The sequence below is a fragment of the SAR202 cluster bacterium genome, assembly GCA_016872355.1.
Taxonomy (GTDB): domain Bacteria; phylum Chloroflexota; class Dehalococcoidia; order Lucifugimonadales; family VGZY01; genus VGZY01.
In genome coordinates this window covers 1-57,671 of the sequence record VGZY01000005.1, presented here as the reverse complement: position 1 = coordinate 57,671, position 57,671 = coordinate 1, and the positions used below count along the sequence as shown (strand labels likewise).

Below are 57,671 nucleotides of genomic sequence, written 5' to 3'. Positions count from 1 at the left end.
GATCGTGAGGTTGCCCATCATCTCAATCAACCGGGCGTTCTCGAGGCTGCCGGCTTCCACCGCGTCGAAGCCGATCGCCATCGCCATAGCCACCACCTGCTTGCGCGCGGCATCATCGTTGCCGGCGACGAAGGTCGCGATGGCCTCCCCGTTCACCTTGCCGGAGTCCATCGTCTCGGCAAAGACGTTATTGAACGCTTTGACGACCTTCGCCTCCGGCACCCACTGCTGAACCTGCTCCGCCCCGCTCTCGCGTCGCGGGTCTGTCAGGATCGTGAGGCCCTTGTCCAGGCCGTTGGTGGCGTCCACCACCGTCTTGCCCTTCACGGCATCCCTTACGCCAGCGATGACGGCCTCACGCACGGCGTAAGGCATCGCCAGTATGACGGCGTCGCCCCATTTAGCGACTTCCGCGACCTGCTTCGGCTCGCGTCCCACCGCCCGCACATCGTAGCCGCCGCGGGTCAACCCGCGCTTCAGTGCCGAGCCCACTTTGCCGTCACCGATGATGGCTATCTTTGGTTTGGATGGCATGGGCTGTCCCCCGTGTGCGATCTACTACTGGAATTTCATGCTGTAGAGCTTGCCGGCGTTCAGCCGCACGCGGAACATAAGGGGCTCTCCGGGCTTGCGGCCAAGGTCCGAGTTTCCGCACTAGGTGACCACCTTGTCCAGGTGGTCACCGCTGATGACATCGCAGTCGGCGAAGGACCGCCCTTCGATGGGCTTGCCGCCCTCCCCTACCACCTCCACGGCAAGGCTCCCCACGTGCTTCGTGTTCACGTTTACGCGCAGGGTGTTCCCCTCAAAGCGGACGCGCTTGGTGATGAACTCGCCGCGCTCTTCCGCCTCAAGCGCGACGACGCGGCCCTTCTGCCACGTAGCCCACGCGAACTTGCCGAGCCCCGGCGAGCGGGGGTACTTGTGCGGGATGTGGTATCCGGTATAGGGGATGCCGACGCGGTCGCCGGGTAGCGCCACCATGCCCGCGCCCATGGAGATGCAGCCGGCGTCCCACGCGCGCCCGTCACCCAGGGTGATAGGGCGCTCGCCGGGCACCCAGCCCCACATGACGCCGTCCGGGCTGGTCGCCGGCCGGTGGTACCAGTTGTCTTCAGTGACGTGCCATGCCCCCGCGAACATCAGGTGGTAGTCCGGCGCGCCGGGATACGAGACGCGGCCGATGGAGTACCACACGTCCGACGGGCCAACGCTCGCGTCCGGCCAGATGATCGTGTCAAGCAAGGGGAAGTGCCTGAAGTCCTTCGACTCCGCGCGGCCGATGGAGCGGCGGCGGAAGACGTGGGTGCGGAAGTAGCCGACGTATGTGTTGCGGACCTCGTCGAAGTACATCATGTTCTGTGTATCGGCCCTGTGGACCGTCAGTGGAAGCTTCGTCGGCTTCCACCGTAGGCCGTCCGCCGAGACCGCGCCGCCAACGGCGAGGACCTCCTTTTCGATGTCCTCATCCGCTCCATCCTGGTAGTGCGGGCTGAGCTCGCCGGGATACTTGGCAGTGAATGCCTTCATCACGTCCGGCGCGATGCGGCGCATATACAGCGCCTTGTAGCGCTCGGTGGCTGGCGCAGACGGGTCTACGAAGACGTTGCCCAGGTTGAAGTAGTCCGGCTGCGGCGGCATCTTCATGCCGATTACAACGTTGTTGTGCTTGCTCCCTTCGATCTCCTGGATGCCGAGCCTGGGCTTGCGCCACGTGAAGGCATCGTCCGATTCCGCGTAGCACATGTTCTTGCGCGTGCCGTACCAGAGGCGATAGATCCCACTATCCAGTACAACGCTGGGGTGCCTGAGGTGCTCTTCCCAGGGCTTGCCCACGTCCAGGAACGGCTCGGTGTTTTGCGACTGGACGGTGCGGAGGCGAATGCCGTACGGCATATCGATTGCGGTCCACTTCGCCGGCTCCTTGAGGTCCTTGAAGTAGCGTCCCTCCTCTTTCTCCGCGGTCGTCTTCCAGTTGAAGTTGCCCTCGAAGACATACCTCCAGTCGTGAAAGAAGATGGAGTTGGAGCGTAGCAGGTACGGCTTGGGCTCGTACTGGATGGGCGTGAGCAAAGCGGTCGCCTCCGTGCTGTGGTTCGAGGGTGAATCTAGCATGGCGAACTATTCGCGTCAATTGACGCGAATATATCTCAAAGTAAAGAGGCGCCGCGGGGGGCGTGCTGCTACGGGGATATAAATTCGGCCAGCGTAACCGTGGCCATGTCCCCGAAACGGTCCTCGTTGTAGGCGGAGACATGGGATGCCTTCACACGGACGTATGCAATGCGGTGCGCCTCGTCGAGTGAGAGTGAAGGCGAGTCGGAACCAAGCCTGAAGAGCTCCCAGGCAAAGTCGTCCGCGAGGAACTGGTTCAGTTTGACATCGTAGTTTGACGCCTGCGAGTTCTCGGTCGCATTGGCGCCCGTGATAAGCAGGACTCCGGGCGTTTTGATCTCCGCTCCCAGAGCACCTGCGTGGCATGCCTCCACGACGATGAGGAGCCGCCGGAACCTGCCGGAAGCCGACAGGGATCCCAGCATCCCGGCAAGCTCGGCAGAGTCAAGTACTGTGGCCTCGCCTTCCTGAACGCTGTCTCCGGCGCTATGAACGCCCATATAGAAACCTGCCCGACCGCCGTGGCCCACCATAAATAGCAGCACGTTGTCCTGTCGCCCGGCAGATATCACGTGCGGCAAGGAGGTGGTGCTCTCTCCGTTCAGAATGGCGCTGAGGTCGCTTTCCGAGAGGCTGGAGGTGCGGTAATCGATATTCGCGCCTTCGTGCAGGTTGGGGCCGCCGGGGTAGTTCCTTACTATGCCCGGCTCCGGGTTGCGCGGGCTGCCGGCGATGTCGTCCGCCATGGCGAGCACAATGCGGTCATCAGCCACGCCGCGTGATCGCAGTAGCTGGTAGAAGGCCAGCGCGTCGGCCTGGTGACGGTAGTTCTCCCAACCGGCCAAGCCAGCGACGATGAGCGCCCACAGACCCGCACGCGGCCCAGGGTCATAGGCCGCGGATGCTCCCGTGGCCGTCCCGTTATCGCGTTTGCTCTCCGAGGCCAGCGTGCGGAAAAGCGACTCGGCCGAGAGGGAGCCTTCATGGGCATCCGGCGAGGTCGAGATGAATTCCTGGAAGACGAACTTCCCGCCTGAGACCTTCCAGTGGCCGTAAGTTGAAGAGCTTAGCTCCGTGCGCAGGTCCGGGCTGTAGGCCAGACCGCCGGTTCCGCCTGAGACGTTGGGGAGGTTGCCGCTCCGGTTTGCGCCAAGGGCGTCCTTGACGCCCGCTGGGTCCCATCCGGTGGTGTGCCCGGTCCCGTCGACCACCTCGCCCATAGCCCTGGCCAGGGACTCGCCGCCCACGCCTCCTGAGCGCTCTAGCCCGTAGGCAAGGAGAAGGACGGCGTCGTGGGTGGCTGCGGCGTAGCTGGGCAGGGGCCGGTTGAATCTGGCGGTGAAAGCGGCCTCGAAGCCCGTTTCAGGATCATAACTGTTAACCGTCCCCTCGATGCCTTCTGCTTCCGGCCCCATCTCCGCTATCAGGCCAGGATAACGGGCGATGTCTGAGAAGAGTACGCGCGTTTCCGGGGCCCTGGAGCGGGCGTACCGGGCGATGCAGGCGGTGGCAACATCGCTGGGCGGGGCTGCAAAGAGGACCTTGGGCTTGGCCGCGCGCCTTACGGGTCTGGCCCGACTCGATTGCTGAGGCACTGAATCACCCCCGGCGACGAGATGGGCCTCACCCCTGGCGCACCTCTTTCAGCCACCCGTGGGTGTCAGGCGCGAGGCCGTATTGGACGTTAGTGATGGCGTCGTAGAAGCGCTGGGCGTATGACCCGTCGCGCATCGGCAGGGCGATATCGAACCCATCTCCCGCGAGCTGCCCTACCCTGGACAACACAGCCGCCGTGCCGCAGCCGAATATCTCCTGCAGCTTGGCGGACCGGTCGGCAGCAACGATCTCCTCCAGCGAAATCCTGCGCTGACTTGCCCTCAGGCCCCACTCCTTCGCGAGGGTGAGGATGGAGTCTCTGGTGACCCCAGGCAGGATTGTGTCCCCGAGCGGCGGCGTGACCAGCTCGCCGTCGATTACGGCGAAGAGGTTCATCGTGCCGACCTCTTCCACGTACTTTCGCTCGATTGCGTCCAGCCAGATCACCTGGTCGAACCCTTTCGACTTCGCGGCCACCGAGCCTGCCAGGCTGGCGACGTAGTTGGCGGCTGTCTTCGATGCGCCCAGGCCGCCGGGGGCCGCCCTCACGTATTTCGTCTCCGCCCACAGCTTCAGCGGCCTGGGCGTTAGACCGTATAGGGGCTCCACTGGCGACATAATGATCAAGAACAGATAACTCTCTGATGGCCTCACCCCAAGGAACGGCTCCGTCGCCACCAGCGTGGGGCGAATGTAAAGCGCCGTACTCGGTTCGGACGGGACCCAGTTCCTATCCTTCGTAACGAGCTCCACGAGCCACTTCATCACCGTGTCGGAGTCGATCTCGGGCATCACAAGCCGTGCTGCCCCCTCCTTCATGCGCTTGAAGTGGCGGTCCGGCCTGAACATCACGATGCGCCCGTCTCGTGTCTTGAACGCCTTCAGCCCCTCGAACAGCGCCTGCCCGTAGTGCAGCACCGCCGCCGCCGGGTCCAGGGTAAGCGAGCCATACGGCTCTATCCGCTGGCTGTGCCATCCCCGGTCCTTGGTCCACTCCATGACGAACATGTGTGATGTGAATGTCCGGCCAAAGCCCAGGTTGGCCTTCTTCGCCTGCGGAGCGGCGCTCTTTTGGCCTTCTGTGGACCTGCCGTCGTTAAGCTCCGTTGCTCGTGACATCGTCTACTCCTTGGTATGTCCGTTCCACAAAAAAACCTCCCGTTCAGGGAGGTCCAGAGATGGTGTCCGGTGCGACCGGACGAGCCTAATTCCTCCCCACAGGTAACCGGCCACGTACTACTACCGTGGCGATCATAGCTACCCTGGAGACACCGATCGCAAGGCAAGCTTTCATATCAGCGCCATTCTACCACAACTCACTCCACGGACGGCGACGATCGCAGCGGCAATGCATCCTTCCAGAGTTCATTCTGGGTGGCTCGCGTGGGTTTTTCCTGGAATAGGCTCCTGGAAGCCGTACGGCCAAATGCCCTCAGGTGCTAGAATGGCCTGGGCGCTCTGCCTGTCTCGGGGAGAGCACCCAGGAGCCTCCTCGCATGTTTGAAGTCGGTATCATCGCTGTACTGATCCTCGCCAATGGCGTATTCTCCATGGCGGAGTTCGCGGTAGTGTCCGCCCGCAGGACGAAGCTACAGCACCGCGCCGACCAGGGCGATCAAGGTGCGCTGGCTGCCCTGATACTTGGCCAGTCCCCCACACGCTTCCTCTCCACTGTACAGATTGGTATTACTCTAATCGGCATCCTCTCAGGCGCCTTCGGCGGAGCGCGAATCGCAGAAGACATTAGCCCCGCGCTCGCAGGCCTGCCGTACGTTGGCGCCTACAACGAAGAGATCGCCTTCGCCGTTGTTGTCGCGGTGATCGTCTTCGCCTCTCTAATTATCGGAGAGCTCGTGCCCAAGCAGCTCGCGCTAAGCCACCCGGAGACCATCGCATCCGCGCTCTCACGCCCCATGATGCTCGTCGCAAAGCTGTTCGCCCCGGTCGCCGCCGTGCTCAGCGTTACCACTCACCTGGCGCTGCGCATTCTGGGGATAAAGCAAAACCCTGAGCCGGGCATTACCGAGGAGGAGATCAAGTCGCTCATCTCCCACGGCCGCCGCACCGGCGCGGTACAGGACACCGAGGCATATATGCTCCTGAGGGTCTTCCGGGCCGGCGGCCGCCATGTGGGGGATATCATGACTCGCCGCTCAAAGATTGTGTGGATAGACCGCAGAATGACGGTAGCCGAATTCCTTATGTTCAACTCCCACCAGTACTTCAGCCACTTCCCCGTCTGCGACGGGAGCGTGGACAACATGGTCGGGATGTTGTCCGTCAAGGAGTTCGTCAAAGCAAGCGGCCAGGGCGCAATTGACCCTGCCGGCCCTATCGAAAGGTACGCTCACCCGGCCTATTTTGTCCCTGAGACCAAGGAGGTACTGGAGCTTCTCCACGAGATGCGCCAGAACGGCATGAGCACCGGGGTCGTCGTCGATGAGTTCGGCGGCATCGCCGGGATGGTTACGTACAAGCAGCTCGTGGGCGAGATCGTCGGACAGTCACGACAGGAAGGGGCGGAAGAGACTGTGCGCCCTGTCAGCGATACGGAGTTCCAGATCGACGGATCGATGCGCATCGACGAGCTGAATGAGATGCTGAATCTCGAAATTCCGGACGGGGAGTACGAGACGGTAGCCGGCTTTGTGATGAGTGAGCTTGGCAGTATCCCATCCAAAGGCGACCGCCTGAGCTACGGCGCCCTGACGTTCGTGGTCTCACAGACCCGCGGGCCCAGGATCGAGAAGGTCACGGTAAAGAAGCCGGACTCGGCCCGCGCCGCCTAGAATCACCCGAAAGGGGGATTCTGCCGCAACGAGCACCACCTATTCTTTCCTCAGAAACTGCGGCGCTTTGGGCATTTTGCGGGCGCCGCGCCACAATCCGACGCTGAGGAGGGCGGCATGGCTATCGTGTGGGGAGCGCAGCAAAGAAAGCGGGTCGTTTCGAGGGATAACAACATTTCAAGGCTTCACGGCCTGTACCAGGAGGTATTCAACGGCCGGAACATTGACGCCGCTGATGAGTACGTCCACGCCGACATGTACGAGCACGAAGTGTTCCCGGGCTTCGACCCCGGCAGGGAAGGCTTCAAATCGCTGGTGCGGGCGATGCATGCTGCCTTCCCGGACCTGTACGTCACCGTGGAGGACATGATCGCCGACAGGGACAAGGTTGTGGCGAGAGTGACGTTCCGAGGAACGCACAGTGGGGATTTCCTGGGGCTCAGTGCCAGCGGAAACAGGACCTCGATTCCAGGCATCGATATCGTCCGCTTTTCCCACGGGAAGATCATCGAGCACTGGGGCCTCACCGACCAGCTTGCGCTCGCCCGGCAGGCCGGCGCTGCAGCGGGGGAGCCGTCCATAGCGGCAGACACCGGCACAAGCACCCGGCGCAGGGTGGCCCCATCCGGGGCAAAACCGGCCCGGCAGACGCTCACCGGCGTGGAGAACCTTTAGAGCGAAGTCACCCTGGCTCGGTGGTCTGGCCGGAGGCCGGCGCGCCATGCGCGGCGGCTTCCTCTGCCTTGCGCTTATTCGCCTTGCCGCGGCGGCTGAACAGCACATATGCCGCAGCAAGCGCCAGCACTAGCACTGTCACGGCGACGGTCAGTATTTCAAAGTTATCTATCACGAACTTCTCGATCGACTCGCCGAAGAAGTAGATAAGCACGCCAAGTGTGATAAACCGCGCGCCGCGACCGATAATTGAGGCAATTACGAAAGTGCGGCGGTCAAGCCGCAACACGCCCGCCGTAATGGCGAAGACCTTGTAAGGTATGGGCGTGAAGGCGGCGATGAGCGTCGCCCACATGCCGTACTTCTGGTACAGCGCCTCTACCTTGCTGATCTTGCTCTCGGAGAAGAACTTCAAGAGCACGGGCCTGCCGAGCTTCTTGCCCACCCAGTAGCCCACGAGCGCGCCGAGTACGGACGTTGCCGTAACCCACACGCCAAGCCAGATGCTGATGCCGGGGCGCAGCACCGCGATCCCGAGCATCAGGGGGTCCGGCGGGATTGGGAAGAATATCGCCTCTATGAACGAGGCCAACCCAAGCACCGCAATAGCCCAGTCGCTGTCCGCGACACCGGCAAGCCAGTCTGAAAGCTCGTGAAAAAGGTCGCTCATCGCGTTTCAAAGCCGTCCGTTGGATAGGTTACAGGCAAGTGCGCCATTCACTGATGATACCAGCTATGTACGAACGCCATACCGGCTCTTAGGACTAATGGCATAGCGCCTACTTGCCGAAACCCCTCGGAGGCGCGTCGAAGTAATCGCGGTCCCCGAAGTATGGGAACATCGGCCAAGTCTCCATGTCGCGCTGCTCCCAGACGATTCCCGTTTCTGAGTACATCACACCCGCGCCGTGGGCGGCCGGGTTGAACTCAGGGTGGGAGAGGATGTCCGAGCGGTACCAGACGGACCGGTGGTTGATAGACCGCGCCCGGCGGCTGCCGTCGTCGAACCAGTACATGGTCCTGGGGTTCTGCCTGTGGCGCTCAGCGCCCGGGCCGTACTCAGTAACGTCGTTCACGGTCTTGCGGGTGTCCTGTAGCTCGGTCACTGAGAGCGGGACGCCGTTGCGCAGGAACATGGCGTCGAAGTTCGGGTCCACCATGCACCATTTCTCATGCTCATTGGACCAGTACTCTGCCGTGAAGTGCCCGCCACCCCCGGCCGGCTTGTCTGAAAAGATAGAGCAACGGGCGGGGATACCGAGGGCCTGGCATGCCGCGGCGAACGTCACGCCGTAGAAGATGCAATTCGCGATCGGCCTCTGACCGGCGTGGCCTTTTTCCATGGACGCCCAGGCGTGTATCGTCTCCGGGTCCCACGGCATCGGCACCGTGCCCAGTCCGGGCCCTGCCGCCGTGTGCTCCCAGCTGTTCGCAATCCACGTGCTCAGGGCGCGGACGCGCTTCAGTATCGGGCCGGGCTCCAGCGCCTCGGCCGGGAACAGCTTGCGATAGGAGGCCAGCCTGGGATTGGCAGGGTCCTCGTAGACCATCGGCGGCGGCGCGGGGTCTTCGCCCTCTTCAAGGCGCACGCGGACAAGGTATTCGCCCCTGTCCACATTAAGGTATGACATGTGGTGGTTGCGCCAGTTTGCCCCGCCGTCGTCTGTGGTGAAGCTCGCGGGGTTGGCAAAGCCCCCCTCCATCGCCAGCGCCCAGCCGTTCATCGCGGTCGCATCGCACCAGAACTCGAAAACGTTCTCCCCTGCCCTGAGGAGCCCCGGCTCAAGAGTGACGGCATGCCACTGGTACACGATCCTGCTCGGCTGCTTGACGATGGGCGCGAGCTCTTTGCCGTTCACAGAAAGGCGCAGCGGCGCGTTTGAGTCTTCGTATGGTCGCGGGATAAAAAAGAGGCGGGCAGGCTTCGATGTCTTCGGCAGGGTCAGGACTTTTCGGGCGCGGCGAAACGTTGTCAGCTCTTCGCCAAGCGCCGGCAGGAAACGGCCGGACTCAGTGTAATAAAGCTTGCTCATGAGATTATCAGGCGCTCCTGGGAGTGCGAACTTAACAAGTATTGCGACAGACTTCTGAAAGATACTCTGAGCAAACACCATTGTCAAAGCTGGCACGACCATGTCCGGCAGCGTAAACTGCCCGTTTTACGCTGCCGCCCGTCTCAAGAGCCCTCTCTTATGTGGCCCGTTGGCTACCGCGCCTACTTCATCGTGAACGGCGGGTATTTATCGGAGATGCTCAGCAGCCACGCCGTCGTGCGCGTCTGCCACCGCAGGACGCCGAGGTTGAAGTGGTAGACGCCTCTCGGCTGCTTGCCGGTGAACAGGATGACCAGGTAACCAACCCACGCCAGCACCGCCGACGCAATGCCAAGAATGTACAGGATCACCAGGTGCGGTATCAGTAGCAGCGCCTTTAGAAAGACCAGCGCGCCAAGCAATGCCAGGCCGCGCGAATAGGTCTCCTGGTACTCCGCTTCAAGTCGCACCGGGTACGACACACTTGGCTGAGACGGCGTTTCCGTTGACTGAACTACCATGATACAACCTCCTTATGAACGCTTTTCGTCGGCATTATCCCCATATCGCAGTTGATTGTCAAACCGCTTCTGTTCACATCTTTCAAATCACTTACCACTCCTCTGCTATCATTACCGGAGGCGCTGCGGCCACATAGGAAACAGGACTCTACCTGCACTCGCCCGCAGCGCTCTGGTTGACTTACACGCATATATATGCGCATAATTCAACCAGGCATCGACAGAGGGGCATATGACAGAGCTGATCGTGGACGCTACAGACATCAAGAAGACCTACGACACCGGCAAGGTAAAGGTCCACGCCCTTCGCGGCGTCGATCTGAAGATCGACCGCGGGGAAATGGTGGCAATCATGGGTCCGTCCGGATGCGGGAAGACGACGCTGCTGAACTGCCTGTCCGGGCTGGACGAGATAGACTCAGGCCTGGCGCTCATCGAAGGCGTCAACCTTCACGGCATGGGCGACGATGAGCGGAGCGACTACCGCGCCCGGCGCATGGGCTTTGTATTCCAGCTCTACAACCTGTTTCCGGTGCTCTCCGCGATTGAGAACGTAGAGATGCCGCTCCTGCTCTCAGGCACAAGCCCGTCGGTGGCGCGCCGCAAGGCGAAGGACATGCTGGACCGCGTGGGCCTCTCTGACAGAGGCAGCCACTACCCGGGCGAGCTCTCAGGCGGCCAGCGCCAGCGAGTCACCATCGCCCGCGCGCTCGTCAACGACCCCGCTATCGTGTGGGCGGACGAGCCCACCGGCGACCTTGACAGCGAGACGGCGCAGGAGATCATGGCGCTTATGATCGGCCTGAACCGCGACAACGGTGAGACGTTCGTGATTGTGACCCACGCCCGAGAGGTGGGCGAGGCCGCCAACCGCATCGTTAGAATGCGCGACGGCCTGGTGGTGGACGACGGGAAGGGCCGCGCCGCCGGGCCGGGTCCGGCCAACGGGGTCTCCGAGGACGGCGCGCGCGCCGGCAACAGGCGTCAGGGGTCATAAGCATTGGAGAAGCTCTTCTTCATCCCCATGGATACGCTCATGGCCGTGCTGCTGGCGCTGTTCGCCGCGGCGATGCTGGCCATCGTGTACCTGGCGGTCCGCAACCCCGTCATGGTAAAGATGGCGCTGCGTAACATCCCCCGCCGGCCCGGCATGACTGCGCTGATCATCATCGGCGTGATGCTCAGCACAGTCATCATGTCCGCCGCCTTCGGGACGGGCGACACCCTGAGCTACTCCATCCGCAAGGAGGCGATCACCGGCCTCCAAAATATCGACGAGATCGTTCTCCCCGCCCGCTCCGGCGGCGGCGGCGCGGTCTTCGGCCGCACCTACATCCCCTACACGCAGTTTGAGAACGTACGCGACCGGTTCGCGGGGGATAGCCGCATCGACGGGATGATGCCGCAGCTTGCGGAGTCCGTCCCCGCGCTGGCGGTGCGGTCTTCCCAGACCGAGCCGGGCATGAACGTCGTCGGCATCGACCCGGCGCACATGGGCGGCTTCGGGGACCTGCTTTCGACGGCCGGCGGCCCGGCTGACATCGGGGCTGTGCCGGAAGGCCAGGTCTTCGTAAACCGGCCCGCCGCGGAGTCGCTGGATATTGAGAAGGGCGATGTAATCCGCCTCTTCCTCAACGATCTCCAGGTCAACGTCACCGTCCGCGACATCATAGAACGTGGCGGCATCGCCGGCCGTGAGCCAACAATCGTGATGCCGCTGGAACACATGCAGCGGATGTTCACGAAGATCGGGCAGATCAATTCCCTCCTCGTATCCAACCGTGGGGGCGTGCTGGAGGGCGCAGAGCTAGGCCGCGAGGTCTCGCGCGATCTGCGCCTGGTGTTCAGCAACCGCGACGTGGCCGGCGAGATCAAAAGAGGCCTTAACACGCCGGACACACTGCGCATGCTCCAGGAGAAGGCCACGCCGCTGGAGGGCGAGCTACGGACGGACGTTGACTCGCTGATCGCGGAGATTCAGAAGGACGGTGTAAGCGACGAGCTCGTCAGCCTGCTCGGCGACGCGCCGGTTGTGCAATTCGTCCTGTCTTCCCTGTTCGACAGCGACATGGGCTCCACCGGGACGGCAGTCGCCATCCTCATGGACCGGCTGTCCGAGATGCGCGTGCTGAACATCAAGCAGAACGTGCTCAGGGAGGCCGACGAGGCCGGCAGCGTGGTGACGACCATCTTCATCACATTCAGCCTCTTCTCCATCATGGTCGGGATCCTGCTGATCTTCCTGATCTTCGTTCTCCTCGCGGCCGCGCGGAAGTCGGAAATGGGCATGGCGCGCGCGGTCGGCGCAAAGCGCAGGCACCTGGTGCTGATGTTCATATTCGAGGGCGCGGCTTACGCCGTAGTCTCCGCGGCAGTAGGCGTCGCGCTCGGGCTGGCGGTGAGCGCCGTCGGCATCCGCGTCATCAATTCCCTGGCGGAGGACATCGGCGAGAACTTCAGCCTCACCGTCCACTTCGAGCCCCGCAGCATCGTCGTCGCGTACTGTCTTGGCATGGTCATTACTCTCGCGACGGTGGCATTCTCCGCGTACAGGGTCAGCAGGCTGAATATCGTCGTCGCGATCCGCGGCCTCCCGGAGGCGCTCGCCGCCCCCAAAGAACCCCGGTTCCGCTCGCGCCTCTTTTCATTCCTGCGGGCGCTCGTCCGGCCGGTCTATTTCCTCTGGAAGGCGGTCACTGCCCTGCTCAGGAAGCGCCCGGGCGCGGCACTCCTGAACGCCGCCAGGGCCGTTCTCTGGGTTGTCGCCTTCCCGCTGTGGATAGCAGACATCGCAATCGGCCTTTTCAAGTTCGTGTGGACGTACCTCCTTCGCGGCTGGCTCACGTTCCTCGCCGGCACGGCAATTGCGTACATGACCGTGACCACATGGAAGCAGGTGGCCTGGTTCGGCTCGGGCGTCTCGCTGATGCTGATCGGCATGGGGCTGCTCCTTCGCGTGGCGCTGAAGCGCACCAGTATGTGCCCGGAGGCGCGTGATCGCCTGGCGTTCACGCTCACTGGCCTGGCCCTGCTCCTGTATTGGGTGCTCCCGCTTGGCTTTTTCGAGCCGGTCACGGGCAAGCTGGAAGGCAACTTCAACGTGATGTTCGTTTCGGGCATTGCCATGGTGGCCGCAGCGGTCTGGACGGTCATGTACAACGCCGACATCCTCATGAAGGCGTTCACATCGGCCACGCGCGGCGTGGGCAGGCTGCGCCCAGTCCTCACTACCGCCGTCGCATATCCCATGAGCGCCAAGTTCCGCACCGGCCTCACCCTTGCAATGTTTGCGCTGGTCGTTTTCACCCTGATGGTGATGTCCGTACTGACGGAGACGTTTAGCACGCAGTTCTCAGAGCCGGACGTCGTCACCGGCGGGTGGGATATCGGAGCAGAGGTAAACCTGAATACGCCCGTGACGGACATCCGGGCAGCGATTGCGGCAGAGCCGTCACTGGACCCGGGCGACTTCGAAGCGATCGGCGGCTATACGAGGGCGCCGGTCCAGGCGCGGCGGGCCGGCGCGGAGACCCAGGGCTGGGAAAGTGAGCCAGTCCTGCTGGCGGACCAAGGGTTCCTCCGCCAGTCCGAATACACCTTTAAGCTGGTCGCGGAAGGCTACGGGCCTGCAGCGATAGACGTATGGCAGGCGATCGCGGATAACCCCGGCCTCGCAGTCGTCAGCGGCTACATGGTGGAGAGCAAGGCGCCCGCAGCCGGCGGGAAGGATGACTCCCTGCTCAACGCGTACTATAACGACAGCCGGATGGAAGCCGTTGAGCTGGAGCTGCGCGAGCCGAACAGCGGCGGCACGGCCCGCGTGAAAGTGATCGCCGTTATAGACCGCGTTCACGACGTGCACGGGATCATAACCTCAAAGGCGGCACTGGACGCCGTGCTTCCCGCGCCGGTACCCATCACCACCCACCTGTTCAGATTGAAGGATGGCGTCGACAGGGCGGCGACGGCGAAGGCCATCGAGGCGGCGTTCCTGGAACACGGCATGGACGCCGTGGTTCTCGAGGAGCAGCTTCTCCAGGCCGCCGCCGCCGGCAAGACATTCTTCCGCCTGTTTACCGGCTTCATGGCCCTCGGACTTTTCGTCGGCGTCGCCGCGCTCGGCGTCATCAGCACCCGCGCCGTCGTGGAGCGCCGACAGCAGATCGGGGTGCTCCGCGCCATCGGCTACCGCCGCCGCATGGTCCAGTGGTCGTTCCTGCTGGAGTCGTCTTTTATCGCAGTCCTGGGCACGGTCATCGGCGGCATCCTGGGAATCGTCCTATCCTACAACGCTGTAATGGACATTCGCGCGCAAGAGGGCGCCGACAACATCCGCTTCACCATTCCGTGGCTCCAGATAGCGATGATTCTCGGCCTCACGTGGGTCTTCTCTGTCATCGCGACCTACATGCCCGCCCGCCAGGCCTCAAAGACATACCCCGCGGAAGCGCTGAGGTACGAATAGCATCCCGCTCACAGGCAAGTCTGTTCTCCCTTTAGTGACCATATCCGCCACGGCGCGGCCGATGGCCGGGGCCAGGAGAACGCCCTTCCTGCCCGCCCCAGTAGCGACGTACGCGTTCTCCCAGCTGGGCGCCGGGCCTATCACCGGCAGCCGGTCAGGCGACATCGGCCGGAGGCACGCGGTATGCGAAGCTACTGTAATTTCCAGTCCGGGCGCCATTCGGCGCACCTGCGCCGCCAGCGCCGACCGTCCGTCCAGGTCGGTCGCAATGTCCGATTTGCCGTGCTCCTCCGTCCCACCCACCCAGACGAGGCCGTCTGCCTTGTGAACAAGCGACATCTCGCCGTGCAGGGAGTAGCCCAGCCGCCGGCCGGGTGCCTTGAGATGCAGGATCTGTCCTTTCAGCGACACGATGGGCAGCGGTACGCCGAGCCACTCTCCCGCCGTCCGCGACTCCGTCCCCATAGCCGCCAGGAACGCCCCCGCATCTATCCGGCCGGCTGTTGTGGACACCGCAGTTACCCGTCCACCCTGTCGCTCAAGCCCAATGGCCTCCGCCTTGACCAGTCTCGCACCCAGTCTCTCGGCCCCCTTCGCCAGCGCCACGTTGTAGTCATAGCTGTCCAGGATGCCGATGCTCTCCACCAGCAGCGCGCCGCGCGACTCCGGCGTCAGCCTGTCGTCCAGCAGAGTCACCTCCTCTGCCTCCAGCCATCGCGTCCTGAACATGCCGTCGCCGTCCAGACGGCCCTGCAGCGCCCGGAGCACCGGCACGTAGCTCTCGTCCAGCGCAAGCTCCAGGTGCGGCATCATCACCGGTTTGAAGTCCACGCCGGACTCCGCGATAAGCTCCGCCCAGGCGGCCGTGTGCATCTGGAAAGACGCCCTTGCCAGCGCCTCCAGCGGACCCGGTATGCCGTCGCCCGTGAATGGGTTGAGCGACCCTACTGCGTATCCTGACGGCCCGGTGGCTATTCCACGCCCCTCCACCACCGTTACCGCGGCGCCCTGCTTCGCCAGGAAGTAGGCCGCCGCGCACCCGACCACCCCGGCCCCTGCGATCACCACATCTGCTGTTAGAGCCATCGCGCCACCCCGCCTTCAAGTTTGCCCAAACACAATACCAATCGCAGTCTCCCCCGCGGTAGCCGTTTCACCCCCTCCTTCCTCAAAATTTCCATGAATCCACCTTCATTGTTTCCGGGCACACGCTACCCGTTTTTGCTTTGTCTGGCCCACTGCCCACTGCTCACTGCCGTCCCAGTGTGTTAAGCTTGGAGTTGCGAAATTCGTCGCAATGCGAATCGCACCGCCGGTCCGGGCTGTGGTCGCCCGTACCGGCAGGACTACTCCGGGGGTTTTTTTGCATGCTGAAGACCATGGAGTACATGGAGCGCTACAAGTTCGAGCAGTTCACGATGTGCTACGAGCCCTCGGTGGGCCTCAAGGCGTTCATCGCCATCCACAGCACGACGCTCGGCCCTTCTTCCGGCGGCGTTCGCATCTGGCCGCACCCCACGGAAGAAGACGCGATCATGGACGCCCTCCGACTGGCGCGCGCGATGACGTACAAGTCCGCGGTTGCCGGCATCCCGCTCGGCGGCGGCAAGGGCCTCATCTGGGCCGACTCCCGCAAGGACAAGAACGAGGCGATGCTCCGGGCCTTCGGACGCTTCGTGGACACGTTGGGCGGCCGCTATATCACCACCGAGGACGTGGGCATGACCCCGCGCGACCTGGAGCACATCGCCCAGGAGACGAAGTACGTCGTCGGCCTGCCGCGCACGATGGGCGGCTCCGGCGACACCTCAGAAATGACCGGCCTCGGGCTCTACCTGGGCATGAAGGCGTGCGCAAAGGAGCTCTGGGGAAGCGACAGCCTGGCGGGCAAGACGATCGCCATGCAGGGCTTCGGCAACGTGGGCCGCAACACGGCCTACCACCTGGTGAAAGAGGGCGTGAAGCTGGTCGTCGCCGACTTCTACCAGCCCGCGACAGAGGTTGCGAATTCCCTGGGCGCGACGATCGTCAAGCCGGAGGAGATATACGACCAGAAGGCTGACATCTTCTCCCCGTGCGCCCTCGGCGCGGTGATCAACGACAACACGATCAAGCGCATCAAGGCGCCGATCATCTGCGGCGGCGCGAACAACCAGCTGGCCGAGGAGCGCCATGGAGAGCAGCTCCACCAGATGGGCGTCCTCTACGCTCCCGACTACGTGGTGAACGCCGGCGGCATCATCAACGCCTCCTGCGAGGTCGGCGTGACCTACAACCCGGACCGCGCCAAAGAGATTACGCAGCGCATCTACGACACCACGCTCAAGGTCTTCCAGACCTCCAAGGACGAGAAGATTCCGACGAGCGTCGCGGCCGACCGCATGGCGGAGCGCCGCATCGCGGCCACGCGCAACATCAAGCCCATGAAGAGGGCGGAACACTGAGAAAAGGGTGTTGGGTGCTGGGTGCTGGTCTCGGATCGGACCCAGCACCCAGTACCTAGCACCCAGCACCCCGAAAGGCTCCACCCATGCAGACTCGACCCTTCGGCCGCACAGGCCTCAACATCACGCCCATCGGACTCGGCCTCGCCGAGATTAACAGGCACGAGGACGCAAAGGCGGACTTTGCGGCGGCCGGTCGCGTGCTGGGGGCGGCGCTGGACTCCGGTGTCAACTTCCTGGACACGGCTGCGATGTACGGCAACACGGAAGAGATGATCGGGGCGTCGGTCTCACACCGGCGCGCCGACTTCATCCTCGCCACCAAGTGCGGCCAGGTCTACGGCGACGCCGTCGGCCAGCCATGGTCCGCCCCAGTGATCGAGCACTCCATAGACCGAAGCCTCAGGCGCATGAAGACGGAGTGCGTGGACATGGTACAGCTGCACTCGTGCAGCCTGGCGGTGTTGCAGCGCGGCGAAGCGATTGAGGCGATGCAGAAGGCGAAGAAGGCGGGCAAGACGCGCTTCATCGGCTACAGCGGCGATAACGAGCCCGCGCGGTGGGCGGTGGAGAGCGGCCTCTTCGACACGCTCCAGACCAGCTACAACCTCGTGGACCAGCGCGCGCGCACCACAGGTCTGCTCAAGCTGGCGCGCGCCAAAGGCATGGGCATAATCATCAAGCGCCCGGTCGCCAACAGCGTGTGGGGCAAGAGCGAGTCGCCCTACCCCTACGCCAACGAGTACCTTCGCCGCGCAAAGATATTGCGGGACCTGGGTCCCATCCCCGGAGCGCCGGAAGACGCCATCCTTCTCGCAATGGGCTTCGTAATGGCACACCCCGAGGTGGACACCATTATCGTCGGATCCCACAACCCTGCGCACATCAGATCGAACATCGAGATGGTGGAGAAGCGCCTGCCCATCCCAACCGAGGCCGTCCGCGAGCTCCAGCGTCGCTTCGAGCAGCACGGCGCCGATTGGGTGCAGCTGCAGTAGGGTTGCTGCGCTTTCACATCTGCAGATCCTGAAGTGGACTAGATTCAGTTGGCCTGTTAGGATTCAACTTGACGGACTACCCGTCGCATTTCGAGTAACAAAGGCCTCACCACCCATGTCCAATTTCATTCAGAGCTCGATCACATGGGGTGACATTATTGCAGCCGCAGTTGCCGTGCTTATAGCTTTAGCGGGCACTGGGTGGTGGTGGTTCAGGAGCTTGCGCGACGAGTATGCCAAATTCGAAATGAGGTTCCTTAACCCAACCTTAACAGTGGATCCAGAGAGGGAACGCAGATCATCCACACTCTGGTTGTCGCCAGGTGAGTCTATTGTGCGTATTACTCTGCGACCTAGAATTCCCATCGCATCAATCAACCAAATCGACTTCTCCGCTTTCGACAACCGACGCTATCCAATGAGGTTACTTCCAAGAGCTGTAGGACGGAATAGAATTCCCGCTTCATTGATGCAAGCAACGGCATTGCGGCACCAGGGCGATGACTACACGTGGTCTAACTGGCAAATCACGAACGTTTGGGTGGCGATAAAGGAACTGTGTTAAAAGACGCGTTTCCTTTCACTGAAGGCGACAGACAGGTCTTCGAGATCAAATACCAGGTATCGAAAGCTTTAGACGGGTGGGACGGGGTACTTGGACTCAAGCTGCAGTACGTTCAGAGCGGCAACCGCCGAAACGCGAAAGTGAACTCAAAGATATTTGTCAGCGCATGCAACCATAAGCCGTTGACTTTCCGACTGCGGCATGTTCAAATCGCGCTTGCTGTGGCGGCGAGTCCGCCAGATGAAGGCTCTTCAAAGTCCTAATTTGCGATCAGTGTTAGTCATCGTTTCTTGGCCCCACTCACAACTTCCCCATAAACTCCACAAGCGCGGCCGCCGCCTCGCGATAGACATCCGTCTGAGTGCGGCCCGTGGACTTCAGCACCTTGAAACCGTGGTCCGCGCCATCCAGCAGGCGCACGGTCGAGTCGGGCACCTGCGCCGCCGCGGCCCGTAGTTGCTCCGGAGTGGCGTACGTGTCCTTCGTGCCCGAGCAGAATAGAGTCGGCGCCTTGATCGCGCTCAGATGGCCGTCGCGCGCCTCGGTCTTCCCCGGTGCGATCAACGGGTACGCGAAGAGCGCGAGCCCCGCAACCTTCTCACCCTGCGCCACCACGTGCGACGCCATCCTGCCGCCCATGGACCGGCCGCCGATCACCACCCGCTTCCCCGTTGGGACGGCGCGTATTACCGCCCTCCAGGTCGCCTCAAGGACGGGCGGGCGGTCCGGTGCGCTCTTGCCTGCCTCTTTGTACGGAAACTGGAACCTGATAGACGAGTAATCCAGACGGGCCAGCTCTTCCTGGGCGTACACACCGAAAGGGTCGTTGATATTCGACCCCGCTCCCGGAGCGTAAGCGAACACAATGTCCCGCGCTGCCCCGGCGTCGGCATACTCCGCCGTTACCGTAATCGAGCCCGGCACCTGCACTGCCATTCGCTTCGTCTTCACGGCCATTGGTAAACCTCACGTTGCATTCCGATGGTGCGATGGACTTGAGGCCCTGATGTCTTGACCAACTACTAACTACTAACTACCTCCTACCTGCTACGGCCTCGCCACAACGAACGATTCGTCCACGAACCACAGGCCGCTGTACCGGCGCAAAACGTCGCGCGTCGCGTCCAGGTACGCGCCGTGGCTCATCGCCTCCCGCAGGTGCTCGTCCTCTATCTGCGCAACGTAGGTCGCGGCGTTCCACGCGGCGAGGATGGTCGAAGTCCCGATGCTGCTCGCGATCTCGCTCGGCCCCACCTGCAGCTCGTAGCGGAACTCCGCCTGTGAATCGCGGTAACTGAGGTACCGCAGCGAGGGGTTCGATTCGCCGAGTTGGGCCCTCATCTCGCGCAGAAGCGCCTGGCGCGGCGTTGTGAACGGGTCCTCCTCAGGCCATATCTTGCGGATGATCTCCATCCCCGGGTCCTTACCGGTGGACTGGATGACGACCATGCACCCGCCGGATGCGAGCGACCGCGCCAGCGGGGCGAGCACCTTGCGCAACTTGACCTCCGCAGGCTGCTTTGCGCGGTACGGCTGCGCCGCTATGACGATGTCGTACTGGCTGTCGCGCTCAAGCTTCCGGGGGATTATCGGCGCCAGCGGCCACGCCTGGTCCTGGCGGTAAAGGATGAGCACCGAAGGCGTCACGTAAACCGGGTTTCCTGCCATGCTCGGCCGAGTCTGCCACCACTCCTGCAGGTCCGGCTCAAGCTCGCGGATCTGGCGGTCGAAATCGTGGGCAGTGCTCCCCTTCAGCGGCACCTCCACCCAGTTGAGCTTCGCTCGATTGGCTTCCGTGTTGGGGTAGAGCCACGGCGCCTCACTGTAGAACATGTTGGTGACCACCAGCACCGTTTGTGGGTGCTCGAAGAAGCGGTCCGCCATCTTCTCCAGGCTGAGGCGCACGTCCTCCTGGCTGATCTCCTTGCCAACGATGAGGAACGGCACCGTCGGGTGCCTGTGGTGGAGCTGTCGCATGACGCGGGTCAGGACCGTGGCGTTGCCCATACCGGCGTCGAAGAGCCGCAGCGCGGGCTGCACAGGCTGGATGTGCCTGGTCTCCCGCGCTATCCGGTCGGCTATGACCTGCTTTTCATTGCAGGTGTAGACGAACTGGAGGTACTTCTCGCGGTTGTCGAAGAACCGGAACGGCGCCTTTCGCCGCCCGGCGTCCGCGTGGTCAAACACTGCCCGGCTTGTCTCGGTGGCCATTTTCGCACCCGTCCCGTGAGTACAGCCTTTGGAGCACGTCCCCGTCTCAACTCCCCAATGATACAATCAACTCAGGCTGATGCAACACGGCGCTCGCGCATTCGGGGGTCAACGCATGGCAACGTACTTCCTGTTGATGAAGCTCACTCCTGAGGGCAGGCAAAAAGTCCTGGACGACCCCTCCAGCATGCTGCAGGCGCAGCAGGGAGTGCACGTACCGGAGGTGCAGGTGATGGGGCTGTACGGCGTGCTCGGTGATTACGACTTCGTGAGTGTCATCGACGCGCCCGACAACGCATCGGCCGCGCGCTTCTCTCTTGAGCTCGGCGTCCGCGGCGGCGTCCATGTCACTACCTTGCCGGCCATCCCTATCAGCAAGTTTGAAGACCTGCATGAAAAGGGTATGGAAAACATGCTCGCCGGGGCCATGGCCAATCCTCCGGGCACCTCCATGGCTGACCAGATCAAGGAAGTCGAGGAGATGCCGCGCGAAGGACGTCAACACCGCCAGTCCCAGTGAATCCAGCCGCCTGCGCCGCGCGGCTAGCCTTCTCCGAAGCTATGAGAACATTTTCTTCGCGATGATCTCCCGCATCATCTCGGAAGACCCGGCCGCAATTGTCCACAAGCGGTAGTCCCGGGCAAAGCGCTCTATCGGCGTCTCGCGCATGTACCCCATGCCGCCATGCATCTGCACCGTCTCGTAGGCCACGCGGTTCGCCGCCTCGGTGGAGAACAGCTTCGCCATGGATACCTCCATCGAGCACTCATGGCCCGCAGCATACTTTGCTGCGGCGGAATACGTGACCTGCCGGGACGCCTCCACCAGAGTCGCGGCGTCAGCCATCCTGTGCCGAAGGGCCTGGAACTCCGCCAGCGGCTGCCCGAATGCCTGCCGTTGCTTAAGGTACGCGACAGTATCCTCAACGGCCTTTCGCGCGGCCGAGATGCTCAGGACCGCGGAGAGCAGGCGCTCCCGCTGGAGACCGGCGGCAAGCTGGTAGAAGCCCCTGCCCTCCTCGCCAAGCAGGTTCGCCGCTGGCACGCGAACGTTGTCGAAGTGCAGCTCCGCTGTGTCGGACGAACGCATGCCGGTCTTGTCCAGCTTCTTCGACACCGTTAGCCCGGACGCGCCGCGCTCGACGATAATCTGGGAGAGCTGCTGGTGCTTGCGACCGGTATCGCGAGAGCGCGCCGCCACGAAGTAGAGGTCCCCATAGACGCCGTTGGTGATGAATGTCTTTGAGCCGTTGATGACCCAGTGATCGCCGTCGCGCCGCGCGGTCGTCGCTAACGACGCCATGTCGGACCCCGCGCCGGGCTCGGTGATCGCAAGCGCACATACCTTCTCGCCGCTCGTGATGGCCGGCAGGAAGCGCGCCTTCTGCTCCGGCGTGCCCACCCTGGCGAGCCACGGCGAAGACATATCCGTATGCACGACGATGCTGAACGCCACGCCCCCAGCCCCACAGCGGGCGAGCTCTTCCGCGAGCACGACCGTAATCCAGAAGTCCGCTTCCGATCCACCGTACTCCACCGGGTATTCGACCCCCAGGAACCCCATCTCACCCATGCGCCTGAACACCTGGCGGGGGACAAGGCCGTCCTCCTCCCAACGCGCGACATTGGGAGTTAACTCCTCCTGCACAAACCGCCGGACAGTTTTCCGAAACAGCTCGTGCTCATCGGTGAAATACATAAGACCCCTGTTCGTGACCGCAAAGTCCACTGTGCTCTCAGCGGTTAATCTCTCTTGGACTTGCGTGTAATCTCCAGCTTGCGTAGCTCGTTGCGCCGGATCTTTCCGCTGATAGTCTTCGGCAGCTCCGCCATGAACTCCACCTCACGCGGGTACTTGTAAGGCGCAGTTGTCCTCTGCACGTGCTCCTGAAGCTCCTTTGCGAGCGTATCCGATCCGGCGAACCCCGGCTTCAGGACGACGAACGCCTTGACGATCTGCCCCCTGATTTTGTCTGGGCTGCCGACAACCGCCGCCTCGGCGACCGCCGGATGCTCTATCAGGGCCGACTCCACCTCGAACGGCCCGATGCGGTAAGCCGAGCTCTTGATTACATCGTCGCCGCGGCCGACGAAGGAGTAGTAGCCCTCCTCGTCCAGCGTCGCGCGGTCGCCGGTGTAGTACCAGTCGCCTCGGAAGCAGTTCGCGTTCGCCTCCGGGTTCTTCCAATAGCCCTCGAACAGCCCCACCGGCCGGACCGGCCGGTGGCGGATCGCCACCTCGCCCTCCTCGCCGTGCGGCAGCACGTTGCCCTTGTCGTCCACCACCGCCATGTTGAAGCCCGGCGCCGCCACGCCCATTGAGCCCGGCTTGTACCTCATGCCCGGGAACAGCGCGATGCACAGCACAGTCTCGGTCTGGCCGTATCCCTCCCACACGTGGTGGCCCAGGCCCTCCTTCCAAGCATCAATGACCTCGGGGTTCACGGGTTCGCCGGCCCCCACGCAATGGCGCAGAGCCATGGGCTTTATCTTGTTGAGGTCCTCCAGAATGAGCATGCGGTACGCTGTCGGCGGCGCCATGAACGTGCTGATGGGGTACTTCTCGAACATCTGCAGAGTGCCAAGAGGGTCGAACCGGCCCCGGTGGTCCCACACGAACAGCGCCGCGCCCATATTCCACGGCGCGAAGAGGCACGTCCATGCAGCCTGGGCCCAGCCCGTGTCCGACAGAGTGTAGTGCAGGTCCGTCGGCCGGTTATCGAGCCAGAATTTGCCCGTGATGATGTGCCCCACCGGGTACGACGCGTGGGTGTTGAGCACCATCTTGGGGTTGCCCGTTGTGCCGGATGTGAAGTACACCATCAATGGCTCAGAAGACAGATTGTTCGGGTTCGGAAGACTCGGCGATGCCTGCGCCATCAGCGTCTCATAGTCGAGCAACCCTTTCCCACCGCCCACGACTACTACCTTCTCCAGTGTCGGACACTCGCCCCGAAGCGCCTCGAACTTTGGGTAGTTGTCGGCATCTGTCACCGCGATCTTGATCCCAGCCGCATTCATGCGGTAAACAAGGTCCTTGTGCGTGAGCTGCGTGGTGCCGGGCACGGATATGAACAGACCGCGTATGCAGCCAAGAACGACCTCCCACCATTCCGGTATGCGCGGAAGCATGATAAACACGCTGTCCCCCGGCCGGGCGCCCACGCCCGAGAGGACATTTGCGGCCCTGCGCGACCGCTCCCCCATATAGCGATATGTGATGTTCTTCGTCGTCTTGCCATCGTGGCTTAACCAGACCATAGCGACCTTGTTGGGGTCACGCCCCCACCGGTCGAAGACCTCGTAAGCCCAGTTGAAGTGCTCAGGCGCCGTAAGCCGGAAAGTGCGGTAGGTCTCGTGGTAGTTGCCGATCTGGTAGTTCGAAGTTGAAGCCATGTGAAACCCCGAATGGTGCGCTAAACGCGCGGGCTATCGTTAAGACGGTAGCCATTGTACATGACACACCGCTCACATCGTAGAGAGACCATGCCGGGGGTCTCTACCGCCGACAGAACCCGTCACGCCCGCACGCCAGGCAGTTATCCATGAGAAGTCCCGGCGGGCCGGCTCTAAGGAACGAACACTTCAGCTTCGTGGTCGTTGATCGCGGGCGGTGGCGCGGCAGGCGCGGGCGTCATGTCGTTCACCTTGAACGGCTGGGAGAGGTAACGCACGCCGGCGAGCTCGGTGAATACGCCGCGGGCGAGGAACTGCGCAGACGAGAATACGTCATTGAGACTGGTGACCAGGGCAGCAGGCACATCCGCCTTCTGGAGAATCGCCTCCCATTCCGCCCCGCCCTTCAGCCAGAAGGCGCGACCCAGCATCGCGCGCACGCGGTCTGTCTGCATCATGCGGTCGTGGAAGGTCAGAGACGCCATTTCTGCGAGGTCTTGAAACCCGGAGGCCTTGCAGAAGCGCTCCCAGAAGTGGTCCTCGTTTACAATCCCCAGGCTTATCCACTTGCCGTCGCGGCACAGGAATAGGCCGTACGTGGGAATGGCGGTCACGTTGGGCTGAAAACGGCCCTCCTGATGCTTGCCGCCGATGTCCGGCGTGATCATCGCCAGCGCCGACTCCGCCATGGACAGGTCCAGGTACGCGCCCTTCCCGGAGGCGGTCCTGCCCGCGACTGCCGCAAGGACGGCCACCGCGGCGTAGAGGCCGGAGGCCATGTCGGAGATCAGCACCGCGGGGGCGTACGGACGGCCCTCGATGGCCGACTGGACGGCCAGGTACCCGCTGAGCGCGACGTAGTTCAGGTCGTGCCCTGGCCGGTCGCGCCATGGCCCGTCCTGGCCGAATCCTGAGATAGAACAGTAGACAATGCCGGGATTTATCGCGGAGAGTGTCTCGAAGTCTGCGCCCAGGCGCTTCGCGACTCCGGGCCGCGAGCCCTCCAGCACGATGTCCGCCTTCTCTACCAGCGTCCTGAGCCGCTGCCGGCCAGCGTCCGACTTGAGGTTGAGCGCCACGCTCATCTTGCCGCGGTTGAGCTGGGCGAACATGTCCGGCGCGGACACACGGAGCGGGTCGCCGCCGGGCGGCTCAACCTTTATGACTCGGGCGCCAAGGTCTCCAAGAATCGACGAACAGAACGGTCCCGGCGTGTTCGCCGTGAGGTCGATCACAGTGAGGTGCGAGAGGAGAGGCATGAAGTGAAGGCCGCCGTGTCGAAATGGGGCCAGTCTATCAGCGGGTCAGGCGGGCGTCAATTAGCGGTCTACAGGTCAGTATCAAACAGGGGCAGAATGTCTCGGCGCTGGTCCAAAACTCTAAGAATGACAACTTCGTCGCGGGAGACTGTGTATATGATGGCATAGTTCCCAGCGGGCAGACTCCTGGCATCTGCCATCAAGTCAGGTCGCGGGCGGCCGAGATAAGGCTGGTCCCTCAAGGACCTGTATTTCTCGCGAATCAAGTTGTTTATCCTGCGAGCCGCTTGCAGGTTGTCCCTTGCAATATACTCCAGTATCTCCAATTCATCGTTCCGGGCTTCAGGTGAAACTCGGAGCTTGCGCATAGGCTTATGACGCCTTCTTCTGCGCTTTGCGCTGGCTCAGGAATTCGTTCCACGTCTGCTCGGAAAATGCGTCCAGTTCATCATCGGTGTTGAGCCGGTAACCTTCGCCACGCTTCACCTGGTCCACAGCCACCTGGATGTCGCTTCGCAGCGCATCGAGCTTCGCAGTCAACACCCTGTCCCGCTCCTCAATGAGCCGCAGCCCCTCCCTCACTACCTCGCTGGCGGAGTTGTACTGCCCGGACTCCACCTTTCTCCTGACAAGCTCTTCCAACTGGGGTGTCAAAGAAACATTCATCGGCGTGTCCTCCCTCAGCATGAGATTAACGCCGGGTAGGAGTAATGTCAATCTTTGCCATCGGTGGTCTGATCCCAGTCGATGGCCCCCTCTTAACAGACCGCAACGCTCTCCAGGTGGCGCACAACCCCCCACAGGTCCGCGATCGTCTCCGGGTCGTTCATCAGGGACACAGTCTCCGGGTCCCGTATAAGGTGCAAGGCTTCGATTCCGGCCGCCCTCGCGCACAGCACATCGGCCTCATAGGAGTCGCCGATCATGATCGCCTCTTCCGCGCTGACACCCAGCTTCTCGAGCGCGGCATGAAAGACCTCCGGCATCGGCTTTCGGTATCCGATCTCAGTCGAGCTTACTACCGCGTAGAAGCATCGGGCTATGCCGAGCCTGTGGGCGTAATCGCGCTGGTGGGAGCCGTTGGAGACAATCGCCAGTTTATAGCCGAGCGCGCGGAGCCTGGCTATCGCAAGCTCAGTATCGGGGTAGAGGGCATCGCGGAGCGAATTTGACTCCAGGCGGCTCTTGAGTATATGGCGATCGGCGATCATATCCAGGTGGGTAACAAGCGCAATGTTGAACTCCTCCCAGAACCTGTCCACCACTTCCGACGGGTTGGGCAACCCCCACGTCTCCATACGGTTCCACCGGTGAGCAAAAGAGATCCAGACGATGTCGTAGGCCATGCTGACTGACGCCTGCGACACATTGAAGCCAAGTTGCGTCAGTGTCTGGAACCATACGCCCTTTCGCCCGCCTATCTGCCGGCCCGGCTCCCACAGCGTCCCCCCAGCATCCAGAAGTATCGCCTTGACAGCCATCTCGCTCCTCTCTTTCACGGCTGGCCCATTGGTACTAGTCCGTTCTTCGTAGGTGAAAACGAGCGATTTACGACAGTGTCAGGCGTTTTCGGAGCGATCCATCAAATTCCCTTATGAGTTGCATTCTGAATGCTACAGGGTCGTTTGACTGGCAGATATTCCGGTGCTACACTCGCCGCGAATTCGACAGGAGAGGCGTAAATGGCATACAGAGTCGGCGTAGATGTAGGTGGAACGTTCACAGACCTTGCACTTTACGACACGAAAACCGGCAAGCTGGAGTTCGGAAAAACCTCTTCGACACCGCAGAACCAGTCAATAGGAGTTGCGAACGGAATAAGGGACCTCGCTGCCCGACTGAAGATACCCGCAGGCGAGATCCAGTTCTTCATCCACGGCACAACCGTAGCAACGAACACCATGCTGGAGCGTAAGGGCGCGAAGACGGCCCTCATCGTAACGAAGGGTTTCCGCGACGTGCTGGAGATCGGCAAGCAGGACCGGCCCAGCCTCTACGACTGGCGCGTCCGCCGCCCGGACCCCCTCGTCCCCAGGCACTTGCGGTTTGAGGTGACGGAGCGAATGCTCCACACAGGAGAAGTGCTTACCCCGCTGGACAAGATGGACCTGGCTGCGACCATTGAGGAAATCAGGAAGGCGGAGGTGCAGGCCATCGCGGTGTGCCTCCTCCACTCATACGCCAACCCGGCGCACGAGAAGGCCATAGGCGAGGCGATAAAGAAGGCGATGCCGGACGTGAAGCTATCGCTCTCTCACGAGGTGCTCCCGGAGTTCAAGGAATACGACCGCATGAGCACGACGACGATCAACGCGTACGTCGGGCCGGTCATGGAGCGCTACCTGACCCGCCTCCAGAAGGCGATCAACGACGTGGGCGTGCAATCGGACGTCTACATCATGCAGTCCAACGGCGGCACCACCAGCGCTGGCCACTCCGCCGAGCGCCCCGTCCAGACGATCCTCTCCGGCCCGGCGGCGGGCGTCATCGGCAGCAACGCCATCGCCAACCAGGCAGGCGAGATGAACGTCATCTCGGTGGACATGGGCGGGACGAGCTTCGACATCTGCCTTGCCTACAAGGGCCAGATAAGGCGCACGAAGGAAAGCGAGATAGAGCGCCTGACTGTGAAGGTGCCGATGGTGGACATTAACACCCTCGGCGCGGGCGGCGGCAGCATCGCGTGGATAGACCAGGGCGGCGCGCTCCGTGTAGGCCCGCGCTCGGCGGGCGCGCAGCCGGGGCCGGCGTGCTACGGACGCGGCGGCACGGTGGCGACGGTCACGGACGCCAACCTCGTGCTCGGCAGGCTCGGCAAGGACAGCCTGCTCGGAGGCACGATGACGCTGGACATCGAGCTCGCCCGCAAGGCGATACAGGACAACATCGCCGGCCCGCTCAAGCTGGGACTCGATGAGGCCGCCGAAGGCATCATCCGCGTCGTCAACGCGGGCATGATAAAGGGGATACGTGTAGTCTCCATCGCTCGCGGCTACGACCCTCGCGAGTTCGCGCTCGTCGCGTTCGGCGGCGCAGGGCCTGTTCACGCGGCGGAGCTGGCGTTCGAGATGGACATCCCGCGTGTGCTCGTCCCAATCGCTCCGGGCGTGACCTCCGCGATGGGCCTGCTGATGGCGGACATGCGGCACGACTTCGTCCGCACCGTGCTCAAGCCGGGGAACGAGATCCAGCCGGCCAGCCTCACAGCATGGTACGAGGAGCTTGAGCGCGAGGCGATCGACCAGATGAACCGGGAGAAGATGCCGGAGGAGTCGGTCACTCTCGTCAGGCTGGCCGAGATGCGGTACGTCGGCCAGGGCTACGAGATCGATACGCCCCTGCCGCCGGGCAAGATCACCATGCAGCAGTTCGCCGAGGCGTCGCAGAGGTTCCACGACGCGCACAAGCAGCGCTACGGCTACTCCAACCCGGCCAACCCGGTTGAGGTGGTCAACCTCCGCCTCACCGCTATCGCTGCCACACCCAGCCCCAGGCTGGAGGCGGCGCCGCTCAAGGGGTCCAAGGACCCTGCGAAGGCCGTAAAGTCGCAGCGCCAGGTCTACTTCAAGGGCAAGCGCTCCGCGACGAACGTCTACGACCGCCCCAAGCTACGGCCCGGCGACCGCCTTACCGGCCCGGCCATTGTGGAGCAGCTCGACGCCACGACCGTTATCTGGCCGCACCAATCGGCGCGCGTGGACGCATACAGAAACATCATCATCGAACAGGCGGCTAAGTAATGCCAAAAAGCAAAGTCGATCCCATTACGCTCGAAGTGATGCGCAACGCCTTCTACTCCATCTCGGACGAGATGGTTGCGGCGCTCGTGCGCGCCAGCTACTCCACGAACATCAAGGACCGCCGCGACACGTCCGGCGCGATATATACCGCCACTGGCGATATGGCGGTCGTCGCGATGAGCGAGGTGGCCACGCCCGTACACCTGGGCACGATGCACTCCGCGGTGAAATCCGCGCTCTCCATCTACCCGCTGGAAAAGCTGGAGCAGGGCGACGCCATCGCGTTTAACATCCCCTACCCGGCCGGACCCGGCCACCTGAACGACCTCGCGCTGATCTCGCCGGTCTTCTACAAGGGCCGCGTAATCGCCATCACAGCCAACCAGGCGCACCACGTGGACATGGGCGGCTACGCGCCGGGCTCCATGCCGTTCGGCGTCACGGAGATATTCCAGGAGGGGCTGCAGATACCTCCCGTGAAGCTCTTCAAGAAGGGAGAGATAGACCCTGACCTGTGGTCGCTGATCTCCCAGAACGTGCGACCGCAGAAAGAGGTGCGCGGCGACCTCATGGCGCAGTTCGCGGCAAACGTCGTGTGCGAGAGCCGGCTCACCGAGCTGGCGGACAAGTACGGCCCGGAGAACGTCGAGCTGTACCTGGACGAGATGCTGAACTACTCGCAGCGCCGCATGGAGTCCGCGCTCAAGCTTATCCCCATCGGCAAATACTCCTTCGAGGACGTGATCGAGGGCGACGGCATAACGACGGACAGGATCACAATCCGCGTCACCATCGAAGCGAAGGGCGACTCCATCACTACAGACTTCACCCAGACGGACAACGGCTGCCTCGGCCCCCTCAACTGCCGGTGGCCATCGGTGGCGGCATGCGTCTATTACGTGCTGAAGGCGTGCCTGGACCCGGACATGCCTGCCAACGCAGGCTCGTACCGCCCGGTGGATATCAGGGTGCGTGAAGGCTCGCTACTCTCCGCGATATTTCCGACCGCCGTCTGCAACGCCAACATCATTACCACGCAGCGCATCGTGGACGTTCTGATCGGCGCGCTCGCGAAGGTGATTCCCGAAAGGGTCGCGGCGGCCAGCTCCGGCACGATGAACCTGCTCAACATCGGCGGCCAGGACAAGCGGCGCGGCGTCTATTTCAACTACATCGAGACCTACGCCGGCGGCCAGGGCGCCATGCACGACCAGGACGGCATGGACGCCGTCCAGAACCACATGACGAACACCCGCAACTCCCCCGCAGAGGTGATAGAGGTCGCCTACCCGCTGCGCATCGAGGCGTACGAGCTTATCCCCGACTCCGAGGGCGCGGGCAAGCACCGCGGCGGTGTTGGCCTGCGAAGGTCCATCCGCGTCCTCGCCGACCGTGTGGGCTTCACGCTCAGCTCTGACCGCGCGGAGGTAGCGCCGTGGGGCCTCTTCGGCGGCCAGGACGCGCGCACCTCGAAGTGCGTGGCGCAGGCCCCCGACGGCAAGGAGCGGCGCTTCCCGTCCAAGGTGACCACAAGCGTCCTCAAAGACAATCTGATCGTCACCGAGACCCCCGGCGGCGGCGGCTGGGGCGATGCGAAGCAGCGCGACCCCGAAGCCGTGCGCCGCGACATCATCTCCGGCGTGATCTCCCGCGACCGCGCGCGCGACGTCTACGCCGTGGCGTTCAAATCAGGCACCAACGAGATCGACGAGGCGGCGACAAAGCGGCTGAGGAAGTAGCTTGGGAATAGCAGAACGCGCACCGCTCCTGATAATCACCGGCTCCATCGGCGCAGGCAAGACCACCGTGCTGGGCGACGCGACAGGTTTGCTGTGCGACGCGAAGGTGCCTCACGCCGCGATAGACCTCGACTGGCTTACCCAGATGTTCCCGGACCCGGTCGACTACGGACACTCGCTGATGATGGCAAACCTCGCGGCGATCTGGCCTATCTATGTCGCCGCCGGAGCGCAGCGCCTGCTGGTAGCGAGGGCGCTTGAAAGCCGCTCAGAGCTCGAGGACTACCGAAGGGCTGTACCGCACGCAGATGTACAGGTGTGCAGGCTGCTCGCCTCGATAGATAACATGGCCGAGCGCGTCCGCCGCCGGGAGATAGGTAGCTGGCGGGAGGAGGGGCTGGCGAGATCCGCGGAGCTGGCGAGAATACAGGACCGCTCCTTGGTGGAGGACTTCACCATTAACAACGAAGCGGGCCGCAACGTCACAGAGTTGGCGCGCGAAGTGCTCGCCCGGGCGGGATGGCTCTAGAGTGCGTTCGTATTGGCAGGCTCTGCCTGCCTCCGAAATGCAAGGAGGCAGAGCCTGCCAATACGAAACCAGGAGCCGGCACCGATGCATCGGGTCCCCTGCGAGGAGCAGGCGTCCGCGGTATTCAGATAGAGTGCGCTACCACGAAATCGAAGACTGGACTGGAGGTCCGATGACCACACCCAAACTTATCAGCCACACCTTCGACAAGAGCGCGGAGGCGTGGCATACGTACGACTACCACTGGAGCATGGTTGCCAAGCGCGAGAATATCTTCATTCTTGCCACTCACCAGAAGGCCGGCGGCGTGAACGGCGGCGGGTATATCTGGACGGACGAGTCGCGCTGGAGCACGGACTCGCCGGAGGAGCCCGTCTCGATCCTGGCGCTGCTCAATTACTCCAGCTGGCTGGGCCACGACAACCTGGACCTGCGTAACGCGGTGGTCTCCGTATACCTGCGCGGGGACGGGCTGGCCCTGGACAACGCGAAATGCTACTTCTGGGCGCACGTGAGTGGCACCCGCTGGCACTACACGAGCCACCCCTTGTCCATTTCTCACGGCAGGTGGGCGGACAACCCAAACGTCTTCGCGCTCAGCCCGGACAAGGCAAAGTGGCACAATAGCTGGGCCCGCGATCCGGCCCGCGCTACTCCCCTCGAGTCCACCCTTGCGAAGTGCGAGAGCTTCGGGTTCTCGTTTGTCGGATTCAAGAGCGAGCCCACGGGCAAGTTTTCGATGGACGAGTTCGCGTTGCAATTGCGATGATGCAGACATACACACAGACAAGCGTGTTGCATAGTGTGTAATCGAGGTGAAGCTATATGCCAACGAACCTGAATATCGACGATCAACTGATTGAAGAGGCCCGTCGTATCGGTGGGCACAAGACAAAGCGTGAAGCCGTGAACGCCGCACTGGACGAGTATGTGCGCCGAAGGAAGCAGCTTGAAATTATCAAGCTCTTCGGCACCATTGACTTCGACCCTCCGTTCGATTACGAGTCCCGCGGCAAGGGGAAGGCGTGAACGTTCTCGTTGACGCCTCAATTTGGTCGCTTTCCCTGGCCAGGAGAGCGAATCTCAACCCCTACCAGGAGGGCCTTCGCGCCGAGCTAATGGAGCTCATATTCGAGAATCGCGCCGTGTTGCTCGGCCCGGTGCGACAGCAGGTCTTGTCGAGGATTCCAAACCCGGAAGCCTTTGAGCGCCTGCGCCTCATGTTCAGAGATATGCCGCACACGGACACCGTCGTTGAGGACCACGAGGGGGCGGCCATGTACTCTTTGATGTGCCGAACGACAAACATCCGAGTGGACCCAACGAATATCCTTATCTGCGCGGTAGCCGAGCGCAAGGAATTGGCCGTCTTCACAGACAATATCGAATTCAACAGGATCAGCGCGGCCGTGCCGGTGCGCCTTCACAATATTCGCCCAGAGCTACAGAATCCACCGACCTAGGTTGAAGGAGCCCAAATGCCCGCCAAACAGCAGTCCTCCATGCTTATCATCGACGGCGACTACCCGATGGCCATAGGCGCGCTGGATATGGCGCGCGATCTGCGCAAGCCCATCGACGAGGTGCGGCGCGCACCAAGGATACCGGCGCTGACGACGAGCCGGTCCGGGCTGGCGGATGTCGGGACGATGGCGACGCTCCCTGAGATGCGCAAAGGGCGCATCGCCGCGGCGCTGGTCAAGACGGTGGCGTGCGTGCTGAAGCCCGGCCACCCTCACGGCGAGTTCCGCTCGTACGAGTCCGCTTACGCCGGGGCCATGGGGCAGCTGTACTACTACCGCATCCTCGAAAAGCAGGGCGAGGCGAAGATACTCGCAACCTCCAAGCAGTTCGCCGACCACATGAAGATTTGGGAGTCCGCCACTGACTACGAGAAGCTGCCGGTAGGCTTCGTCATCGGCATGGAGGGCGCGGACGCCATCTCCTGGCCGGACCAGGTGCACGAGTGGCATGCAGACGGCCTCCGCGTGATCAGCCTCTCCCACTATGGCGTCAGCAAGTACTCGCACGGCACGGGCACCGGCACGGATGGCGGCCTGACCCCGGACGCGAAGCCTCTTCTGAAGAACATGGAAAAGCTGGGCATGATCCTGGACGTCACACACACCTCGGACGCCTCGGTCCGCCAGGAGTTCGAGAAGTTCGACGGCCCCGCGCTCGCCAGCCACCAGAACTGCCGCGCCATCGTCCCCGGGGAGCGCCAGCAGCCGGACGATATCCTCAAAGAGGTAATCCGGCGCGGAGGCGTCATCGGCTCGTCGATGGACACCTACATGCTCAACAAGCACTACCAGCTCAATTGGGCCTCCACGAGCATCCCTGCCAGGCGTGCGGTGTACCCCAGCGAGCTCATAACGATTGAGGACGTGGCCGACCACGTCGACTACGTGTGCCAGCTGGCTGGCAGCTCCAAGCATGCGGCGATCGGCGGCGACACCGACGGACAGGGCGGGTCGGACGGCGCGCCGCACGACGTGGACACGGTGGCCGACTACCAGAAGCTCGCGGGCATTCTGGAAAAGCGCGGCTACAAGCGCGCGGACATTGAGAACGTCATGTACAGAAACTGGCAGCGCTTCTTCGAGAAGTGGCTGGGGAAGTAGGAATGGCGCCCATTAGGGTTTATTGTGACACCTCCGTCTTCGGTGGGCTGTTCGACCCGGAGTTCACGGTAGCGAGCAAAGCTTTCTTTGAGCAAGTTTTGGAAGGCCGCTTTGCCTTGATCACTTCCTCAATAGTCGAGGAAGAGCTTGCTCTGGCCCCACCAGCCGTTCGAAAGGTATACTCAGGTTTGGCGGGGATTATTGAAGTCGTGCCGATATCTGATACCGCAATACAGTTACGGGATGCCTACTTAACCGCTCAGGTCGTTGGCTCGAAATCGCACAAGGACGCACTTCATATCGCCGTGGCTTCAACCTCAGACTGCAGGATGGTTGTAAGCTGGAATTTCAAACACATAGTCCATTTTCAAAAGATCCCAGTTTACAATGCGATCAATACGGTGTATGGATTGCCGCCTTTGGGCATCTTCTCACCGAGTGAGGTGATCCATTATGACAACGAAGAAAATTAAAGTGAGAGATATGATCGACCGGAGCGCGCAGGCTATTAACAGCCTTACGACCGGCATGACCACTGCGGAAGAAGTGGTCTTCTGGGAGGAAAGGCGGAAACGGTTGGTTGCGTGGCAAGATCAGACAGACAAGGCTATTACAAAGGCTGACCTTGTCCTACTCACCGCAGGAATCGCTCCTCCAAAAAAATTCGACGCGGTGGAGATGATGCACGAGGCCCAATCGGCGCTGTCGCAGCAGATGGGGAACAAGACGGCGGAAGAGGAGATTGCTTACTGGAGAGAGCGCGACCAAGCCCGCAAGCCTGGTACCAACAGTGCTCAGCCACCCAAGGCAAAGGCCCATAAGAGCAAGTCCGCCACTACCAAGTCACGTCGCAAGTCCTCCGAAGCTGCTTAACGGGAGAGACAATTGACAACCTCAACCAAGAAGGACATCTCCACCCGTGCCCTCTACGCGCACCTGATGCGCCGCGCAGGGTTCGGCGCGCACCCGGACGAGCTGGACCCGCTGCCGCTTGACTCCCGCCAGCAAGAGGAAGTCCTCCTGACGGCGGCGCAATCGCTTTTCGCCGTTTCGCTGCTTCTTGATTTGAGGATGTCCCTGGTGGGCGCGCTACTACTCATGGGACTCTTCCTTATCCAGCTCCTGATTCCCGGCGCGCATATGGCAGTGACGGTAATCTACTTCATTCTCACGGCTGCCAACCTCATCGTCTACCGCAAGAGGATAGGACTGGCATTCAAGTGGCTGCGCAAGAAAGCGGCCCCGCAAGCCGTCGGCTGAAGGCGCATGCTGATGGGAAGTCCGGCTTCGTTAGGCCGGACTTCCCATCAGCAGATTGCCGATAGAGCGTGGCGTCGCGGCCGCCGTCCTAACCACCGGACATCTCTACCAGCCGGGCGAGCTTGCTGTAGTATAGTTGTCTCCACCAGCGATGGATACGCCTCAAGAGCGGAGGCCCTCAGGATGCACGACAGCAGAAAGCGCCAGATACTCGTGGCCGTTGCCGTCGCCGCCATTGCCTATCTGCTGTACGTGGCAAGGGACGCGCTTTTCCCCTTCATCCTCTCCGTCGTCCTGGCCTTCATCCTCACTCCAATCGTCACGAGGCTTGAAGGGATAATGCCATGGCGGCGCCGCCGCCCCGCGCTGAGCCGCATTCTCGCCATCGCGGTCATCTACCTCGCCGCCCTCTGCGTCGTCGCCCTGGCGGTCCTCCTCATAGTCCCTCCCGCGGTGAGTCAGGCATCGCAGCTTATCGACCTGGTGCCGGAGCTATTCACCCGCGCACGGATCGCAATTGAGAGCTGGAACCAGGAATACGTAAACAGGATCCCCGAAGAGATTCGCGTCCAGATACAGAACGGGCTGAATGAAGTGGGCGAAGTCACCATTTCCGCCGCACGCTCCGTGGTGATGCGCACCGTCGAGGCTGTATCCTCCGTGTTCACCATCGTATTCGGCCTCCTGATAGTGCCCTTCTTCCTCTTTTACATTCTCAAAGACCAAGAGAAGGCCGCTGCGTCCTTCTACGACCTGTTCCCCGCGCGCATTCAGCCCCACGCAAGGAACATCCTGGCCATAGTCAACACCGTCTTCGGCAGGTACGTCCGGACCCAGTTCGTGCTCGTGATCGTCGTTGGCGGTATGGTCTTCATCGGCCTGTCCGCCATCGGCGTTCCATACGCGGTCCTGCTTGGCATCATCGCCGGCCTGACGGAGCTCATCCCGGTGGTGGGCCCCGTCCTCGGCGCAATCCCGGGCATTCTGGTTACTCTCGCCACATCTCCTGAGGACGTTGTATGGGTGGTACTCCTGTACGCAGGCGTCCAGGTGTTGGAAAATACCCTGCTGGTGCCCAGGATACAGGGCCACGCGGTGAACATTCACCCTGCCGCCATTATGGTCATCCTCGTCGTGGCGTCGCAGGTCGGCGGCCTGTGGGGCGTCATTGCCGCCGTCCCCATTGCGGCCGTCACCAAACAGGTCTACAAATACCTCTACAACGAGTGGAGCGACAAGGAGACCCCCGCGCAGATCGGGGCCAGTGTGGAGCCGGACGCCATGGGCAGGAAGCACCAGCCCGGCAGCGAGACCCCGGACGATTCGAAGAACGAGACTCCCGCCGACGCCGGCAACCCGAACAGGTAGCAATGGAACGACCCAACGCACTCCTCGTAAGCGTCGACCACTGGCCGGGCAGCCTGGTAGGGGCGCTCGGCCACCCTGCTATCCTCACGCCAACGCTCGACCAGCTTATCGAGACCGGAATCGCCTACACCAACGCCTACTCCGCCGTCCCCGCCTGCATCCCGGCCCGGCGCGAGATAATGACCGGCACCCACGCCCGCACCCACGGCGACCGCATATTCAAGGAGTACGAGCCAATGCCGGAGGGGCTGCCCACCATGGCGCAGACCTTCCGGGACGCGGGGTACCAGGCCTACGCGGTCGGCAAGCTGCACGTCTACCCTCCCCGCGACCGCATAGGCTTTGACGACGCGCTTCTCAACGAAGAGGGGCGACACCACCTGGGCATGGTGAAAGACGACTATGAGATGTTCCTTGCGGAGCAGGGTTACGCAGGACACGAGCTGGCTCACGGGATGGGCAGCAACGACTACACAGTTCGCCCGTACCACCTGCCGGAGCGCCTGAGTTGGACGAACTGGACCGCAAGGCAGATGTCCAGCTACATCGTCAGGCGCGACCCATCAAAGCCCGCCTTCTGGTACATGTCCTTCAATGCGCCGCACCCTCCGCTGGCGCCGCCGAAGGACTACCTCGAAATGTACGCGGACGTAGACATCGATATGCCCGTCTACGGCGACTGGTGCGAGGACTTCGACGCGATGCCTTACGCCATCCGCGTGAGACGCTTCCCTCGCGGCTTCTATTCCGACGATGCCATTCGCGTCGCCCGCCGGGCGTTCTACGCGCTGTGCACCCACATCGACCACCAGATGCGCCTTGTGATAGGCCTGTTGCGTGAGGAAGGCCTCCTGGAAAACACAGCTATCATGTTCACGTCGGACCATGGGGACGTCCTCGGCGATCACGGTACCTGGGCGAAGGACACTATGTACGAGGGCGCCACCCGCATCCCGATGGTCCTGGCACCTCCTGCAGCCGGCAACAACATGCCGCGAGGCAAGCGCGACGACCGCCTCGCGCTTCAGGCCGACATCATGCCCACGCTGCTCGCAATGTGCGGCATCCCGGTCCCCGGCACAGTGGAGGGGCTGGACCTGCTGGGCGAGAGACAGCGCCAGGTCCTTTACGGCGAGCACTACGAGGACGCCCAGTCCACACGCATGGTCCGTGACGCTCGATACAAGCTCATCTACTACCCTGTCGGCAACCGCGTGCAGCTCTTTGACCTCCATCTCGACCGCGAAGAGACCCGCGACCTTTCAAACGATCCTGCCCACGCTGATACGCGCGCGCGCCTGGAAGAGGAGCTCATATCCCTCCTCTACGGCGGAGACACCGACTGGGTCCAGGACGGCAGGCTCGTCGGTCTGCCGGACATGCAAGGGCCGAATCTTTCCCACAACGACCGCCAATTGGGCGGCCAGCGCGGATGGCGCTTCTGACGCGCGATTGGCATCTAATCCGGTTCACCCATCACTCCCTCTCTGGAGCGACCAATGGATAGACCCAACGTACTCCTCATCAGCGTGGACCACTGGTTCGGCCAGATGATCGGCGCGCTCGGCCACCCCACGGTGCTGACGCCCACACTGGACCAGATCATCATGAGCGGCGTGGCGTTCACAAACGCCTACGCTCCCACGCCGTCCTGCATCCCGGCCCGGCGCGAGATAATGACCGGCACCCACGCCCGCACCCACGGAGACCGCGTCTTCAATGAAAAGCTGCCGATGCCGCAGCACCTGCCCACGCTGGCCCAGACGTTCCGGGCCAACGGCTACCAGACCTTCGCCGTCGGCAAGCTGCACGTCTACCCTCCCCGCGACCGCATAGGTTTCGATGACATCCTGCTGAACGAGGAAGGCCGCCACCAGTTCGGCCTCCGGAAGGACGACTACGAGCTATACCTGCACGACGAGGGCTACTCCGGCCAGGAGTTCGGCCACGGCATGTCTCACAACGACTACCTGACCCGCCCTTGGCACCTGCCCGAGAAGTTCCATCCGACGAACTGGACGGCATACCAGATGAGCAAGGCCATCGCGCGGCGGGACCCTCGCAAGCCCTCGTTCTGGTACATGTCGTTCAACCACCCGCACCCTCCGCTGGCCCCACTGGCGGAGTACATGGACATCTATCGCGACCTGGAGATCGACGAGCCGTTCACGGGCGAATGGGCGAAGGACCGCGCGAAGCTGCCTTACGCCGTCCGCGCGCGCCGCCACAGCCCGGACCTCTATCCCGATCGCGCCGTCAGGAAGGCCCGCCAGGCGTTCTACGCCCTTGCGACGCACATAGACCACCAGATACGCCTTGTCATGGGCACCATCCGCGAGCTGGACACCACCGGGAAGGACCCCAAGGCATACGGCACTTACGGCATCGCGCCCGGCAAGGGCACCCTGGACAACACGATCATCATGTTCACCTCCGACCACGGGGACATGCTCGGAAACCACGGCATGTACGCAAAGGCGGTGATGTACGAGAACTCCATCAAGGTGCCCTTGCTCCTGATGCCGCAGGCCTCGCGCAAGGACATCGGCAAGAACCGCCGCGATGACCGCCTCGCTGTGCAGGCGGACATCTTTCCTACCCTGATGGACCTGTGCGGCATCCCGACGCCGCCGACCGTGGAAGGCCTCTCCCTTGTGGGCGAAAAGAAGCGCGACTACATCTACGGCGAGCACTGGGAGAACGCCTTCGCGACGCGCATGGTCCGAAACCGGCGCTACAAGCTGGTCTACTACCCGGTGGGCAACCGCTTCCACATGTTCGACCTGCAGAACGACCCGAACGAGATGCACGACATTTCTGAGGACTCGGCACACGCGGCCGCGCGCAAGGAGCTTACGGAACTCCTCATCGAAAACCTGTACGGCGACGACCTTCGTTACGTCAAAGACGGTAAGCTGGTAGGCACACCGGACAGGATCGTCTTCCGGCCCTCTATGCCGGACGGCAGCTACGGCAATCAGCGGGGATACCGGTACTAGCTTTCCTGCAGGCGCGAAGGAGGCACACGCATGAAGAACCTGGAAACGCTCCTCAAAATTGCCTTGCCCGTCCTGGGCTGGGCCGCGCTCATGTTCATCGTGTTAAGCCTGCGATCAACAAAGATGGAGGTGATTCCAACGTCCTCCGTGATCGAGGAGACACGCACCGTCTCGCCGGTGGACCGTCCCTCTGAGTACCGATTCTCATTCACTGACGACGGTCGCATAAGCGCGCGGCGCGAGCCGATTCTGGATGTCGGCGGCACGATTCTCGATACGCCCGAGGCGTTCCTCGCCGCGCTACCGCCGGGCACGTCCGTCCACACCGCCTACGTCACCGTCCCGCGCGGCAACCTGCCCGCAGGCCAGTCGGGCGCTGCGGCGCGCAAGGTGTACTTCTCCCTGCGCGATACCACAGGCGCAGACAGCATGCTGGCATACACCGAGGACTACCGGATCAACGTGACCGGGTTCCTCGGAAGCCACTCCGTCATACGGTGGACGCCCGACAATGTCACCGTCCAGTGGTCCAACTGGGGCAACATCTTCATGGCGCTGCTGCTGATGTTCGTCCTGGGCGACCTCGTCGCCGTGCTGATCGCATGGCGACTGCTGAACCCGAAGTACCGCGGACCGCGCCTGGTCACGCCTCTAGACCCAAAGCGCTACAGGGCCACCGGAGCGAAGATGGATAGACCCAACGTACTGCTTATCTGCACGGACCACTGGTACGGCCGCCTCATAGGCGCGCTCGGGCACCCCGCCATCCTCACACCCACCCTCGACCAGCTAATCGAGAACGGCATCGCGTACACCAACGCCTACGCCACAGTCCCAAGCTGCATCCCGGCACGCCGCGAGATCATGACCGGCGCGTTCTCCCCTACACACGGCGACAGGGTGTTCAAAGAATACGAGCCCATGCCGGAGGGCCTGCCTACCATGGCGCAGACGTTCCGAAACGCCGGCTACCAGGCCTACGCGGTCGGCAAGCTGCACGTCTACCCTCCCCGCGACCGCATAGGCTTTGACGACGCGCTTCTAAACGAGGAAGGCCGCCACCACCTGGGCATGACGAAGGACGACTACGAGATTTTCCTGGCCGAGCACGGCTACGCCGGGCAGGAGCTTACCCACGGGATGGGCAGCAACGACTACAACGCGCGCCCTTTCCACCTGCCCGAGCAGTACACGTGGACAAACTGGACCGCGAAGCAGATGTCCAACTACATCGCGCGCCGCGACCCCTCGAAGCCGGCGTTCTGGTACATGTCGTTCAACGCGCCGCACCCGCCGCTGGCCCCGCCACAGCACTACCTGGACATGTATGCAGACGTGGACATCGACATGCCCATCGTAGGCGAGTGGGCGCGCGACCTTGCCAAAATGCCGTACGCGCTACGGTCGCGTCGCTTCGGACAGGACCCGTATTCGGACGCCGCGATCAGGCTGGCGAGGCAGGCGTTCTACGCTCTGTGCACGCACGTGGACCACCAGGTCCGCCTGGTGCTGGGGCTGCTGCGGGAGGAAGGTCTGCTGGAGAACACGGCGATCATGTTCACGGCCGACCACGGAGAGATGATCGGCAACCACCGGCAATACTCGAAAGACCTGTTCTACGAAGAGGCGACGAAGATACCGATGGTTTTCACGCCGCCCGCGAACAGGAAGGACATGCCGCGCAACAAGCGGGACAACCGTCTCGTTGCCCAGGCGGACATCATGCCGACGCTGCTGGAGCTGTGCGGCATACCGGTGCTTGAGACCGTCGAGGGCCTGTCGATGCTGGGCGAGAAGCGCCACGAATACCTGTACGGCGAGCACTGGGAGGACACCCGCGCCTCACGCATGATTCGAGACAACCGGTTCAAGCTGATCTACTACCCGACGGGCAACCGCTTCCAGCTATTCGACATGCTCAACGACCCCGACGAAATGCAGGACATGTCGGACAACCCCGCCTTCGCAGACATACGCGAAAGCCTGGTCAACGTGCTCAAGGGCCGCCTCTACGGGCAGGACCTTCGGTACCTGGACGCGTCCGGCAACCTCGTAGGCGAGCCGGAGCCCGCAGACGACAGCGGTCCCTCCGAGCGCGCCCTCGGCGGCCAGCGCGGCTGGCGCTTCTGAAGGGTAGCACCCCGTACCCCTACTGGAACGGCGCCGTCACCTTGCCGCCGTGCCAGGGGAAAGCGTACGACGGCTTGTTCACGAACCGCTTCTGCCCGGCCAGCATGCGGACGGATGTGGACGGCGGGAGGGTCACGGCAAAGTACTGCGAGTCCGCCCGCACCGACCGTTCACCGTCCTCGCCCTGTACACGGCAGCGGACCTCCGTGAAGCTGTGCTCACCGAACGCGCCCGCCTGCACGATCACCCGGCGCGTCTCAGTGAAACTGGTGTTGACAAGCTGGATGCCGCCCGAATCGCCCGTAACCGTATCCACCAGCGCGGCGACGTCCGGCGGCAGGCCGGGGCGCGCGCGGTCGGGGTCGAAGTAGCGCACGCGCGCCTGGAGCAGGCCTCCGTTGTAAACCGTCTGCGGCGCGCCCAGGGCCATCTGGATCAGCGCCTGAGTATTGATCGGGCTGCTGGGCTCGATGTTGTCCTCTATCATCTTGTCCGCTTCGCGCTCGTCCACGCGCTGTTTGTCCACCACGCGCAGCACATCGCCAAGCTCGGCGGACAACGCCTTCACCGGCCAGTCCGGGTTCTTCCCCTCCAGGAACATGAACCGCGCCTTGTCCGTGTCCTGGAACGACTTCTCTCCCACCTGCGGCTGCTCAAGCCAGTCGACTGACTTGTTCGTGTCCCGCAGGTAGTCCAGGAATGCCCGGTCGTCGTCAGACATCGAGTTGTGCCAGATATGGATCGGCTCCTTCGTCCGCAGCGGCGCGTGGTTGAACCACCCCTGGTACCCGTGCATCGTGGGTGCGACGAAGTTGCCCTGCTCGTCCTTCTTGCCGTTGTCCATCAGCACCTTCACCTGCGAGCGGATCAGGTCCAGGTAGCCGTAGTCGCCGCTGAGCAGCAGCGCACACTCCGCGCCGATGGTGAGCGAGTGGAAGATGTTCGTCATGCCGCGGCAGCTCCAGCCGTACAGGCCGCCCCACCACTGGCCTTCGCGGAACTCGCCGATCTTGCCACCCCAGCCGATGTTGTCCGGCACAATGCCGTTGTTCAGCTTGATGCGGTCCATCCACCCTTCAACATAGTCGAGCACCCACTTCCGGTACTTTTCCTCGCCCGTGTACAGGTATGCATTCGTGATCAGCGCCGTCGCCGCGTTGCTCTGGGGCGTGTCGCCCCTCAGGACGATCTTCTCGAAAAGGTCCACGATCTTGTCGCGCCGCGAAGGGTCGTTCTCCCAGCCGGGCTGGAGCTCTTTAATGACGGGGTAGAGCGTCGAGCGCCTGCCATTGGGCGCCATGGGATTCTGCGGCTTGCCCTGCAGCCACCAGATGGCCTTTTCAACGGTGCCGTTGGTCCATGGCCCCTCGCTCGTCTGAATGGGCGACAGGAAGAACCCGCGCTTCGGGTCGAAGTTCTGCGCCTCCGGGTCCTCTCCCATGAACATGGCAGCGAAGCGGCGGGAGCGGCGCACGTTCTCCGAGATCGTCGGGTCGGCAAGGCCGAACCCGTAGAACGCCATGTTCCCCTCGCCCATGTGGTGCCACTCGGACGAGCCGGCACCGGACTGAGTCTGCTTGTTGAAGTACTCGTTGTGAAGCTGCTGGTTGTACTTGCGCCAGTCGCCGTGCTTGAAGTGCGTGTGCTTCTTGCGGTGGACGATGCCGTCGTCGTTGTAGCGCGTGATGGCGTTCCATGAGCTGAGGCCCAGCTCCAGCACACGGTCGCTGCCGCCGATGGCGTAGAAAAGCCCCCAGTTGTAGAAGCGCTCATACAGGTCGTCCACGCAATCGCCGTAGTACAGAGCGCCTCCGCGCTCCTGGTACTTGCGGACCATTACCTCCGCTCCGGCCTCCATCGTCTGCATAAGCTGCCGCTGCATCAGCGCCCACGCCGGCGGCGCCCCCACCTTAGTGGCGGTAATAGTCTGCATTTCAGGTAAATCCACGCGCGCCATTAGTTTCCCCTCTTCAATAAGTTTCAGCGCCCACGCGGTAGGGGCACGTCTGAGACCTGCCCTGGTTCCTTTCGGGCGGGTTACCGATTGTCGCGGACCATTGCCGGCGTCTGCCTGTCCGGTGCCCAACGAGGGCCCCGATTACATCGGGACCCCCACCGAAATCCGGCTTTCACCGGCCCTGCTTCCTCACCACCGCCTCGATCCCCTCCAGCGCGTAGTCGATATCTTCCGACGTGATGCCGTAGTACGTCACCAGTCGGAACCGCTGCTGGCCCATGTGGTAGAACTTCACCCCGCGCTCAGCGAACCTCTGTGAAAGCTCGTTCCCCGGCGCACCGGCAATCTTACAGAAAACCAGGTTTGTCTGCACTCCCTCGGGGTCGATCTCAACGCCGGGAATCGACGCCAGCCCGCGCGCCAGCCTGTAGGCATTTTGATGGTCCTCCGCAAGCCTGTCCACCATGTGCTCGAGCGCCACCACGCCGGCCGCGGCGATTATCCCCGCCTGCCGCATGCTGGAGCCCAGCAGCTTCCGCCACTTCCGCGCCTCATCGACCATCTTCTTCGACCCGCACACGATCGACCCCACCGGGCAGGCGAGGCCCTTCGAAAGGCAGAACGTCACGGAGTCCACGTCCTTCACAAGCTCTGCCACTGGCACGCGAAGGTAGACCGCGGCGTTGAAGAGCCGCGCGCCGTCAAGGTGCACCGGCAGGTTGTACGACCGCGCGATCTCGCCAGCCTGCCGCATCATCTCCGGCGTCACCACCTTGCCGCCTACCAGGTTCTGCGTATTCTCGATGCACACGAGGGTCGCCTTCGGCCAGCCGTATTCACCTGCGTGGAGGGTAGCCTTCATCTCATCCAGGCTGAACAGCCCGTCGTCCGTGTTCTTCAGCGGGTAAAGCGACACCCCCGCGATCTGGGCAACCCCGCCGCCCTCGCCCAGGTAGATGTGCGTCTGGTCGCCGAGCAGAATGTGGTCGCCGCGGTTGGTCTCGGCGAGAATCGACACCAGGTTGCCCTGCGTCCCGCTGGAGACCAGCAGCGCCGCCTCCTTGCCCAGCATCTTCGCGGCCATCGCCTCCAGCCGGTTAACGGTGGGGTCCTCCCCGGAGTCGTCGTCGCCAAGCTCTGCTTTCGCAATCGCCCTCCGCATCTCCGGCGAAGGCAAAGACTTCGTATCGCTCCTCAGGTCAACTGTCCTCATATTCCTCTCACCCGTAGCAATTCCCCGATATCTTATACCCCCCGGTGAACCTTCTGCACGCCACATGCGAATAGATAGTAGGATACGCGCGAAATCCCGGTCCGTCTCCCGTGAAACATGTGGAGCAACAATGGATGAGAAAGATGCGATCGAGCGTTGCCGGCTAGGTGACCTTGACGGCCTCGGCGTGCTGTTTGCGATTCATCGCGACGCCGTGATGCGGACGGCGTACGCCATCTTGCGCAATAAGGTGGCAGCCGAGGATGTAACCCAGGATGTCTTCGTCCACGTCTTCAGGTCCATCCGGGGTTACGATGCCAACCGTCCCTTCCGGCCGTGGCTGCATCGGATCGCCGCCAATCTTTCGATTAGCGAGCTGAGGCGGCAGAACCGGCGCGGAGCGCAGTTGGAAGAGGCGGAATGGCTGCCTTCGCCTGACATGGCGCCTGATGAGCAGGCCATACAATCAGAGGCTAGCGCAGCACTGTGGCACGCCATCGGAGCCCTGTCTCCCGAGCACCGCATGGCGGTCGTGCTCAGATACTACCACGGGTTCAACGAGGCCGAGATGGCGTTGGCGATGCACTGTAGAAAAGGCACCGTGAAGTCCCGCCTGCACAACGCGTTGAAGAAATTGGGCGAGACATTGCCTGCTGAGTTTGCCGAAGATGCGGACAGGCCAAATTACGAAGATCTCCACCGTGCATCAACACATTAGTGACAGAGCGATCAGCCTGAGGAGATACGACGATGAAAGAATCACAGCGCAACATCAATGAGGATGCCGTCAGGGCAGCCCTTTCGGAACGGCTCGATCCCATGACAATCGAGGCCGACCGGTGGAAGGCCATAAGTAGAAGGGCAGCCCGGCCGACCAGGACGTTCACTGTCCCAGGGTATGTAAGGGTGGTAACCGCTGCGACAGCCGTGGCCGTAATTGCGATTGCCTCGGCTGCCTATATGGCGCACATCAGCCCTGGAAGCACCGCTTCCCCTCTCTCGCCAAGGGATGCATTCGCCGCCGCTTACCAGAAGATGTCGCAGGTAGAGACAATCCACTACGCGATGGAGTCTGTCCGGCATTCTCCCATTACGCCCGGTTTCGTTACCACCAGCACATACGCTTATCAGGACGACCTTCTCCGCGGGATTGGCTTCCTGGAGATAACGTCCACTCAATCCCGCAACGGCCAGGTGACGACCCGAGTCGAATTGCAGACGCTTAGAACGAGCAGCGTCCTGTTCAGAAGAGAGCCGTTGGACCGGTCCGTCTTACCGTCCGTACTGGGCCCATGGACGAGGAGTAGCGCCCCCAACGGTGTGATCGCATCCGGCGATTTCAAGTCCACGGCAGTCTTTATGTCCGACCTAGAGCGGCTTACCGAAGAATTCGATGAGATTTCCAGGATCGAAACGACGACTTTAAGCAACGAGAAGGTTGACGTATACCACGCCGTCCGTCGCGAATGGAGCGGTGAGCGCACGCCGTCCCCTATCGGCTCCGCTCTCAAGGACACGTGGACGATCAAACTCCAGAAAACTACCCTGGCCGTGTGGATAGGGATGGACGACGGACTTCTGCGCAGAATGGAGGTCACCATGGAGGCTACCGCGGACCTGCCGGTATTCTCCAACGACGAGGCCCAGAAAGACTGGTGCAAGCCGTTCGGTGAAGGTTATGGAGAGGTCACGAGCTACGGCAGGCCCGATCGGGAAGACCTCCTTCAGGACCAGACGTGGGACTGGCTCCCTCCCAAGCAGATCGATTGCGTAAATACGTCCACGGGAGAACGCGTAAATGTGTGGCGACTCCCCCAGCAACCCGATGGCCCTTTCCGCAGCACCATGACGAGCACCACCATCGTAACGGCGGTCAACCGGCCGCTCTCGCTTCCAGCCGACATTCCCGAGGAAATCCAACAGCTTCTTAGCGTGCCGGCAACTAGTAAATAACCCCCGGAGCGCTTCGCCTATGCGGCAGCCCTTTGCTACCCGCAAAAAGACTGGGGGCGGGTCTGTGTGACCCGCCCCCCTCGATAAATCGCATGGCTTCTGGCCCTATCTACTGCACGGTGCCTGCCGGGACCGGCGGGATGCCGCCCTGGCCGCGCAGGCCGCCGCCGCCGGCCTGGCCCTGGATGCCGCCGCGTACGCCGCCGAATGCCTGCTGGCCCGTGGAGACAGACGTCGCGGCTATGACCCCACCCGCGCCCGGCTGGCCGTTCACTATCACCGGCTCGCCCACCTTGAGCTCCGCGATCGTACCTGCGCGGGTCCAGTTGACGAACGTGTCCGCCGTTATGTTCACGCGCAATGGACCCTGGGCGGTGTTCACCGTGACCACTTCGCCCTCAATCTTGTCCACGGTGCCGGTGAGACGTTTCGCCTGCGCCTGGGCCTGCGGACCCCCACCCTGTCCCTGGAACCCTCCCCCCTGTTGGAACTGCTGGAAGAGCTGCTGCCGGGTCCGCGGGTCTATCTGCCCGCCGAGCTGCCCACCCGCCTGGCCGCCTAGGAAGAACCCCCCGGCCTGGCCCTGCTGCTGAGGCGCAGTCGTCCCGCCCTCCTGCCCCTGGAAGCGCTGCGCCAGCCCTCCAAGCGGCCCGCCGTCTTGCGGTATTTCGGTGAATGAGAAGGCCGTGTACACGTTGTCGGCATCGCGCTGGCCGGCTACCATTACGGTTGAACCGACCTTCAGGGCTGACGCGGTGCTGGTCGCGCTGATTGTAATGACGGTGTCCGCCCCTATGGTCGCCTTGACTTCGCCCTGCTGCCCGTTGATCGTCAACGTGGAGCCATCGATGGCCACGAGCGTCCCGATGGCGCCGCCCCGTTTGACGAACGCGCCGCCGCGGCCTCCTGGACCGCCGGGGCCGCCTGCCTCCAGCCTCTGCCTCAGCTCGGCCGCCTGCGCCGCCGTGATCTCTCCGGCGTCCACGCGGGCCTGTATCTGCGCGAGGATCTGCTCCATCCCCTGCTGCCGGTCGGCCGGAGCCGCGGGCGCCGCAGCGGTGGGCTCGGCGGCGGGAGCCGCCTGGCTCAAGGCGCGGCTGGGGGTCGGAAGCCCTGAGATGGCAGATGAACCTGCCGTCTCGGCGGCAGGCGTCCCGCCGGCACAGCCGACCATAATCGCGCTGCCAAGCGCGGCGAGATATGCCAGAAACCCGACCGTCCGCTTCATAAATGCCCCCTGTGAAGCCCTCGATAGCTTACTCGTACCGCAGCGCCTGGATGGGATGCAGGCGCGCCGCCCGCATCGCCGGGTAGATTCCGAAAAAGAGCCCGATCCCCGAGGATACCACCAGCGCCAGCAGGGCTATATCCCCGCTGAACGCTGTCGTGAACGACTGCGTCCCGAAGCTCTTTCCGTCAATGAAGTTAGACGCCGCGAGCCCGAGCGCAACGCCCGCAAGGCCGCCGCCAAGGCTCAGGAGCGTCGCCTCCAGCACGAACTGCAGCAGGATGTCCCTGCGCTTCGCGCCGATAGCCTTGCGTATGCCGATCTCACGCGTCCGCTCCGTCACCGAAACGAGCATGATGTTCATAATGCCGATGCCGCCCACAAGCAGCGATATGCCCGCGATAGCCCCTAGGAACACAACGAACGTGCTGGTGGTCTCGTTCAACGCTTCGATGGTCTCCTGCTGGCTGCTTATCGTAAAATCGTCCTCGCCCGTGATGCGGTGCCGAAGCCGCAGGACAGTCGCGACCTCCGTCACGGCCTGCTCCATAAGACCGGCGCTTTTTACCTGGACGTTAATCAGCTGGACGCTGATCGACCCCTCCGTCGTCCTCTGCGAGGACAGCCGGTAGTACGCCGTTGTGATCGGCACGACGATCTGGTTGTCGAAGCTGCCCTGCGCGCTGCCCCCCATCTTCTCCAGCACTCCCACTACGACGAACTGCCTGCCGTTGATTCGAACAAACTCTCCTACCGGGTCCCTGTTTCCGAACAGCGTCTCGGATACAGTGGCGCCGAGGACGGTCACCTCGGAGTAGTTGGAGATATGCTGCGGCTGGATGAAAGCCCCCGAGTCGATGGACATGCCGCGCACAGGCGCATAGTCCGGCGTCACGCCGACGACCTGCGTCCTGGTGTTCTTCCTCCCCGCCACCACCTGCCCAACAGTCCGTATCTCCGGCGCCGTGGCGATAACTGACGGCGCAAACAGAGGGTCCACGAGGGCGAAGGCGTCGTCAAGCGTCAGCGTCGTCGCGCTCCCCGCCAGCCCGGCGACGCCGCCGACGGTGGTAGCGCCCGGGTTCACGAACAGCAGGTTGGTGCCGAGCGACTCTATCTGCGATGTGACCTGCTTCTGCGCGCCCCGCCCGATGGACATCAGCGCGATGACCGCCGTGACGCCGATGACGATGCCAAGCAGCGCCAGCCCGGCCCGCAGCCGGTTGGAGTTCAGCGAGGAGAGCGCCGTGATGATGGTTGAAATGCTGTTCATATGCCGCTAAACCCTCGCCCCGGCCGGGACGGCCGCGCGCACCGGCTCCTGGAGCTGGTCGCGAATGACCTTGCCGTCTCGCATCGTCACCACCCGCCGGGCGTGCGCCGCAATGTCCGGCTCGTGAGTGACCAGGATGATCGTGATGCCGTCCTCGTCGTTCAACTTTTGAATGAAAGCCATGATCTCCCCGCTGGAGCGGGAGTCCAGGTTGCCAGTCGGCTCGTCGGCCAGCAAAATCGCCGGGCTCTTCACGAGCGCCCGCGCGATGCCCACACGCTGCTGCTCTCCGCCGGAAAGCTCGGACGGCTTGTGCCCCGCCCTCTTGGCCAGGCCCACCCTGCCCAGCGCTTCCAGCGCCCGGGCGCGCCTGTCCGCCACGTTGCCGTACACGAGCGGGAGCTCCACGTTTGCCACGGCCGTAAGCTTCGGCAATAGGTTGTACTGCTGGAACACAAATCCGATCTTGCAGTTGCGCACCTCGGCAAGCTTGTTGTCGCTCATCCGGCTCACGTCCTCGCCGTCCAGCAAGTACGCACCGGTAGTGGGAACGTCCAGGCATCCGAGCAAGTTCATCATGGTGGACTTGCCAGACCCCGACGCGCCCATGATCGCCAGGAACTCGCCCTTCTCGACCGCCAGGGTCACGCCGTCCAGGGCGTGCACGTCCACCTTACCCAAACGGTAGACCTTCGTCGCGTCCGTTAATACTATGAGCGGGTGTGCCACGGCTACCGGCCCCCCGGCACAAGGCCGCCCTGGCGGCCTATCCCACCCGTGCCGCCAAACTGGCCTCTGAACTGGCCGCCGGTGGCCCCGCCCGCGCCGGTGACCCCGGCCTGCCCGCCACGAATCAGGTTCCGCTGGGTCTGGAACGATTGCAGTGTGTTCGCCGTGACCTGCGATGTCGTTACGACAGTCGTGGTCATCGCCACCCTATCGCCTTCGGCCAGGCCGGATGTCACAACGGTCCAGAAGTCATCGCTTATGCCTAGCGTGACAGGCCGCTCCTCAACCTTGCCGGCCGAGCTTACCAGCTTTACCACCGGCGCCTGGTACGTCCCATACACGGCCTGCAGAGGGACCAGGATTCCGTTGCGCTGCTCCTGCACGATAATCTGCGCTACGGCCGTCATACCTTCCGGCAGCGACATGTTCTGCGGAGGCTGCACCGTGATGGTAATCGGGTACGTGACAACGCCGTTCTGAGATCTCGCGGCAGAGGCGATCGACGTGATCTCGCCCTCCAGCACCTGCCCGCCCAGCGCCTCAAGCGATACTGCGGCAGCATCGCCCGTGCGAATGAAGAGCACATCTATCTCGTCAACCGCGCCGGAAAGAACCACCACTTTGGGGTCCACAATCTCTATGGCGGCGGTATTCTGGTTAACGTTGGAGCCAACCGATACGGCCACGCTGGATATGATGCCGTTGAACGGCGCCTTCAGCGTGGCGCCCTCAAGGTTTGCCTCCGCGGTCACCAGCGCCGCCTTCGCGGCGATCAGGTCCGACTCTCGCAGCGCTATTTGCAGGTCGTCCACCTGGTGATAGCTCGCCAGGGTGGTCTCGGCGTCCATGAGGTTCTCGCGGGCGATATCCACCTGGGACTGCTTGACGATAAGCTCGTTAGCGTCCGGGGCTGAAGTCAGCTTCGCAAGGTCCGCAACCGCCTTGTCCAGGTTGGCCTGCGAAATGGTCACCTGCTTGGCCTGCGCCGCGTAGCCCGAGTTCGCCGTGCCGGCCAGCAGGTCCGCCAGCGCCGCCTCCGCCGTCCGCAGCGTCTCGCGGGCCGTCGCAACCTGCTGACCCTGGATATCCAGTTGGAAAACGTCCGGCCCGTCCTTGAGATCAGCTAGCGCAGCTTCCGCGTCCGCCAGGGAAGCCTTCGCAACTTCCACGCTGTTCTTCTTGGCCTGCACCGCATCAGCCGTAGGGCCGGCCATCAGGGTGACCAGATCAGACTTGCGCGCATCCAGCGCAGTCGCGGCCGCCGTCACAGCCGTCTCCGCATTCGCCACGGCCTTCCCCGCCTGGGACTGCGCCGTAACGGCCGCCGTCTGCGCGCTGCCTAGCGCTGCCCACGCGCTGTTGATCTCCTGCTTGATGCACACCCCCTGCGCGGGAAGCGTGATGCCGTCGCACGATGCATAAACAATGCCTGGGAAAAAGGCCAACCAGGTGTAGACCGTCATCTCGTTCCACGGCGTCGCAGGGTTGTCAGTCGGGGTATCGTAGACGAAGCCTGCGATATTCGACGACTGCGTCGACTTGTCAAACAGCGTCTTCAGGTCCGCCCCCCATAGCGAGAGGTACTGCTCCGGCGTCTTCTCCAGTCCGTCCCCTATGTCGATGCCGAGCCACTTCAGGTACACGCCCCGGTAGCCGTCCTCGGCGGTTGAGAGCGCAGCTTCAGCGTTTTTGACATTGCCGTCCCAAGTAGCCTGCGCGCTCTTGAGGTCGTTCTGCGCGCCCAGGAGCGTCGCCTCGGCCGCAGCGATGCGGGAATTCGCGTCCGCGATCTCCGTCACCGTCGGCGGGGCCATCAGGTCAGCATAGGCCGTGACCGCGTTGTCGTATGCCGTGCGGGCGCTGGCGACCGCGAGCTCCGACTTGGCGATGTCCGCCGCGCTAGGGTTCATCAGCTTGTTGAGGGCCGTCCCGGCGTTCCGAAGCGAGGTGGCCGCGCTCGCGACAGCGGCCTTCGCCTTGGCCACATCTGCCTCAGTTGGACTGACAATCCTGTCCAGCGCCGCCTGCGCCTTATCGAGGGCCGTCGTGGCATTGATCACTGCCAGCTCAGACTGTGCGACCGATTGCGCTGAAGGCTTCAGCATGGCGTCCAGCGAAGCCTCCGCGTTTGCCAGCGCGATCTTCGCATTGGCCACGGCGATCTCCGAGTTAAGCACCTGTTTGGCTGTGAACGGGTCTTTCGCGGCGGCCAGCGCTTTCTCCGCGGCAATGAGGCTTATCTTCGCCTGCGTCACCTGCTTCTCAAGCGCCGAAATGGAGTCGCTGTCCAGCCTTGCCAGCGCCTGGCCCTCAGTCACAGTCCGCCCGACCACCGCCGAAAGGTTGGCGACTGTTCCCTGGCGGCTGAACTGCAGCGTCTCGCGGTTGCCGTAAGCCAGGCTGCCGTTAATGGTGATGTCGTTGACCAGGTCGCCCACCTGCACCGGGATAACCTGCTCGTTCTCCCCAAGGCCGTCGTTTGGCCCTGTGGCCATCGAGTATCCCACATACCCTGCCCCACCGGCGCCGACGACGGCCACCGCCGCAATAGCGGCCTGCCACAGCTTCATCCCTTTGATCGCGACTCCCTGCTTGCCAAACATCTTTCACCCTCGCCCTCTTCTGGATAGGCGGGCTCGATACGCCCGCAGGTCCGTCAAAACAGGAAATCGCCTATGTCACCGGGAGGGTGAACGTCATCGTCGTCCCCACGCCAACCTTGCTCTCCACACCGACCGTTCCCCCGTGCGCCTCAACCAGCTTCTTAAAAATCGTGAGCCCCAGCCCCGCGCCTCCCGTCGTGCGGTTCCGCGAAGGGTCCGCGCGGAAGAACCTGTCGAAGATGTGCGGCAGCGCCTCCTGTGGGATCCCCTCCCCCGTGTCCGACACGCTCACCCTTACCAGGCTTGCCGCTTCCATGCCGGCCGATACGTGTATCTTCCCGCCGGCGCCGGTGTGCCGCACCGCGTTCTCAAGCAGGTTAGTTATCACCTGCCCGATGCGCACCCTGTCCATCGAAACAGGAGGAACGGAGACGAACATATCTATCGAGAGCGTTATGCCCTTCGCCGCAGCCTTCGCCTGGAAAGCAGATAGCGCGCGGCGGAGCACGTCTCCGAGCGAGTCCTTCTCCCTGTTCAGCCGTATGGCGCCCGCGTCCACCATCGCCAGGAACTTCACGTCCTCAACCAGGTGCGTCAGGTGCACCACCTGCTGCTCAATCGTCTCCAGCGCGCCGCCGGTGCTCGGCATCACGCCGTCCTTCATCGCCTCAACGTAACCCTGGATGTTGGAGAGCGGCGTCCCCAGCTCGTGGGCAAGGTCTGCCATCAGCGCCTGGCGCTGCCTCTCGGCTTCCTGCAATGCAACCGCCATCGAGTTGAACGTCTTCCCAAGCGCCGCCACTTCGTCGTTTCCGGTGGCCCGCACCCGCTGCGAAAGGTCGCCCGCGCCTAGCCGCCGCGCGGCCACGGTAAGGTGCCTCACGGACCCCAGCATCCGTTGTGAAACGAGCGTCAGCAGCAGCACCCCTGTGAAGCCCGCAACAGCGCCGGTGAGCACGAGGGACCTGTTCAGCGCTGCCCCGAGGCGGGATATGGGCGGGTCGATTGCCGCGGTCGGGTCCGCGCTCGGCGCGATTGTCAGCGACCCTATCTGCGCGCCGAGATTGTTCGCGATCGGCTGAAGCTGCCTTATCGCTTGCCGCGGAAGGCCCGCCCCGCGGCCGCCCATCCTGAAATCGGGATGGAACCGCCGCGGCTCATTCGGCAGCGGCCTGGGGGCCGTTTCGGCAACGATTTTGCCCGTGTTGTCGCGGAGAACGATCTCCCAGCTATAGAGCGATGCCGCGGAGTCCAGCTCATCCTGCACGCCGGCCAGGCTCTGGTTCCGGGCGTAGTAATGGGATATCAGGCGCTCCACGTGCTGCGCGCGCGCCTCCTCCACCGCCTCCTGGTACGCAGCAACCTCCCTCTGGACGGCGCCGCGGAAAAAGAGGCCTACGGCCGTCAGCGCCAGCGCCAGCACGAAGGCGAAGCTGATGATTATCCTGAAGTGGAGGCTATGAAACCACCTGGTCATTGCCGAACCTGTACCCCATGTCATAGACGGTGCTGATGTGTTTCCGGCTGTCCTTCGCGGGCTGCAGCTTGCGCCTCAGGTGGGAAACGTGAGCGTCTACGGTCCTGTCCAGCCCATCGAAGTCGTAACCGAACACCTTGTCGATAATCTCGTCCCGGGAAAATACCCGCCCCGGCTCACGGATGAACATGACGAGCATTCGGAACTCGGTGGCCGTCAACTTCAGCGGCGTACCGCCCAGGTACGCGGCCTTATTCGTCATGTCCACGCGCACGTCGCCGTGCTTCAGCTCCGCGCCCTTTTGCTCCGCCGCGTCCTTCGCAGTCCTCCGGAGCACCGCCCTCACCCTGGCCGCCAGCTCCCTCGGGCTGAACGGCTTTGTCACGTAGTCGTCCGCCCCCAGGTCCAGGCCCGCGAGCCTGTCCTCTTCACTGAACCGGGCGGTGAGCATCACTATCGCGACGTCGGACTCCTGGCGGATCGCCCGGCAGACCTCCATGCCGTCCATACGCGGGAGCATCAGGTCCAGCACGAGCAGGTCCGGGGAGTCCTGCCGCGCCCTGCGCAGCCCCTCCGCGCCGTCGCGGGCGACGGAGACCTCGTAGCCGTCGCGTGCAAGATACATCTTCACCAGATCGGCGGTGTTCGGGTCGTCTTCGACTACGAGGACTCTCGTCGCCACTGCGATACCTTCTGCTGATTACAGGTTCACGCTCGTGTTGGTGGGCGCGGGCGCCTGCTGCGGGGCCGGCTTGCCCGGGTCCGGCCTGCCGAAATGGAACTTCAAAGCCGGGCCACGGCCATGGCCATTGTCGCCGATTCCGGGTAGTATGCCCGGGACGCCCTCAGGCCGCGCCTGGAGCCACTGGAGGTACTCGTCTGCCTGCGCCTGGGTGAGCCGACCGGCCGCGACCATCGCGTCCAGCTTGGCCTTCAGCGCCTCATCCGCGATCTGCTTCTCGGCCTGCTTCACGGCAGCCTGGAACGCCTCAACGGTCACGCCAAGGGCCGCCGCCATCTTCGTCGCGAAGCGGTCAACGGTTGCCGTTCCGTTCTTCATCTTAACAGCATGGAGTAGAACTCGCCCCTTGCCTCCGAGGAGGCCCGTGACGCCGGCCGGCCGGGCGACGTACCAGTTGTAGTACGCGTCAGCCTGGGCCTGGGTGACACGCCCTGCGGCGACCGCCGCATCGAGCGCCGTATTGAGGTCCTCGCCCATGATCTGTTTGTGCGCCTGCTTTGCGGCCGCCTCAACGGCTGCTGCGTCCATGCCGAGTATAGTCGCAACGCGCGACATCAGCGTGTCCTTCGCCGCCGTTGGCGCAGCCTCCTGCGCCGTTACAACCGCACCCGCCCCCGGCAACACTGACGGGCCTGCCGTGCCAGCGAACGCCGTGCCGCCGAGAATCGCCGCCGTGGTCACGCCAACGAGCGCCGAGCGTACCAGCCATCGCCTTTTTAGAACTGACATCTGCATCCTTTCATCTCCTTTCGCCTGTTACCTGCCTGTAGGTCTACCACACTAACAAGAATGTGTGAAGGAAATTTGACGAGAGAGGTGCCGCCCTCGCACGGAGAAAAGAAAAACGGCGACGCTCATCGCTCCTTCCGAAAGCGTTGCGGCGCCGTTTTCAATCGCCGCCATGTCCCGTGATTGCCGCGTCGCCTGGCGGCAGGCATGGCCGTCGTCCCGTCGTCGGACCACCTAGATGGCCGAGCCTGCCGGAGGCGCAGGCGCCGGGGCCTCGGCAGGAGGCGCGTTGAACATGCCGGGGCCGAAACCGTGCCGGCCGCCCATGCCGCCGAAACCGGGGGTCATGTGCGGCATGCCGCCGCGCCCGCGCATGCCGGGTCCACCCGGAGGCATCCCGGGCATTCCACGCATTCCCCGGCCCTTTCCGGGACCGCCCATAATGCCGGGGACGCCTTCCGGCCGCGCCTGGAGCCAGGCGTACATCTCGTCGGCCTGCTCCTGCGTCATACGACCGCCCGCCACCGCCCGGTCAAGATGGGCCTTCACCTGCTCGTCGCCGATCTCGCGATGTGCTTGCTGCATCGCCTCCTCAAGCTTCGCCTCCTCAACGCCGAGTATGGAGGCAACCCGCGAAAGGAACTTGTCCTTTACTGTCGTCACGGCGGACTGGGAAGTCCCATCGGTCCCAGGCTCCGGCGTCTGCGCGGAGGCCGTGCCGGCAAGCACACCAACCGTTACCAGGCCTAACGCTGCGGTCCCCAGAATCAAGTGCTTCTTCGAAATTCCGATTCTCATCATAGCATCCCCTTTCACCTGTGTGTTTTCAGGCTCCCTCTGCAAGGGCGCACCTTAACCTTACCTGCGCGCCGTGAAGGAAATTTGCCGGAATCTAGAAGAATGCGTGAAGACCGCCGCCCGTTGGCGCTCTACCCAGCGCATACGAGCGACTCTTGGAAATCCGCAACTCTCGCGCTACAATGTTTTGGTGCCCCGTCCGCGCCGAAGTAGCTCAGTGGTAGAGCAGCTGTTTCGTAAACAGCAGGTCGAGGGTTCGATCCCCTCCTTCGGCTCCACCCACGCAGCGCATGAGGAAGCCCCTCTCGGACAGTTCGGAGGGGCTTCGCTTTTTGCCTACAACACCATTTTGACGACAACCAGTTTCCGCGCACCGGTATAGCGCTCAGCAATTTACTCTTCCCTCCTCCACCGGACGAGCATCACGGATGCCACGAGCAGCGCCGCCCATAGCGCCACCAGGGCGTCCGCAGCGGCGAAGCGGCCGTCCGCGGCATTGCCGGGGATAGACGCCCCGTCAATCACGAGGAGGCATGCGAACAGCACCGCCGCAAATACGCCGACCATACCCGCAAGAAACTTCTTGTCCACTCTCACCGCCTGTAAACCACGAGGCCCCTGCATTGCCCGGGGCCTCGCCATTTATTCTCACTCTGGCCAACTACTAACTACTGACTACCTGCTCCCATGCGACATCTTCTCTGCAGTCTTGAGCATGTTGATGAACGCGTCTGCCTTCATCGCCGGCATGCTCATCAGCTCCACAGAGCCGCGCGAGCCCAGCTCTACCGAAATCTTCGTGATCGTCTCGTTGTCCGGCGCCTCCAGGATGTTCACGAAGTCGTAAGGACCGAGCGTGGCGTACTGGTCGATGACCTTCGCGCCGAACGCCTCAATCTCCTTGTTGACTTCCTTTATCCTGTCCGGCCTCTGCTTGATCGTCTTCCGGCCATCGTCGGTCAGCTTGCTCAGCATGATGTACATCGCCATTTCGCTACCTCCTGGCATGCTTTAGTAACGAGCCGCATTAATCGCTCAAGTCACAACTGCCACTGTAAGCCTCGCCGGGCTTTACGTCAACCGGCAAGTCGGTGTCAATGCTCAGTGACTTTGTCAGTCTTACTGCTCAGTGATTTTGTCAGTACGACTGGTTTTGGTTGAATCAGTCTCGATCTCCAAGGGTGATCTGGAGCCGGCTTTCGATCCTTGGGCGAGGAGAGGGGCGTGCTGGAGACGGACCCGTCTCCAGCACGCCCCTCTCCTCGCTTGCCCGCCTGAGCTTTTCTTCGCCTTGCTCGCAGGACTGCGGGCCTCAGGGGAGCAACCGTGCTGGCCAGCTCACGCCCCTTGTGCATGACCACGATGCGCCCGTCCAGCCGCTCCTGTACCTCTACGGTCGCCCTGGCGTATGTGCTCCGCTCGCTGTCAGGCTCGATCTGCAGGTCCTCTCCACCAAAGCTCACCGTGTTATCCGCGGCCACTGTCCGCTGGTATCGGAAGCACAGCACACTGT

The 57,671-nt window shown here is 62.9% G+C and carries 50 protein-coding genes, 1 tRNA gene and 1 pseudogene (1 of these 52 running past the window's edge); 24 read left to right on the top strand and 28 right to left on the bottom strand.

The features are described from left to right. The 4 genes from FJ319_02310 to FJ319_02295 form a co-directional block, all read right to left on the bottom strand. Nucleotides 1-534 carry the 5' portion of an NADP oxidoreductase gene (locus tag FJ319_02310; protein ID MBM3933128.1) on the bottom strand. It extends 63 nt beyond the left edge of the window, so 534 of the gene's 597 nt are visible here — the first part of the coding sequence; its start codon is at nt 532-534; its stop codon lies beyond the left edge, outside the window. A 120-nt stretch (nt 535-654) separates the two neighbouring features. Next, the gene (locus FJ319_02305) at nt 655-2,115 is read right to left on the bottom strand and encodes a hypothetical protein (protein MBM3933127.1); all 1,461 of its coding nucleotides are present in this window, start codon (nt 2,113-2,115) and stop codon (nt 655-657) included. Between the two features lie 68 nt (nt 2,116-2,183). Further along, the gene (locus tag FJ319_02300) at nt 2,184-3,710 is read right to left on the bottom strand and encodes a hypothetical protein (GenBank protein MBM3933126.1); all 1,527 of its coding nucleotides are present in this window, start codon (nt 3,708-3,710) and stop codon (nt 2,184-2,186) included. A gap of 28 nt (nt 3,711-3,738) precedes the next feature. Further along, nucleotides 3,739-4,830: a branched-chain amino acid aminotransferase gene (locus FJ319_02295; protein MBM3933125.1), complete on the bottom strand. Its 1,092-nt coding sequence runs from the start codon at nt 4,828-4,830 to the stop codon at nt 3,739-3,741. A gap of 377 nt (nt 4,831-5,207) precedes the next feature. Between FJ319_02295 and FJ319_02290 the strand changes: the two genes are divergently transcribed. Continuing rightward, a complete protein-coding gene (locus FJ319_02290) occupies nt 5,208-6,500 on the top strand; it encodes an HlyC/CorC family transporter (protein ID MBM3933124.1) in 1,293 nt (430 codons plus the stop codon). 117 nt (nt 6,501-6,617) lie between these two features. Then, complete coding sequence (locus FJ319_02285) at nt 6,618-7,175, top strand: ester cyclase (GenBank protein ID MBM3933123.1); 558 nt, start codon at nt 6,618-6,620, stop codon at nt 7,173-7,175. Nucleotides 7,176-7,182: 7 nt separating this feature from the next. On the opposite strand, the gene FJ319_02280 is transcribed toward FJ319_02285, so the two are convergent. The 3 genes from FJ319_02280 to FJ319_02270 all read right to left on the bottom strand — a co-directional run bounded on the left by FJ319_02280 (nt 7,183) and on the right by FJ319_02270 (nt 9,729). Further along, on the bottom strand, nt 7,183-7,845 hold the full coding sequence (locus tag FJ319_02280; protein MBM3933122.1) for a DedA family protein: 663 nt from the start codon (nt 7,843-7,845) through the stop codon (nt 7,183-7,185). 109 nt (nt 7,846-7,954) lie between these two features. After that, on the bottom strand, nt 7,955-9,310 hold the full coding sequence (locus FJ319_02275; protein ID MBM3933121.1) for a transglutaminase domain-containing protein: 1,356 nt from the start codon (nt 9,308-9,310) through the stop codon (nt 7,955-7,957). 80 nt (nt 9,311-9,390) lie between these two features. After that, nucleotides 9,391-9,729, bottom strand: a complete 339-nt coding sequence (locus FJ319_02270; GenBank protein MBM3933120.1) for a DUF4389 domain-containing protein — start codon at nt 9,727-9,729, stop codon at nt 9,391-9,393. 232 nt (nt 9,730-9,961) lie between these two features. On the opposite strand from FJ319_02270, the gene FJ319_02265 reads away from it, so the two are divergent. Next, a complete protein-coding gene (locus FJ319_02265; GenBank protein ID MBM3933119.1) occupies nt 9,962-10,726 on the top strand; it encodes an ABC transporter ATP-binding protein in 765 nt (254 codons plus the stop codon). A 3-nt stretch (nt 10,727-10,729) separates the two neighbouring features. Beyond that, nucleotides 10,730-14,194, top strand: a complete 3,465-nt coding sequence (locus FJ319_02260; protein ID MBM3933118.1) for an FtsX-like permease family protein — start codon at nt 10,730-10,732, stop codon at nt 14,192-14,194. Here the strand turns inward: FJ319_02260 and FJ319_02255 are convergent. Beyond that, a complete protein-coding gene (locus tag FJ319_02255; GenBank protein ID MBM3933117.1) occupies nt 14,156-15,280 on the bottom strand; it encodes an FAD-binding oxidoreductase in 1,125 nt (374 codons plus the stop codon). The two genes, FJ319_02260 and FJ319_02255, sit on opposite strands and share 39 nt — an antisense overlap. 281 nt (nt 15,281-15,561) lie before the next feature. Between FJ319_02255 and FJ319_02250 the strand changes: the two genes are divergently transcribed. Both FJ319_02250 and FJ319_02245 read left to right on the top strand, forming a co-directional pair. Further along, the gene (locus FJ319_02250) at nt 15,562-16,638 is read left to right on the top strand and encodes a Glu/Leu/Phe/Val dehydrogenase (protein ID MBM3933116.1); all 1,077 of its coding nucleotides are present in this window, start codon (nt 15,562-15,564) and stop codon (nt 16,636-16,638) included. Between the two features lie 86 nt (nt 16,639-16,724). Further along, on the top strand, nt 16,725-17,636 hold the full coding sequence (locus FJ319_02245; protein ID MBM3933115.1) for an aldo/keto reductase: 912 nt from the start codon (nt 16,725-16,727) through the stop codon (nt 17,634-17,636). Nucleotides 17,637-18,501: 865 nt separating this feature from the next. Here the strand turns inward: FJ319_02245 and FJ319_02240 are convergent. Both FJ319_02240 and FJ319_02235 read right to left on the bottom strand, forming a co-directional pair. Then, entirely contained in the window at nt 18,502-19,158 is a 657-nt protein-coding gene (locus FJ319_02240) for a dienelactone hydrolase (GenBank protein ID MBM3933114.1), read from the bottom strand. A 90-nt stretch (nt 19,159-19,248) separates the two neighbouring features. Then, nucleotides 19,249-20,412: a hypothetical protein gene (locus FJ319_02235; protein MBM3933113.1), complete on the bottom strand. Its 1,164-nt coding sequence runs from the start codon at nt 20,410-20,412 to the stop codon at nt 19,249-19,251. Between the two features lie 79 nt (nt 20,413-20,491). Between FJ319_02235 and FJ319_02230 the strand changes: the two genes are divergently transcribed. Next, nucleotides 20,492-20,932 (top strand): GYD domain-containing protein, encoded by a 441-nt coding sequence (locus FJ319_02230; protein MBM3933112.1) that lies wholly within the window; start codon nt 20,492-20,494, stop codon nt 20,930-20,932. A gap of 39 nt (nt 20,933-20,971) precedes the next feature. On the opposite strand, the gene FJ319_02225 is transcribed toward FJ319_02230, so the two are convergent. From FJ319_02225 to FJ319_02200, 6 genes are all read right to left on the bottom strand, one after another. Next, entirely contained in the window at nt 20,972-22,111 is a 1,140-nt protein-coding gene (locus FJ319_02225; protein MBM3933111.1) for an acyl-CoA dehydrogenase, read from the bottom strand. Between the two features lie 44 nt (nt 22,112-22,155). Continuing rightward, nucleotides 22,156-23,808 (bottom strand): AMP-binding protein, encoded by a 1,653-nt coding sequence (locus tag FJ319_02220; protein MBM3933110.1) that lies wholly within the window; start codon nt 23,806-23,808, stop codon nt 22,156-22,158. Nucleotides 23,809-23,981: 173 nt separating this feature from the next. Continuing rightward, nucleotides 23,982-25,067 (bottom strand): CoA transferase, encoded by a 1,086-nt coding sequence (locus FJ319_02215; protein MBM3933109.1) that lies wholly within the window; start codon nt 25,065-25,067, stop codon nt 23,982-23,984. Nucleotides 25,068-25,135: 68 nt separating this feature from the next. Further along, on the bottom strand, nt 25,136-25,435 hold the full coding sequence (locus FJ319_02210; protein MBM3933108.1) for a type II toxin-antitoxin system RelE/ParE family toxin: 300 nt from the start codon (nt 25,433-25,435) through the stop codon (nt 25,136-25,138). A 4-nt stretch (nt 25,436-25,439) separates the two neighbouring features. Continuing rightward, nucleotides 25,440-25,733 (bottom strand): type II toxin-antitoxin system ParD family antitoxin, encoded by a 294-nt coding sequence (locus FJ319_02205; GenBank protein ID MBM3933107.1) that lies wholly within the window; start codon nt 25,731-25,733, stop codon nt 25,440-25,442. Nucleotides 25,734-25,825: 92 nt separating this feature from the next. Then, the gene (locus FJ319_02200) at nt 25,826-26,548 is read right to left on the bottom strand and encodes an HAD family hydrolase (protein ID MBM3933106.1); all 723 of its coding nucleotides are present in this window, start codon (nt 26,546-26,548) and stop codon (nt 25,826-25,828) included. A 201-nt stretch (nt 26,549-26,749) separates the two neighbouring features. Here FJ319_02200 and FJ319_02195 point away from each other — a divergent pair, with 201 nt between their 5' ends. From FJ319_02195 to FJ319_02130, 14 genes and pseudogenes are all read left to right on the top strand, one after another. Beyond that, nucleotides 26,750-28,807: a hydantoinase/oxoprolinase family protein gene (locus FJ319_02195; GenBank protein MBM3933105.1), complete on the top strand. Its 2,058-nt coding sequence runs from the start codon at nt 26,750-26,752 to the stop codon at nt 28,805-28,807. Then, entirely contained in the window at nt 28,807-30,546 is a 1,740-nt protein-coding gene (locus FJ319_02190; protein MBM3933104.1) for a hydantoinase B/oxoprolinase family protein, read from the top strand. Before FJ319_02195 ends, FJ319_02190 begins: the two co-directional genes overlap by 1 nt. A gap of 1 nt (nt 30,547) precedes the next feature. Beyond that, the gene (locus tag FJ319_02185; protein MBM3933103.1) at nt 30,548-31,075 is read left to right on the top strand and encodes a hypothetical protein; all 528 of its coding nucleotides are present in this window, start codon (nt 30,548-30,550) and stop codon (nt 31,073-31,075) included. Nucleotides 31,076-31,247: 172 nt separating this feature from the next. Continuing rightward, nucleotides 31,248-31,844 carry a hypothetical protein gene (locus FJ319_02180; protein ID MBM3933102.1) on the top strand — a complete coding sequence of 199 codons (597 nt, stop codon included), beginning with the start codon at nt 31,248-31,250 and terminating at the stop codon, nt 31,842-31,844. Between the two features lie 56 nt (nt 31,845-31,900). Next, complete coding sequence (locus FJ319_02175; protein ID MBM3933101.1) at nt 31,901-32,104, top strand: type II toxin-antitoxin system VapB family antitoxin; 204 nt, start codon at nt 31,901-31,903, stop codon at nt 32,102-32,104. After that, nucleotides 32,101-32,538, top strand: a complete 438-nt coding sequence (locus tag FJ319_02170) for a PIN domain nuclease (protein MBM3933100.1) — start codon at nt 32,101-32,103, stop codon at nt 32,536-32,538. Before FJ319_02175 ends, FJ319_02170 begins: the two co-directional genes overlap by 4 nt. Before the next feature lie 15 nt (nt 32,539-32,553). Continuing rightward, entirely contained in the window at nt 32,554-33,699 is a 1,146-nt protein-coding gene (locus FJ319_02165) for a peptidase M19 (GenBank protein MBM3933099.1), read from the top strand. An 11-nt stretch (nt 33,700-33,710) separates the two neighbouring features. Next, nucleotides 33,711-34,172 carry a type II toxin-antitoxin system VapC family toxin gene (locus FJ319_02160; protein MBM3933098.1) on the top strand — a complete coding sequence of 154 codons (462 nt, stop codon included), beginning with the start codon at nt 33,711-33,713 and terminating at the stop codon, nt 34,170-34,172. Continuing rightward, nucleotides 34,153-34,572: a hypothetical protein gene (locus FJ319_02155; GenBank protein MBM3933097.1), complete on the top strand. Its 420-nt coding sequence runs from the start codon at nt 34,153-34,155 to the stop codon at nt 34,570-34,572. Before FJ319_02160 ends, FJ319_02155 begins: the two co-directional genes overlap by 20 nt. 111 nt (nt 34,573-34,683) lie before the next feature. Next, nucleotides 34,684-34,809 (top strand): annotated as a pseudogene (locus tag FJ319_02150) (sodium:calcium antiporter). Nucleotides 34,810-34,965: 156 nt separating this feature from the next. Continuing rightward, the gene (locus FJ319_02145) at nt 34,966-36,327 is read left to right on the top strand and encodes an AI-2E family transporter (GenBank protein MBM3933096.1); all 1,362 of its coding nucleotides are present in this window, start codon (nt 34,966-34,968) and stop codon (nt 36,325-36,327) included. Between the two features lie 2 nt (nt 36,328-36,329). Further along, complete coding sequence (locus tag FJ319_02140; GenBank protein MBM3933095.1) at nt 36,330-37,772, top strand: arylsulfatase; 1,443 nt, start codon at nt 36,330-36,332, stop codon at nt 37,770-37,772. A 54-nt stretch (nt 37,773-37,826) separates the two neighbouring features. Continuing rightward, nucleotides 37,827-39,326 (top strand): DUF4976 domain-containing protein, encoded by a 1,500-nt coding sequence (locus tag FJ319_02135; GenBank protein ID MBM3933094.1) that lies wholly within the window; start codon nt 37,827-37,829, stop codon nt 39,324-39,326. 30 nt (nt 39,327-39,356) lie between these two features. Next, a complete protein-coding gene (locus FJ319_02130) occupies nt 39,357-41,456 on the top strand; it encodes a DUF4976 domain-containing protein (GenBank protein MBM3933093.1) in 2,100 nt (699 codons plus the stop codon). 19 nt (nt 41,457-41,475) lie between these two features. Here the strand turns inward: FJ319_02130 and FJ319_02125 are convergent, their stop codons facing one another. Together FJ319_02125 and FJ319_02120 are read right to left on the bottom strand one after the other, a co-directional pair. After that, entirely contained in the window at nt 41,476-43,413 is a 1,938-nt protein-coding gene (locus FJ319_02125) for a hypothetical protein (protein ID MBM3933092.1), read from the bottom strand. Nucleotides 43,414-43,585: 172 nt separating this feature from the next. After that, nucleotides 43,586-44,626 (bottom strand): aminotransferase class I/II-fold pyridoxal phosphate-dependent enzyme, encoded by a 1,041-nt coding sequence (locus FJ319_02120; GenBank protein ID MBM3933091.1) that lies wholly within the window; start codon nt 44,624-44,626, stop codon nt 43,586-43,588. Nucleotides 44,627-44,690: 64 nt separating this feature from the next. On the opposite strand from FJ319_02120, the gene FJ319_02115 reads away from it, so the two are divergent. Together FJ319_02115 and FJ319_02110 are read left to right on the top strand one after the other, a co-directional pair. Continuing rightward, nucleotides 44,691-45,344: an RNA polymerase sigma factor gene (locus tag FJ319_02115; GenBank protein ID MBM3933090.1), complete on the top strand. Its 654-nt coding sequence runs from the start codon at nt 44,691-44,693 to the stop codon at nt 45,342-45,344. Nucleotides 45,345-45,376: 32 nt separating this feature from the next. Then, a complete protein-coding gene (locus tag FJ319_02110) occupies nt 45,377-46,579 on the top strand; it encodes a hypothetical protein (protein ID MBM3933089.1) in 1,203 nt (400 codons plus the stop codon). A 109-nt stretch (nt 46,580-46,688) separates the two neighbouring features. On the opposite strand, the gene FJ319_02105 is transcribed toward FJ319_02110, so the two are convergent. The 8 genes from FJ319_02105 to FJ319_02070 form a co-directional block, all read right to left on the bottom strand. After that, entirely contained in the window at nt 46,689-47,807 is a 1,119-nt protein-coding gene (locus FJ319_02105; GenBank protein MBM3933088.1) for a hypothetical protein, read from the bottom strand. 28 nt (nt 47,808-47,835) lie between these two features. Then, a complete protein-coding gene (locus FJ319_02100; GenBank protein ID MBM3933087.1) occupies nt 47,836-49,080 on the bottom strand; it encodes an FtsX-like permease family protein in 1,245 nt (414 codons plus the stop codon). Between the two features lie 6 nt (nt 49,081-49,086). Continuing rightward, nucleotides 49,087-49,809 carry an ABC transporter ATP-binding protein gene (locus FJ319_02095; protein ID MBM3933086.1) on the bottom strand — a complete coding sequence of 241 codons (723 nt, stop codon included), beginning with the start codon at nt 49,807-49,809 and terminating at the stop codon, nt 49,087-49,089. A 2-nt stretch (nt 49,810-49,811) separates the two neighbouring features. After that, entirely contained in the window at nt 49,812-52,412 is a 2,601-nt protein-coding gene (locus FJ319_02090; protein MBM3933085.1) for an efflux RND transporter periplasmic adaptor subunit, read from the bottom strand. 70 nt (nt 52,413-52,482) lie between these two features. Then, complete coding sequence (locus tag FJ319_02085; protein MBM3933084.1) at nt 52,483-53,913, bottom strand: HAMP domain-containing protein; 1,431 nt, start codon at nt 53,911-53,913, stop codon at nt 52,483-52,485. Further along, nucleotides 53,870-54,571: a response regulator transcription factor gene (locus tag FJ319_02080; GenBank protein MBM3933083.1), complete on the bottom strand. Its 702-nt coding sequence runs from the start codon at nt 54,569-54,571 to the stop codon at nt 53,870-53,872. Before FJ319_02080 ends, FJ319_02085 begins: the two co-directional genes overlap by 44 nt. 18 nt (nt 54,572-54,589) lie before the next feature. Continuing rightward, nucleotides 54,590-55,360, bottom strand: a complete 771-nt coding sequence (locus FJ319_02075; protein ID MBM3933082.1) for a hypothetical protein — start codon at nt 55,358-55,360, stop codon at nt 54,590-54,592. A 234-nt stretch (nt 55,361-55,594) separates the two neighbouring features. Continuing rightward, nucleotides 55,595-56,158 carry a hypothetical protein gene (locus FJ319_02070; GenBank protein ID MBM3933081.1) on the bottom strand — a complete coding sequence of 188 codons (564 nt, stop codon included), beginning with the start codon at nt 56,156-56,158 and terminating at the stop codon, nt 55,595-55,597. Nucleotides 56,159-56,361: 203 nt separating this feature from the next. Between FJ319_02070 and FJ319_02065 the strand changes: the two genes are divergently transcribed. Next, nucleotides 56,362-56,436, top strand: a tRNA-Thr gene (locus tag FJ319_02065). A gap of 115 nt (nt 56,437-56,551) precedes the next feature. Here the strand turns inward: FJ319_02065 and FJ319_02060 are convergent. Next, the gene (locus tag FJ319_02060) at nt 56,552-56,749 is read right to left on the bottom strand and encodes a hypothetical protein (GenBank protein MBM3933080.1); all 198 of its coding nucleotides are present in this window, start codon (nt 56,747-56,749) and stop codon (nt 56,552-56,554) included. A gap of 84 nt (nt 56,750-56,833) precedes the next feature. After that, nucleotides 56,834-57,148, bottom strand: a complete 315-nt coding sequence (locus tag FJ319_02055) for a GYD domain-containing protein (GenBank protein ID MBM3933079.1) — start codon at nt 57,146-57,148, stop codon at nt 56,834-56,836. Nucleotides 57,149-57,671: the final 523 nt, after the last annotated feature.

Bases quoted from the DNA above. Each gene is read 5' to 3' on its own strand.
- FJ319_02305 (MBM3933127.1), bottom strand. From the start codon at position 2,115: ATGCTAGATTCACCCTCGAACCACAGCACGGAGGCGACCGCTTTGCTC.
- FJ319_02295 (MBM3933125.1), bottom strand. From the start codon at position 4,830: ATGTCACGAGCAACGGAGCTTAACGACGGCAGGTCCACAGAAGGCCAA.
- FJ319_02290 (MBM3933124.1), top strand. From the start codon at position 5,208: ATGTTTGAAGTCGGTATCATCGCTGTACTGATCCTCGCCAATGGCGTA.
- FJ319_02285 (MBM3933123.1), top strand. From the start codon at position 6,618: ATGGCTATCGTGTGGGGAGCGCAGCAAAGAAAGCGGGTCGTTTCGAGG.
- FJ319_02280 (MBM3933122.1), bottom strand. From the start codon at position 7,845: ATGAGCGACCTTTTTCACGAGCTTTCAGACTGGCTTGCCGGTGTCGCG.
- FJ319_02275 (MBM3933121.1), bottom strand. From the start codon at position 9,310: ATGGTCGTGCCAGCTTTGACAATGGTGTTTGCTCAGAGTATCTTTCAG.
- FJ319_02270 (MBM3933120.1), bottom strand. From the start codon at position 9,729: ATGGTAGTTCAGTCAACGGAAACGCCGTCTCAGCCAAGTGTGTCGTAC.
- FJ319_02265 (MBM3933119.1), top strand. From the start codon at position 9,962: ATGACAGAGCTGATCGTGGACGCTACAGACATCAAGAAGACCTACGAC.
- FJ319_02255 (MBM3933117.1), bottom strand. From the start codon at position 15,280: ATGGCTCTAACAGCAGATGTGGTGATCGCAGGGGCCGGGGTGGTCGGG.
- FJ319_02250 (MBM3933116.1), top strand. From the start codon at position 15,562: ATGCTGAAGACCATGGAGTACATGGAGCGCTACAAGTTCGAGCAGTTC.
- FJ319_02245 (MBM3933115.1), top strand. From the start codon at position 16,725: ATGCAGACTCGACCCTTCGGCCGCACAGGCCTCAACATCACGCCCATC.
- FJ319_02240 (MBM3933114.1), bottom strand. From the start codon at position 19,158: ATGGCCGTGAAGACGAAGCGAATGGCAGTGCAGGTGCCGGGCTCGATT.
- FJ319_02235 (MBM3933113.1), bottom strand. From the start codon at position 20,412: ATGGCCACCGAGACAAGCCGGGCAGTGTTTGACCACGCGGACGCCGGG.
- FJ319_02230 (MBM3933112.1), top strand. From the start codon at position 20,492: ATGCAACACGGCGCTCGCGCATTCGGGGGTCAACGCATGGCAACGTAC.
- FJ319_02225 (MBM3933111.1), bottom strand. From the start codon at position 22,111: ATGTATTTCACCGATGAGCACGAGCTGTTTCGGAAAACTGTCCGGCGG.
- FJ319_02220 (MBM3933110.1), bottom strand. From the start codon at position 23,808: ATGGCTTCAACTTCGAACTACCAGATCGGCAACTACCACGAGACCTAC.
- FJ319_02215 (MBM3933109.1), bottom strand. From the start codon at position 25,067: ATGCCTCTCCTCTCGCACCTCACTGTGATCGACCTCACGGCGAACACG.
- FJ319_02210 (MBM3933108.1), bottom strand. From the start codon at position 25,435: ATGCGCAAGCTCCGAGTTTCACCTGAAGCCCGGAACGATGAATTGGAG.
- FJ319_02205 (MBM3933107.1), bottom strand. From the start codon at position 25,733: ATGAATGTTTCTTTGACACCCCAGTTGGAAGAGCTTGTCAGGAGAAAG.
- FJ319_02200 (MBM3933106.1), bottom strand. From the start codon at position 26,548: ATGGCTGTCAAGGCGATACTTCTGGATGCTGGGGGGACGCTGTGGGAG.
- FJ319_02195 (MBM3933105.1), top strand. From the start codon at position 26,750: ATGGCATACAGAGTCGGCGTAGATGTAGGTGGAACGTTCACAGACCTT.
- FJ319_02190 (MBM3933104.1), top strand. From the start codon at position 28,807: ATGCCAAAAAGCAAAGTCGATCCCATTACGCTCGAAGTGATGCGCAAC.
- FJ319_02180 (MBM3933102.1), top strand. From the start codon at position 31,248: ATGACCACACCCAAACTTATCAGCCACACCTTCGACAAGAGCGCGGAG.
- FJ319_02175 (MBM3933101.1), top strand. From the start codon at position 31,901: ATGCCAACGAACCTGAATATCGACGATCAACTGATTGAAGAGGCCCGT.
- FJ319_02165 (MBM3933099.1), top strand. From the start codon at position 32,554: ATGCCCGCCAAACAGCAGTCCTCCATGCTTATCATCGACGGCGACTAC.
- FJ319_02155 (MBM3933097.1), top strand. From the start codon at position 34,153: ATGACAACGAAGAAAATTAAAGTGAGAGATATGATCGACCGGAGCGCG.
- FJ319_02145 (MBM3933096.1), top strand. From the start codon at position 34,966: ATGCTGATGGGAAGTCCGGCTTCGTTAGGCCGGACTTCCCATCAGCAG.
- FJ319_02140 (MBM3933095.1), top strand. From the start codon at position 36,330: ATGGAACGACCCAACGCACTCCTCGTAAGCGTCGACCACTGGCCGGGC.
- FJ319_02135 (MBM3933094.1), top strand. From the start codon at position 37,827: ATGGATAGACCCAACGTACTCCTCATCAGCGTGGACCACTGGTTCGGC.
- FJ319_02130 (MBM3933093.1), top strand. From the start codon at position 39,357: ATGAAGAACCTGGAAACGCTCCTCAAAATTGCCTTGCCCGTCCTGGGC.
- FJ319_02125 (MBM3933092.1), bottom strand. From the start codon at position 43,413: ATGGCGCGCGTGGATTTACCTGAAATGCAGACTATTACCGCCACTAAG.
- FJ319_02120 (MBM3933091.1), bottom strand. From the start codon at position 44,626: ATGAGGACAGTTGACCTGAGGAGCGATACGAAGTCTTTGCCTTCGCCG.
- FJ319_02115 (MBM3933090.1), top strand. From the start codon at position 44,691: ATGCGAATAGATAGTAGGATACGCGCGAAATCCCGGTCCGTCTCCCGT.
- FJ319_02110 (MBM3933089.1), top strand. From the start codon at position 45,377: ATGAAAGAATCACAGCGCAACATCAATGAGGATGCCGTCAGGGCAGCC.
- FJ319_02105 (MBM3933088.1), bottom strand. From the start codon at position 47,807: ATGAAGCGGACGGTCGGGTTTCTGGCATATCTCGCCGCGCTTGGCAGC.
- FJ319_02100 (MBM3933087.1), bottom strand. From the start codon at position 49,080: ATGAACAGCATTTCAACCATCATCACGGCGCTCTCCTCGCTGAACTCC.
- FJ319_02090 (MBM3933085.1), bottom strand. From the start codon at position 52,412: ATGTTTGGCAAGCAGGGAGTCGCGATCAAAGGGATGAAGCTGTGGCAG.
- FJ319_02085 (MBM3933084.1), bottom strand. From the start codon at position 53,913: ATGACATGGGGTACAGGTTCGGCAATGACCAGGTGGTTTCATAGCCTC.
- FJ319_02075 (MBM3933082.1), bottom strand. From the start codon at position 55,360: ATGTCAGTTCTAAAAAGGCGATGGCTGGTACGCTCGGCGCTCGTTGGC.
- FJ319_02070 (MBM3933081.1), bottom strand. From the start codon at position 56,158: ATGAGAATCGGAATTTCGAAGAAGCACTTGATTCTGGGGACCGCAGCG.
- FJ319_02055 (MBM3933079.1), bottom strand. From the start codon at position 57,148: ATGGCGATGTACATCATGCTGAGCAAGCTGACCGACGATGGCCGGAAG.